At 73.8% G+C, this 56,892-nt stretch carries 51 protein-coding genes and 2 tRNA genes (1 of these 53 only partly in view); 36 read left to right on the plus strand and 17 right to left on the minus strand.

Annotation, left to right across the window (positions count from 1 at the left end; all coding sequences use genetic code 11):
- The 6 genes from AB0G08_RS08800 to AB0G08_RS08825 form a co-directional block, all read left to right on the plus strand.
- Positions 1-1,955 (plus strand): diguanylate cyclase (locus AB0G08_RS08800; RefSeq protein ID WP_358085159.1); only part of this gene is annotated, 1,955 nt, incomplete at its 5' end.
- A 9-nt stretch (positions 1,956-1,964) separates the two neighbouring features.
- On the plus strand, positions 1,965-2,927 hold the full coding sequence (locus AB0G08_RS08805; RefSeq protein WP_358085162.1) for a UTP--glucose-1-phosphate uridylyltransferase: 963 nt from the start codon (positions 1,965-1,967) through the stop codon (positions 2,925-2,927).
- The gene (gene glp, locus AB0G08_RS08810) at positions 2,924-4,237 is read left to right on the plus strand and encodes a gephyrin-like molybdotransferase Glp (protein ID WP_357870214.1); all 1,314 of its coding nucleotides are present in this window, start codon (positions 2,924-2,926) and stop codon (positions 4,235-4,237) included. The genes AB0G08_RS08805 and glp overlap by 4 nt, the downstream gene beginning before the upstream one ends.
- A gap of 104 nt (positions 4,238-4,341) precedes the next feature.
- Positions 4,342-4,992, plus strand: a complete 651-nt coding sequence (locus tag AB0G08_RS08815; protein WP_358085165.1) for a GNAT family protein — start codon at positions 4,342-4,344, stop codon at positions 4,990-4,992.
- Between the two features lie 178 nt (positions 4,993-5,170).
- Complete coding sequence (locus AB0G08_RS08820; RefSeq protein ID WP_357870209.1) at positions 5,171-5,962, plus strand: hypothetical protein; 792 nt, start codon at positions 5,171-5,173, stop codon at positions 5,960-5,962.
- Positions 5,963-6,147: 185 nt separating this feature from the next.
- A tRNA-Ala gene (locus tag AB0G08_RS08825) sits at positions 6,148-6,221 on the plus strand.
- A gap of 105 nt (positions 6,222-6,326) precedes the next feature.
- Here the strand turns inward: AB0G08_RS08825 and AB0G08_RS08830 are convergent.
- Together AB0G08_RS08830 and AB0G08_RS08835 are read right to left on the minus strand one after the other, a co-directional pair.
- Positions 6,327-7,682, minus strand: coding sequence for a glycosyltransferase (locus AB0G08_RS08830; protein ID WP_358085168.1), 1,356 nt, complete (start codon positions 7,680-7,682; stop codon positions 6,327-6,329).
- A 203-nt stretch (positions 7,683-7,885) separates the two neighbouring features.
- Positions 7,886-8,431 carry a M23 family metallopeptidase gene (locus AB0G08_RS08835; protein ID WP_358085171.1) on the minus strand — a complete coding sequence of 182 codons (546 nt, stop codon included), beginning with the start codon at positions 8,429-8,431 and terminating at the stop codon, positions 7,886-7,888.
- 243 nt (positions 8,432-8,674) lie between these two features.
- On the opposite strand from AB0G08_RS08835, the gene AB0G08_RS08840 reads away from it, so the two are divergent.
- On the plus strand, positions 8,675-9,391 hold the full coding sequence (locus AB0G08_RS08840) for a hypothetical protein (protein ID WP_358085174.1): 717 nt from the start codon (positions 8,675-8,677) through the stop codon (positions 9,389-9,391).
- A 136-nt stretch (positions 9,392-9,527) separates the two neighbouring features.
- Here the strand turns inward: AB0G08_RS08840 and AB0G08_RS08845 are convergent, their stop codons facing one another.
- From AB0G08_RS08845 to AB0G08_RS08855, 3 genes are all read right to left on the minus strand, one after another.
- Positions 9,528-10,541, minus strand: coding sequence for a hypothetical protein (locus tag AB0G08_RS08845; RefSeq protein WP_358085177.1), 1,014 nt, complete (start codon positions 10,539-10,541; stop codon positions 9,528-9,530).
- 208 nt (positions 10,542-10,749) lie between these two features.
- The gene (locus AB0G08_RS08850; RefSeq protein WP_358085180.1) at positions 10,750-11,406 is read right to left on the minus strand and encodes a 4'-phosphopantetheinyl transferase superfamily protein; all 657 of its coding nucleotides are present in this window, start codon (positions 11,404-11,406) and stop codon (positions 10,750-10,752) included.
- Positions 11,399-12,511, minus strand: a complete 1,113-nt coding sequence (locus tag AB0G08_RS08855) for a crosslink repair DNA glycosylase YcaQ family protein (protein WP_358085183.1) — start codon at positions 12,509-12,511, stop codon at positions 11,399-11,401. Before AB0G08_RS08855 ends, AB0G08_RS08850 begins: the two co-directional genes overlap by 8 nt.
- A gap of 141 nt (positions 12,512-12,652) precedes the next feature.
- Here AB0G08_RS08855 and AB0G08_RS08860 point away from each other — a divergent pair, with 141 nt between their 5' ends.
- Complete coding sequence (locus tag AB0G08_RS08860) at positions 12,653-12,922, plus strand: hypothetical protein (RefSeq protein ID WP_358085186.1); 270 nt, start codon at positions 12,653-12,655, stop codon at positions 12,920-12,922.
- A 45-nt stretch (positions 12,923-12,967) separates the two neighbouring features.
- Here AB0G08_RS08860 and AB0G08_RS08865 read toward each other — a convergent pair whose 3' ends face one another.
- Both AB0G08_RS08865 and AB0G08_RS08870 read right to left on the minus strand, forming a co-directional pair.
- Positions 12,968-13,621, minus strand: a complete 654-nt coding sequence (locus AB0G08_RS08865; RefSeq protein WP_358085189.1) for an HNH endonuclease family protein — start codon at positions 13,619-13,621, stop codon at positions 12,968-12,970.
- A 445-nt stretch (positions 13,622-14,066) separates the two neighbouring features.
- Complete coding sequence (locus AB0G08_RS08870; RefSeq protein WP_358085193.1) at positions 14,067-15,785, minus strand: phospholipid carrier-dependent glycosyltransferase; 1,719 nt, start codon at positions 15,783-15,785, stop codon at positions 14,067-14,069.
- A gap of 84 nt (positions 15,786-15,869) precedes the next feature.
- Between AB0G08_RS08870 and rsmI the strand changes: the two genes are divergently transcribed.
- Positions 15,870-16,718: a 16S rRNA (cytidine(1402)-2'-O)-methyltransferase gene (gene rsmI / locus AB0G08_RS08875; protein WP_358085195.1), complete on the plus strand. Its 849-nt coding sequence runs from the start codon at positions 15,870-15,872 to the stop codon at positions 16,716-16,718.
- Positions 16,719-16,796: 78 nt separating this feature from the next.
- Here the strand turns inward: rsmI and AB0G08_RS08880 are convergent, their stop codons facing one another.
- On the minus strand, positions 16,797-17,795 hold the full coding sequence (locus AB0G08_RS08880) for a hypothetical protein (protein WP_358085198.1): 999 nt from the start codon (positions 17,793-17,795) through the stop codon (positions 16,797-16,799).
- 158 nt (positions 17,796-17,953) lie between these two features.
- Here AB0G08_RS08880 and metG point away from each other — a divergent pair, with 158 nt between their 5' ends.
- Positions 17,954-19,756 (plus strand): methionine--tRNA ligase, encoded by a 1,803-nt coding sequence (gene metG, locus AB0G08_RS08885; RefSeq protein WP_358085201.1) that lies wholly within the window; start codon positions 17,954-17,956, stop codon positions 19,754-19,756.
- Between the two features lie 63 nt (positions 19,757-19,819).
- On the opposite strand, the gene AB0G08_RS08890 is transcribed toward metG, so the two are convergent.
- The 3 genes from AB0G08_RS08890 to AB0G08_RS08900 form a co-directional block, all read right to left on the minus strand.
- On the minus strand, positions 19,820-20,671 hold the full coding sequence (locus AB0G08_RS08890) for an alpha/beta hydrolase (RefSeq protein ID WP_358085204.1): 852 nt from the start codon (positions 20,669-20,671) through the stop codon (positions 19,820-19,822).
- Between the two features lie 116 nt (positions 20,672-20,787).
- Positions 20,788-23,679, minus strand: a complete 2,892-nt coding sequence (locus AB0G08_RS08895; protein WP_358085208.1) for a hypothetical protein — start codon at positions 23,677-23,679, stop codon at positions 20,788-20,790.
- A gap of 151 nt (positions 23,680-23,830) precedes the next feature.
- On the minus strand, positions 23,831-25,057 hold the full coding sequence (locus tag AB0G08_RS08900) for a hypothetical protein (protein ID WP_358085581.1): 1,227 nt from the start codon (positions 25,055-25,057) through the stop codon (positions 23,831-23,833).
- Between the two features lie 88 nt (positions 25,058-25,145).
- On the opposite strand from AB0G08_RS08900, the gene AB0G08_RS08905 reads away from it, so the two are divergent.
- The 6 genes from AB0G08_RS08905 (at position 25,146) to AB0G08_RS08930 (ending at position 31,306) form a co-directional block, all read left to right on the plus strand.
- On the plus strand, positions 25,146-26,066 hold the full coding sequence (locus tag AB0G08_RS08905; protein WP_358085211.1) for a TatD family hydrolase: 921 nt from the start codon (positions 25,146-25,148) through the stop codon (positions 26,064-26,066).
- A gap of 55 nt (positions 26,067-26,121) precedes the next feature.
- Positions 26,122-26,991, plus strand: coding sequence for a 16S rRNA (adenine(1518)-N(6)/adenine(1519)-N(6))-dimethyltransferase RsmA (gene rsmA / locus AB0G08_RS08910; protein ID WP_358085214.1), 870 nt, complete (start codon positions 26,122-26,124; stop codon positions 26,989-26,991).
- A 10-nt stretch (positions 26,992-27,001) separates the two neighbouring features.
- Positions 27,002-27,958, plus strand: a complete 957-nt coding sequence (locus tag AB0G08_RS08915; RefSeq protein ID WP_358085217.1) for a 4-(cytidine 5'-diphospho)-2-C-methyl-D-erythritol kinase — start codon at positions 27,002-27,004, stop codon at positions 27,956-27,958.
- Positions 27,959-28,216: 258 nt separating this feature from the next.
- On the plus strand, positions 28,217-30,022 hold the full coding sequence (locus tag AB0G08_RS08920; protein WP_358085220.1) for an ABC-F family ATP-binding cassette domain-containing protein: 1,806 nt from the start codon (positions 28,217-28,219) through the stop codon (positions 30,020-30,022).
- Positions 30,023-30,134: 112 nt separating this feature from the next.
- On the plus strand, positions 30,135-30,590 hold the full coding sequence (locus AB0G08_RS08925) for a DUF4383 domain-containing protein (protein ID WP_358085224.1): 456 nt from the start codon (positions 30,135-30,137) through the stop codon (positions 30,588-30,590).
- Between the two features lie 239 nt (positions 30,591-30,829).
- A complete protein-coding gene (locus AB0G08_RS08930) occupies positions 30,830-31,306 on the plus strand; it encodes a DUF4383 domain-containing protein (protein WP_358085227.1) in 477 nt (158 codons plus the stop codon).
- Positions 31,307-31,319: 13 nt separating this feature from the next.
- On the opposite strand, the gene AB0G08_RS08935 is transcribed toward AB0G08_RS08930, so the two are convergent.
- Positions 31,320-32,009: a TetR/AcrR family transcriptional regulator gene (locus tag AB0G08_RS08935; RefSeq protein ID WP_358085583.1), complete on the minus strand. Its 690-nt coding sequence runs from the start codon at positions 32,007-32,009 to the stop codon at positions 31,320-31,322.
- A 230-nt stretch (positions 32,010-32,239) separates the two neighbouring features.
- Positions 32,240-33,196, minus strand: coding sequence for an acyl-CoA desaturase (locus AB0G08_RS08940; protein WP_358085230.1), 957 nt, complete (start codon positions 33,194-33,196; stop codon positions 32,240-32,242).
- 90 nt (positions 33,197-33,286) lie between these two features.
- Between AB0G08_RS08940 and AB0G08_RS08945 the strand changes: the two genes are divergently transcribed.
- The 9 genes from AB0G08_RS08945 (at position 33,287) to cysN (ending at position 41,360) form a co-directional block, all read left to right on the plus strand.
- On the plus strand, positions 33,287-33,595 hold the full coding sequence (locus tag AB0G08_RS08945) for a hypothetical protein (protein ID WP_358085233.1): 309 nt from the start codon (positions 33,287-33,289) through the stop codon (positions 33,593-33,595).
- Between the two features lie 18 nt (positions 33,596-33,613).
- Positions 33,614-33,685, plus strand: a tRNA-Gln gene (locus AB0G08_RS08950).
- Positions 33,686-33,748: 63 nt separating this feature from the next.
- On the plus strand, positions 33,749-35,326 hold the full coding sequence (glmU, locus tag AB0G08_RS08955; protein WP_358085236.1) for a bifunctional UDP-N-acetylglucosamine diphosphorylase/glucosamine-1-phosphate N-acetyltransferase GlmU: 1,578 nt from the start codon (positions 33,749-33,751) through the stop codon (positions 35,324-35,326).
- A 55-nt stretch (positions 35,327-35,381) separates the two neighbouring features.
- On the plus strand, positions 35,382-36,362 hold the full coding sequence (locus AB0G08_RS08960) for a ribose-phosphate diphosphokinase (RefSeq protein WP_357870128.1): 981 nt from the start codon (positions 35,382-35,384) through the stop codon (positions 36,360-36,362).
- 341 nt (positions 36,363-36,703) lie between these two features.
- Positions 36,704-37,393 carry a 50S ribosomal protein L25/general stress protein Ctc gene (locus AB0G08_RS08965; RefSeq protein ID WP_358085239.1) on the plus strand — a complete coding sequence of 230 codons (690 nt, stop codon included), beginning with the start codon at positions 36,704-36,706 and terminating at the stop codon, positions 37,391-37,393.
- A 105-nt stretch (positions 37,394-37,498) separates the two neighbouring features.
- Positions 37,499-38,089, plus strand: a complete 591-nt coding sequence (gene pth, locus AB0G08_RS08970; protein WP_358085242.1) for an aminoacyl-tRNA hydrolase — start codon at positions 37,499-37,501, stop codon at positions 38,087-38,089.
- Positions 38,090-38,209: 120 nt separating this feature from the next.
- Positions 38,210-39,043 carry an inositol monophosphatase family protein gene (locus AB0G08_RS08975; protein ID WP_358085244.1) on the plus strand — a complete coding sequence of 278 codons (834 nt, stop codon included), beginning with the start codon at positions 38,210-38,212 and terminating at the stop codon, positions 39,041-39,043.
- Positions 39,044-39,123: 80 nt separating this feature from the next.
- Entirely contained in the window at positions 39,124-40,035 is a 912-nt protein-coding gene (gene cysD / locus AB0G08_RS08980; protein WP_358085247.1) for a sulfate adenylyltransferase subunit CysD, read from the plus strand.
- Complete coding sequence (cysN, locus tag AB0G08_RS08985) at positions 40,035-41,360, plus strand: sulfate adenylyltransferase subunit CysN (protein ID WP_358085251.1); 1,326 nt, start codon at positions 40,035-40,037, stop codon at positions 41,358-41,360. The genes cysD and cysN overlap by 1 nt, the downstream gene beginning before the upstream one ends.
- Positions 41,361-41,393: 33 nt before the next feature.
- Here cysN and galK read toward each other — a convergent pair whose 3' ends face one another.
- Together galK and galE are read right to left on the minus strand one after the other, a co-directional pair.
- Positions 41,394-42,554, minus strand: a complete 1,161-nt coding sequence (gene galK, locus AB0G08_RS08990; protein WP_358085255.1) for a galactokinase — start codon at positions 42,552-42,554, stop codon at positions 41,394-41,396.
- A complete protein-coding gene (gene galE / locus AB0G08_RS08995) occupies positions 42,551-43,534 on the minus strand; it encodes a UDP-glucose 4-epimerase GalE (protein WP_358085258.1) in 984 nt (327 codons plus the stop codon). The genes galK and galE overlap by 4 nt, the downstream gene beginning before the upstream one ends.
- A gap of 175 nt (positions 43,535-43,709) precedes the next feature.
- On the opposite strand from galE, the gene AB0G08_RS09000 reads away from it, so the two are divergent.
- The 7 genes from AB0G08_RS09000 (at position 43,710) to AB0G08_RS09030 (ending at position 49,055) form a co-directional block, all read left to right on the plus strand.
- Complete coding sequence (locus tag AB0G08_RS09000; protein WP_358085262.1) at positions 43,710-44,735, plus strand: hemolysin family protein; 1,026 nt, start codon at positions 43,710-43,712, stop codon at positions 44,733-44,735.
- 33 nt (positions 44,736-44,768) lie between these two features.
- Complete coding sequence (gene trpS / locus AB0G08_RS09005) at positions 44,769-45,794, plus strand: tryptophan--tRNA ligase (protein WP_358085266.1); 1,026 nt, start codon at positions 44,769-44,771, stop codon at positions 45,792-45,794.
- 47 nt (positions 45,795-45,841) lie between these two features.
- Positions 45,842-46,399, plus strand: a complete 558-nt coding sequence (locus tag AB0G08_RS09010) for a 2'-5' RNA ligase family protein (RefSeq protein WP_357870101.1) — start codon at positions 45,842-45,844, stop codon at positions 46,397-46,399.
- Between the two features lie 134 nt (positions 46,400-46,533).
- Entirely contained in the window at positions 46,534-47,457 is a 924-nt protein-coding gene (locus tag AB0G08_RS09015; RefSeq protein WP_358085269.1) for a YihY/virulence factor BrkB family protein, read from the plus strand.
- On the plus strand, positions 47,454-47,840 hold the full coding sequence (locus tag AB0G08_RS09020) for a GntR family transcriptional regulator (RefSeq protein WP_358085272.1): 387 nt from the start codon (positions 47,454-47,456) through the stop codon (positions 47,838-47,840). Before AB0G08_RS09015 ends, AB0G08_RS09020 begins: the two co-directional genes overlap by 4 nt.
- Before the next feature lie 49 nt (positions 47,841-47,889).
- Positions 47,890-48,567 carry an SRPBCC domain-containing protein gene (locus tag AB0G08_RS09025; protein ID WP_358085275.1) on the plus strand — a complete coding sequence of 226 codons (678 nt, stop codon included), beginning with the start codon at positions 47,890-47,892 and terminating at the stop codon, positions 48,565-48,567.
- A 47-nt stretch (positions 48,568-48,614) separates the two neighbouring features.
- Positions 48,615-49,055: a hypothetical protein gene (locus AB0G08_RS09030; RefSeq protein ID WP_358085277.1), complete on the plus strand. Its 441-nt coding sequence runs from the start codon at positions 48,615-48,617 to the stop codon at positions 49,053-49,055.
- A 161-nt stretch (positions 49,056-49,216) separates the two neighbouring features.
- On the opposite strand, the gene AB0G08_RS09035 is transcribed toward AB0G08_RS09030, so the two are convergent.
- Together AB0G08_RS09035 and AB0G08_RS09040 are read right to left on the minus strand one after the other, a co-directional pair.
- A complete protein-coding gene (locus AB0G08_RS09035) occupies positions 49,217-50,851 on the minus strand; it encodes a glycoside hydrolase family 13 protein (protein WP_358085280.1) in 1,635 nt (544 codons plus the stop codon).
- 329 nt (positions 50,852-51,180) lie between these two features.
- On the minus strand, positions 51,181-52,269 hold the full coding sequence (locus AB0G08_RS09040; protein ID WP_358085283.1) for a LacI family DNA-binding transcriptional regulator: 1,089 nt from the start codon (positions 52,267-52,269) through the stop codon (positions 51,181-51,183).
- Between the two features lie 199 nt (positions 52,270-52,468).
- Here AB0G08_RS09040 and AB0G08_RS09045 point away from each other — a divergent pair, with 199 nt between their 5' ends.
- From AB0G08_RS09045 to AB0G08_RS09060, 4 genes are all read left to right on the plus strand, one after another.
- Positions 52,469-53,722: a maltose ABC transporter substrate-binding protein gene (locus AB0G08_RS09045; RefSeq protein ID WP_358085285.1), complete on the plus strand. Its 1,254-nt coding sequence runs from the start codon at positions 52,469-52,471 to the stop codon at positions 53,720-53,722.
- Entirely contained in the window at positions 53,722-55,362 is a 1,641-nt protein-coding gene (locus AB0G08_RS09050; RefSeq protein WP_358085289.1) for an ABC transporter permease subunit, read from the plus strand. Before AB0G08_RS09045 ends, AB0G08_RS09050 begins: the two co-directional genes overlap by 1 nt.
- A gap of 113 nt (positions 55,363-55,475) precedes the next feature.
- Positions 55,476-56,285, plus strand: coding sequence for an ABC transporter permease subunit (locus AB0G08_RS09055; protein WP_358085586.1), 810 nt, complete (start codon positions 55,476-55,478; stop codon positions 56,283-56,285).
- A 143-nt stretch (positions 56,286-56,428) separates the two neighbouring features.
- On the plus strand, positions 56,429-56,892 hold the 5' portion of the coding sequence (locus tag AB0G08_RS09060; RefSeq protein WP_358085291.1) for a glycoside hydrolase family 13 protein. 1,348 nt of this gene lie beyond the right edge of the window; 464 of the gene's 1,812 nt are visible here — the first part of the coding sequence; it begins with the start codon at positions 56,429-56,431; the stop codon falls past the right edge of the window.

Raw genomic sequence — 56,892 nt, forward strand, 5'->3', positions numbered from 1 at the left:
CGGCGGGCCGGCGCAGTCGCGCCAGGGCTCCGCGGGGGGCCACCGGGCCGGCGCGGGCGCTCGCGGCCCGGGCCGACCTGCGCGACCGGGCCGGCGGGCCGCTGGGCACGGTCACCGCCGCGCAGCCGGTCGACCCGGCCTTCGTGGCGCGCCTCGCGGCCGTGACGGGAGTGGCGGTCACCCTGCTCGACGACGCCGTGGCGCCCGTCCGGCTCGCCCACAGCACCGAGTCGACCGGCGTACGCGACGCCGTGCTCGCCGCCGCCGGCACGCTCAGGGGCGAGCGGGTCACCGAGACCCCCGACGGCCGGTACGTCCGCCGGGTCGGCCCGTCCGCCGGGCAGCCCCTGCCGCTGGTGCTCTCGGTCCCCAGCGAACGGCCGCGGGGCCTGTACGTCGCGCTGTGGTCGGCGGTGCTGGTGGCGGCCATGCTGGCCGTGGTGGCCGCGTGGCGGCTGGCCCGGGTGACCACCCGCCCCCTGGTCGAGCTGGCGGGCGCGGTGGACCGGGTGGCGCGCGGCGACCTGACCGCCCGGGTGCCGGTGCGCAGCCGGGACGAGATCGGCCGGCTGGCCGGCGCGTTCAACCGAATGACCCGCGAGACGGGCACCTACGTGGCGGCGCTGACCAGCAGCCGCGACCAGTTGCGCGGGCACCTCGCGGTGCTGGGGGACACCCTGGCCAGCACGCACGACCTGCAACGCATCCTGCGGGTGATCCTGCACAGCGCGATCGCGGCGACCGGCGCCCGGGCCGGGGCCGTGCTGCTGGTCGACGACGGCGGGGTGCTCGTCGCGCAGTGCACCGAGGGGCTGGACGGGGGCGCTCCGGCGGACGAACGGTCGGGGCCGTTGCGGGTGCCGCTGGGCAGCGGCGTGGTGGGCGCCGTCGCGGCGACCGGGGAGCCGCGCCGGGGCCGGGTGGAGCCCTCCGCCGCGCCGCCGGGGGAGCCGCGCTGCCACACGTACATCGCGGTGCCGTTCGCCGCCCCCGGCACGGCGGGCCCGCCCGACGCCACCGCCCGCGACGGGCCGGCCGGCCGCCCCGGGTCGGAGCCGGCCGCCCCGGCCGGGGCGCTCGGCGTGCTGGCCCTCTACGACCGGCTCGGCGCGGACGAGTTCGACGACGACGACCTCGTCACCCTGCGCACCTTCGCCGGCCACGCCGCGGTGGCGGTGGACAACGTCCGGGTGCACGAGGAGGCGCAGCGGCTCTCGCTGACCGACCCGCTCACCGGGCTGTGGAACTACCGCTACCTGCGCGAGTCGATCCGCCGGGAGGTCGAGCGGGCGAGCCGGTTCGGCCGGATGCTCAGCGTCCTCGCCCTCGACCTGGACCGGTTCAAGGCCGTCAACGACACGTACGGGCACGCGGCCGGCGACGCCGTGCTGGCCGAGTTCGCCCGCCGGGTGCGCGGCGAGATCCGCGAGGTCGACCTCGCCTTCCGACAGGGCGGCGAGGAGTTCGTGCTGCTGCTGCCGGAGACCGACGCCCGGGGCGCGGCGATCGTCGCGGAGCGGCTCGGCGCGGCGGTCCGGGACGCCCCGATCGCCGCTGACGGGCACGGCGGGGCGGCCGTGGCCATCGGAGTCACCGTCTCCATCGGCATCGCCGTGCACCCCGACCACGGCGGCACCGGCCAGCAGGTGCTGGACGCCGCCGACGACGCGCTCTACGCCGCCAAGGCGGCCGGCCGGGACACCTGGCGGATCGCCGAGGTGCGGGCCGGGCCCCCGGCGCGGGAGATCCCCGTCCCGGCCGCGGCGGTCACCCCCGAGGACGGGCTGCCGCGCGCCGGCGCTCCCCGCCAGCCGGTCCGGACCCGTCCCGAACCGGGCGACCCGGCCGACGCCGTCCCGGGGAGCGCGCCGGCCGGACCCGACCCGGTGCGGCCGGGTCCCTGCGGCGGCGCGTCTTCCGGTCCTCACCCTCCACGACAGAGCCGTGGCCGATAGTCTCGCGACATGTCGGAGCACTCAGCGAACCCCTCAACGGCGACCGCCGCAACCGGTCGCTCCCGCGCGGTCAAGGCCGTCATCCCGGCCGCCGGTCTGGCCACCCGGTTCCTGCCGGCCACGAAGGCGGTGCCCAAGGAGCTGCTCCCGGTGGTCGACCGCCCGGTGCTGCAGTACATCGTCGAGGAGGCCACCCATGCCGGCATCGGTGACGTGCTGTTGATCACCGGGCGGGGCAAGACGTCGATGGTGGACCACTTCGACCGCCGCCCCGACCTGGAGGCGCGGCTGGAGGCGAAGGGCGACGCCGAGCGGCTGGCCGCCGTGCGCGGCCCCAGCGAGCTGGCCGAGATCTACACCTGCCGGCAGCCCGAGCAGCTCGGCCTGGGCCACGCGGTCGGCTACGCCGAGTCGCACGTCGGTGACCAGCCCTTCGCGGTGCTGCTGGGCGACGAGTTCGTCAAGCCGTCCGAGCCGCTGCTGCCGGCCATGCTGGAGCTCCAGGCGCGCACCGGCGGCGTGGTGCTGGCCTTCTTCGAGGTCGACCCGGCCGAGACGAAGCGCTACGGCATCGCCTCGGTGGAGCCGGCGGAGGCGGATCTGACCGACGTCGGGGAGGTCGTCCGGGTCACCGGCATGGTGGAGAAGCCCAAGCCGGAGGACGCGCCGAGCAACCTCGCGGTGCTGGGCCGCTACGTGCTGCCGAGCAGCATCTTCGACGCGATCCGGCGGACGAAGCCGGGCAGCGGCGGGGAGATCCAGCTCACCGACGCGATGGAGCTGCTGCGCAGCGAGGGCACCCCGGTGCACGCGATCGTCTACCGGGGCACCCGCTACGACACCGGCATGCCGCTGGGCTACCTCCAGACCGTCGTGCAGATCGCCGCCGAGCGCGACGACCTCGGCGCCGAGTTCCGCAAGTGGCTGACCGAGTTCGTCAACTCCGACGCGTCGGGCGTGACTGGTACATGACAGCGTCGGCCGACGCCGAGGCGGCCGCGAACGAGTTGACGCCGCTCGCCGACTACCTGGGCAGCGTGCTGCGCAGGTTACGCGCGCTGCCTCCGCTCGACCTCGACCTCACCCAGGCGCACGGCAACGTCCTCGCCGAGGACGTCGTCGCGCCGCACTCCTTCCCGGCCTTCGACCAGGCGGCCGTGGACGGGTACGCGGCCCGCTGGGAGGACATCTCCGGAGGCGGTCGGGGCGTGGGCTACGTCCCGTCCCAGTCCGGCGGGCCGGGCGGGCGCAACGTCCGGCTCAACGTCGTCGGCGACCTCGGCGCGGCGAGCTGGCGGCCGGTCCGGCTCACCCCGGGCGCCTGCTTCTCCGTCGCCGCCGGGGCGCCGCTGCCGCTCGCCGCGGACGTGGTCGTCCCGGTCGAGTGGACCGACCAGGGCATGGCCGCGGTGGAGATCTTCCGCGTCCCCAAACGGGGGTACGGGGTGCGCCGAGCGGGCGAGGAGCTGCCCGCCGGCACCCTGCTGGCCAGGGCCGGCACCTACGTCTCGCCGGCGCTGGTGGCGGTCTTCGCCGCCACCGGCATCGGGCACGTCGTGGTCCGGCCCAGCCCTCGGGTGGTCATCGTGGCCACCGGCGACGAGCTGGTCGACGTGGGCCGGGGCAGCCAGCCCGGCCAGACGGTCGACGCCAACTCGCACGCGCTGACCGCCGCCGCGGCCGAGGTGGGGGCGCTGGCGTACCGGGTGGGCATCTGCGACGACGATCCGGAGGGGCTGCGCGGGTTGCTGGAGGACCAGACGCTGCGCGCCGACCTGATCATCACCACCGGCGGCACCGGCACCGGGCCGGGCGACATGGTGCGGCGGATCCTCTCCCGGCGGGAGGGCAGCCGGGCCGGCCCGGTCACCTTCACCGAGGTCGCGCTCTATCCCGGCACCTCGCTCGGCTTCGGCACGGTCGGCGCCGAGGAGGTGCCGGTGGTCTGCCTGCCCGGCGACACGGGCTCGGCCCTGATCGGCTTCGAGGTGCTGGCCCGCCCGGCGATCAACCTGCTGGCCGGGGCGGAACCGGTGTTCCGGCCCAGCGTCCGCGCACACCTGCTGGAGACGATCTCGTCCCCGGTGGGGCTGCGTGAGTTCCGTCCCGCGCACGTCGCCGAGCGGCGCGGCGGCGGCTACACGGTGCAGCCGCTCAACGGTGGCCCGTACACCCTCTCGGGGTTGGCCGAGGCGAACGGGCTGATGGTGCTCGGCGAGCGGGTGACCACCGCGGCGGCCGGGTCCACGGTGGATGTGCTCCTGCTGGACCGGCGCCGGTGAGCGCGAGGAGTGAGCTTGCGAGCCCCGCAGTCGCGAACGGAAGGTCGGCTCGGTGAGCGCCGCCCGGTCATCGGGTTCTCGGTCGTGAGCGGAAGGTCTGTGCAGTGAGTCTGTTCGGGGTCGGTCGGGCGCCCGGCTGGCCGGCGGTGCTGGCCGACGGGCCGGTGCTGCTGCGGCCCTACCGGCGTTCGGACGCCGGCGCCTGGTCGGAGGTGCGCCGCGCCAACCGGGAGTGGCTCGCGCCGTGGGAGTCGTCCCTGCCGGGGAACTGGCACGAGTCGAACTCGCCGGCCGCGTTCCGCTGGGTGTACCGCGACCAGCGCCGGTCGGCGCGCACCGGCGAGGGGATGCCGTTCGCCGTCTGCCTGCGCGAGGACGGCCGGGAGCGGCTGGTCGGCCATCTCAACGTGGGCAGCATCGTGCGGCGGGCGTTCTGCTCCGGGTACGTGGGCTACTGGGTGGACTCCCGGGTGGCCGGTCGCGGCGTCATCCCCACCGCGCTGGCGCTCGCGGTCGACCACGCGTTCGGCGTGGGTGGGCTGCACCGGGTCGAGGTGAACATCCGCCCCGAGAACCGGCCGTCCCGGCGGGTGGTGGAGAAGCTGGGCTTCCGCGAGGAGGCGTACCACGTGCGCTACATGCACATCGACGGTGCGTGGCGGGACCACATCGGATACGCGATGACCAGTGAGGAGGTCGTCGCCGAGGGTGGGCTGCTGGCCCGCTGGCACCGGATCCGCGCCACCACGGGGTGAGCCGTCCCACGCACGGGATCGGCGCGGCGTGTCAGCATCCGCGTCCACGGCCCGTAACCTCAAGTAACTGCAAGCTGTGGCAAGCGCTGCTCCATCCGTACGATCCGCGCACCCGACCACGATCGGTGGAAGATCCTGCGGTCGGACGGCGGTTGCTCCGAATTCGGTGACGGGAGGGGTGAGGGTGCCGACCTCGGTGCTCCTCGCCGTCCTCGCCGCCGCCGGTCTGCTCGCCCTCGCCCCGGCGCTGGTTCGCCGGTACGACGCCACCGAGCGGCTGGTGGCGGAGCGGGCGCAGTCGACGGCGCGGGTGCTCCAGCGCCGCCGGCGGCGCCGCACTGTGCCGGGGCGCCGCCCGGTGCACCCGCCTCGGAGCCTCGTCATCACCCTAAGCGAGGACGCGAACACGGGCGGCCTCTCCGCGCCGGTCTCCGCGCCCCCCGCCGCGCGCCGGTCGAAGCGGCTGCGCGCCGTGCCGCCCGCCGCCAGGAAGGGCCGGCGTCGGCCGCCGCCCCGCCGGCAGCACGCCCCCGCCGTCTACCGGCGCCGCCGGGTGCTCGCCGCGCTGCTGCTGCTGAACTTCGTCGAGCTGATCGGCGTGATCGTGGTCAGTCCCGGCTTCTGGATCAGCTTCGGGGTCACCGCCGCGCTGCTGGTCGCGTACGTCGTACACCTGCGGCGGCTGGCCCTGGCGGATCGCCGGCGGCGGCGGGCGCGGGCCCGGGAGGCGGCGTGGCTGGCCGCCCGGCAGGCCGAGGTGCGGCGGGAACAGGCCCGCCGGGCGGCGGCCCGCCGGGAGGCGCAGCGCCGCCTGGCGGCCCAGCGCGAGGTCGTACGCCGCGCCGCGATGGGCCTGGACCGCCCGGCGGACCTGCCGGCGGCGGCCAACGGCGGCTCCGTCTCCTACCGCCGCTCGGGTGGCCTGCGCGGCCGCCCCTACCAGTCCGGCCGCGGCTCCCACTCGGCCTGACCGGCCGGCGCGCCGCGCTCACCTGCTTCGCGATCTTGGTGTCTGGCGGCCCTCGGAGGGGCGGTTTCGCACCAAGATCCCGCTGTGCGGGGGGTGGATTCGCGGCGGGGGCGGTGAACCTGTTAACCTTGGCGCCGGCCCGCCCGGTGAAAGCCGGGTGGGACCGATGCCGGTCCGCCGGCGGAGGGGTTGTGGCGCAGTCCGGTAGCGCACCTCGTTCGCATCGAGGGGGTCAGGGGTTCGAATCCCCTCAACTCCACCCAGCTCAAGGCCGTTTCCGCTCGTAGGAGACGGCCTTTTTCGATCCTGGCGGCTGCCGCGGGGCGGCAGACGCCCGTCTGCATCGACGGGCGCCTGCGAAACGTCACACCCGTGCCGGGCCCCTGCGCGCCGGGGTCAGGGGGCGCAGGGTCAGCACCTCACCGAGCCCGTCGACGTGGGCGAGGTCGGTGGCGAACGCGTCGCTCAGGGCGCGGCGCAGGTAGTCCAGCACCGCAGGCCCGGGGGTGAGCGGCGCCGATCCGGGGTCGCCGGTGCAGACCAGGTGCACCTCGCGGGCCAGCCGGCCAGAGGTGTTGACGAACCGGCAGAGGTCGTCCCACCGCAGGTACCGCCAGAAGTCGACGCTGACCACCGCGTCGAGGCTGCCCGGTGGGATGGGCGGGTCCATGCCGACCAGGTGGTAGTTGGTGGGGCCGGGCGGGGCGGCGTAGTCGAAGGTCAGCGCGCCGCTCGGCAGGCCGGCCTGTTCGCTGCCGGTGCCCACCCACAGCACGCGGGGGCCGGGCAGGCGGTCGGCGAGTCGGTCGTACGCCGGCCCGATCCGGCACGTCGAGTGCCGTGCGCAGTCCGTGGCCGCGGCGCGGTAGTACACGATGCGCTCCAGCGAGTCGTACACGTCCAGCAGGCCGTAGAACTCCCACTCGATGACGTGGTACTGCCCGGTCAACAGGCCCCGGTTGGCCGCGAAGTCGGTCCAGTTGCGGTCGGTGTTGCGGTGGTGCGGGAGGTGGAAGGCACGGGCCTCGTCGTCGTAGGCGAAGTTCGACCCGGTCACGCCGAGGTGCCGGTGCACCCGGTAGAACAGCTCGATGTCCTCCAGGCCCCAGCGCAGCCCGGAGCGCTCGTCGAACCCGCCGGTCCGGTCGAACAGGTCCCGGGCGAGCGAGATGTTGTGGGTGTAGGCGAGCGCCCAGCCCGCCAGGAGCCAGTCCTGCCCCGGCGGCTCACCGTGCGGGAAGCGCAGGTCCCCGGCCCGGTCCGCGCGGCGGCGGGGGACGTCGGTCAGCTCCCGGTCGTCGAGGGCGGCTGCGACGTGTTCCAGGCTCAGCTCGTCGCGGCGGCCCATCAGCACGGCGGGCCGGCCGGCGACCGCGTGGTGGGCCAGGTGGCGCTCCAGCAGCTGCGGGGCGGCGTACGAGTCGGCGTCGAGGAACAGCAGCAGCGGCGCCCGGGTGCGCCGGACCGCCTCGTTGCGGGCGGCGGAGCGTCCGCGTCGCCTGGGGAACTCCAAGAAGCGGAGGTCGAGCCCGGCGGCCGCCTCGACGGCCTCGGCGTATCCGGCGGGGGAGCCGCCGTCGCGGACCACGACCACCTCGAAGCGCTCGGGGCCCACCGTCTGCCGGGTGAGCGACCGCAGCGTCAGCGCCAGGCACTGCGCGTCCTGGTAGGTGGGTATGACCACGCTCAACTCGACCGCGTCGTCCGTCCGTGCCGCCATCCGACTTCCCTCCGTCATGGTGATCCCCTCGGCCGGGGTGCCGGCACCTGCCGGCACCCCGGCCGCGACATCCGGGCGCCGGTCCGGCCGTCGCCGGGGCGCGCTGGAAGCGTTTCCATCAGTAGATGGGATTATCAGCCAGGGGATAGTGGCGATGCACGATTCCCACTGATGTGGCTCGTACGTGAGCGCGGCGGGTCGGATCAGGCGTAGTAGTTCACGCTCACCGGCCAGGAGCCGGTGTACGGCGTCCAGCCCTGGAGCGTGGCGGGGATGCCCACCCGGGTGTTGCAGTTGATGACCTGGAAGTGCAGGTGCGGGCCGGTGGACGCGCCGGTGCTGCCCGACCAGCCGATGACCCGGCCCTGCGGCACCCAGGTGCCGGCGTTGTAGATCGCCCGGTTCAGGTGCGCGTAGTGGGTGCACTGGCCGTTCGAGTGCCGGATGATCACCTCGATGCCGTTCTGCCAGTACGGCGACCAGTTCGACATGATGATGGTGCCCGCCTGCGAGGCGGAGACCTCGTAGTTCGCCGGCAGGCCGAAGTCCCAGGCGTACTCGTTGTACGGGCCGACGTGCGAGTAGGTGCCCTCCGGGCCCTGGGTCACCAGGTAGGACTCGCCCGCCGGGTACGGCATCTCGTAGTAGTAGTTCGCGGCGGAGGCCGGCGTGGCCCCGACGACCGCGGCCCCGGCAACCACCAGCATGGCGCTCGCGGTCGCGGCGATCCGGCGCAGGACCGTCGTCATTCTGTTCACTGTGGATCTCTTCCTGGTGTGTCGGCAGATATTCAGCCTCGTCGTCGACGGTGCCGGCGTGAGCTAAACAGCGCGCCAGATGTGGATCAATGGATCGCGTGGACGTCTGGGGTGGGATCAGTGGGTCGGCAGGGGTCGCGACGACACGGGGTGACGAACGCGCGGCGCGGCGTCCAGGGAACCCCGTAACGGCCCCGGCGGCCGGATCCGCGACCGTCCCGAGCATCGACGCGCGTGCGGGCGCTCACTACGCTGCCGCCCGTGGAGCGGATGGCGAGCGTGTTCTGGCTGGGCGGCTGCGCGGCGGTGGCCGTCCTCGTCGTGGCGGGCCTCGTCGCGCTGGTGGTGGCGGCCCACCGGCGGGAGCGGGAGCGGCGGGAACACTGGCGGCAGTGGGCCGCCCGGTACGGCTGGACGTTCGTCGAGCGGCCCGAGATCACCTGGACCGACCGGGTGCCGGGCCGGAGCCGGCGGGGCGTGCGGTTCGCGCTGACCGGGACGCTGCACGGCCGTCCCGTCTGCGTGGCCGAGTACGCGTACACCGAGACGCACAGCTCCACCGGCGCGGACGGCAACCAGACGACCAGCTCGCAGACCCACACGTACGTCGTCTGCTCGGTGTGGCTGCGGCGGGCGTTCCCGGCGCTCGCGGTCGGACCGCGACACGCGTTCTCGAAGCTGGGCCGCGCCCTGTTCGGCAGCGACACCTACGCCACCGGGCACGAGGAGTTCGACCGGCAGTGGCGGGTGGCCGCGGCGGCGCCGGGGCAGCAGGCGCTGGTCGGGCCGACCCTGATCGCCGCACACCTGGCGGGGGCGGTGCCGAGCTGGAGCGTGCGGGAGGCGGAACTGATCACGTACCGGCGCGGCCGGCTGGAGGATCCCGCCCTGCTGCCGTCGCTGGTGACCCCGCTGATCACGGTCGCCGACCTGCTGGAGCAGGGGCGCTGACGGGCGGCCGGCCGGAACGGGACGGCCGGCGGAGCGGTGCCGACGGCGTGCGCCCCGCAGCACGGCAGCCGGATCGGCCGGCAAGGGCGCGGGAGGCCGGCCCCGAGGGGACCGGCCTCCCGTCACGATCCGCGGATCACGGCTTCCAGGAGCCGGCCGTCTCGAACCTGTGCCGGTATTCCAGCGCGCCGTTCTTGTCGGCCACGTTGAACACCACCGTGCCGGCCCGCTTGCTGCCCTCGCGCAGGTTGTTGCCGGAGCCGAGCGTGTCGCCGCAGCCGGAGAGCGCGCTCGCCAGGCCGTTGGCCGTGGTGCCGTTGGCGGCCACCCACTCGAAGTAGAACGGGTTGATGGAGCTCTTGCCCTTGGTCACCGTCGCCGTGACGTGGGCGATCAGGTACATGCCCTTGTCCGGGTCCGGGGCGTACGTCCGGCAGCCCTTGGTCTCCGTGGTGAACCGGGTGACCGTGATCTCGATGGTTCCCTCGTCGTCGGCGACCACCAGGGTGGCGCCGGGCCTCAGGTTGAAGTTCTCGCCGTCCCTCGCCGACGGGGGCGGACCGTCCGGCTGCAGGGTGGGGGTCCCCGGGGCGGGCAGGGCCTTCTCCAGGTCGTTCGCCGCCTTGTTGGCGCCGGCGACGAGCGCGACGATGCCGCCGACGCAGCAGAGCAGGGCCAGCACGGCCACCACGGCCACCACGATCAGGACGGTCTTGTTCTTCTTCGGCGGGGCGACCGGATGCGGCGCACCCAGCGGGTAGCCGGGCCCGGCGGGCGGGTATCCCTGCGGGCCGGGCGGGTAGCCGGGCGTGCCGGACACCGGCGGGTAGGGGGTGCCCGAGGTCGGCTGGTGCGGGGCGGCCCACGGCTCGCCCGGCGCTCCGGAGACCGGCGGCTGCGGCATCCCGGACACCGGGGCCTGCGGCGCTCCGGAGACCGGCGGCTGAGCCCACGGCTCGCCGGGCGCGCCCGACACCGGAGGCTGCGGTGCCCCGGAGACCGGCGGCTGCGGCGCGGCCCACGGGTCGCCGGCCGACTGCTGCGGCGGCACGGGCGGGAGGGGGGCCCACGGGTCGCCCGTGGCCTGCGGGGCGCCGGAGGTCGGCGGCTGGGGCGGGTAGCCGCCCTGTTCGGCGGGGAACTGCGGCATAGGGGCCGTCGGGTACGGCTGCGGCTGCTGCTCCGGGTTCGGCTGGTTCGGATCCTGAGGCCCGTAAGGGGGCGGGGGGTGACTCACCGTACTCCTAGGCACCTGACGACGACGGCAAACGCGGCTGACGCTACCGTGCGCGGACAACGGACCATCTTCGCGTCTCCGGCAGCGCTGCGCTGTCCCCTGTTCGGACTCTTCGCCCGGGTCAACGGGGCAGCAGCACGGCGGCGGTGCGGACCAGGGCGTCGTCGACGCTGAACCGGCCGGTGACCAGCGCGGGCGGCTCGGCCACCGGGGCGGCGTCGCACCGCGCCGGCGCGATGCGGGCGGTGAACGTGCCGGCGTCCGGATCGAGTTCCACCAGGGCGTCGTGGAAGTCCAGCCACGTGCCGACGACCGGGTGCCACACCTTGTAGACCGTCTCCTTGACGCTGAACACCACCGCCGGCCAGGAGGTCCCCGCCGGCAGGCGGGCGCACCGGTCCTCCTCCTCGGGCAGGCAGATCAGCCGGCGTACGCCCGCGTTGAGCTCGCGGTGCCCCTCGGCGTCGATGCCGACCGACCGGACCTCGCCGGCGCGGGCCGCGACCGCCGCGCAGTAGCCGCGGGTGTGCGTGATGGCGCCGACCACGCCCGCCGGCCAGACCGGCGACCGGTCCGCAGCCGTCGGCACCGCGACCGGGGGTACGCCGAGGGCGGCCATCGCCCGGCGGGCGCAGACCCGCCCGGCGGTGAAGTCGCGGCGGCGGCTCTGGACCGCGCGTTCACCCAGGCAGGCCCGTTCGGCCGGCAGCAGCTCGCCCGTCCAGTCCGACGCCCCGGCCACGGCCACCGCCACGGCCGGCGGCAGCAGGTCACGCATCGCCACCCCCCGACAGGTACGACCGCACGCGCGCCCGCTCGGCGTCGAGCGCGTCGGCCGGCACCGGCGGCGACTCCGGCCACAGGTCCAGCACCGGCTCCCCGTGGCGGGCCTCCCAGGTGCCCACGACCCGGCCCCGGTGCACCACCACCGGCGAGATCCACCCGGCGGCCCGGCTGACCGAGGAGCGGCGCTCGGCCGGGACGATCGTGGTGTCCTTCGTGCCCGGCCCGAGCACCCACTGGTCGAACGCGGGGAGCAGGCGTACGGCGTCGTCGGGGCGGGCGGCGGCGATCTCGTCCACGTCGGCGGCCCGGGCGTACGCCGGCCGGTCGCCGACGGTCACCGGCACCAGCTCGCCCGCGTCGACGAGGCGGGCGAACCAGCCGCGCAGCGCGGCCCGCTTCGAGCCGCCCCGGCTCAGCCACTGGTCGAAGGTCTCCGGGCTCGCCGGCCCGTACGCGCCCAGCCAGGCCGGCACCACCCGGGTCGCCGCCTCCGCCGGCTCGGGCAGGCCCGGCCAGCCGGGCAGCAGCGTCTCCGGTCGGGTGAAGGTGACCCGGTTGCCCTCGGCCGGCCCCTGCACCAGCAGGCCCTGCCAGGCCAGCGGCTTGAGCACCGCCCCCCACCCGGAGTCGAGGTGCGCGGCGACCGTCCGGTCCCCGGTGCGTTCGACGATCTCGGCGGTGAGCTGCTCCCGGGTGAGCGTGCGCCCGTCCAGCGCGGCGGCGGCGGCCTCGGCGATCGCCGCCAGCCGGTCGACGGTCACGAAGGCGCGCTGCCACGAGCCCTTCTCCCAGAACCGGCCGGCGGCCAGCAGGGACAGGCAGGCCGGGGCGTCCTCGGCGCGCATCAGGTGCAGGGTGCCGCGCATGGCCCAGGTGCGCACCAGGAGCCGCCCGGCGAGCGCGCCCGCGACCCCGCCGGGCCGGGGGTCGGCCCGCCGCGCGGCGACGGCCTGCTCGGCGGCGGAGGCGACCTGTGCCTGCACCCCGACCAGGCGGCCGACCACGTCGACGGGACGTACGCCCGCCGGCCGGTGCAGCAGGTGTCGACCGGCCCGCCAGGCCAGCACCTGGTCCACGGTCAGCGTCGCGAGGGCCATGGTTGGTGAACGTACCGCAAGGGCGTAACACCGGAGCGTCCTGCGGCGCTGACAGTGCGTCGCCAGGGGACGATGGCGATCCATGGTCGACCACGCCCCCGCCCGGGGCCGGTCGCCAACGTGAACCGGAGAGGGAGCGCGATGACAGGTGGTGCGGAGTCCTCGGCGTCCGGGGCGGACGAGCACGCTCCACTGGCGCCCGGCTGGACCTGCGGCACCTGCGGCGCCGACTGGCCGTGCGCGGTCAAACGGTCCCGCCTGCTCGAGGAGTACCGGGCGGACCGGGCGATGCTCAGCGTGTACCTGGGGGCCTGCCTCGCGGCCGCCGCGCAGGACCTGCCGCCGTCGCCCGGCACGTCCCTCCAGGACCGGTTCATCGGCTGGCTGCCCCGCAACCCCCGGGTGTTCTGACCCGCGTCCGGGGCGACCGGTCGGCCGCCCCGGCACGCCCGGCGGTCAGTACGCGTGGGTCACCGTGAGCGTGATGTTCGTGCAGGAACCCGCCCGGCTGGTCAACGCGCTCTTCTCGGCGCTGTCGACGCTCAACCGCCACCGGGTCTTCACCGCGACCCACTCGCCGACGTACCGGCACTTCTCGTAGGTCGGCATCCAGGTCGCGGGGTCCTGGTCGCCCTTGGCCTGGTTGACGTTGTCGGTCACCGCGACCAGCGACCTGACGTCGCCGAGGTCGTTGGCGAACGCCTGCCGCCGCGACGTGGTCCAGTTCCGGGCGCCCGAGTCCCACGCCTCGGCCAGCGGGACCATGTGGTCGATGTCCAGGTCGGACGGGTTGGTCCAGGAGGCCCCGTCGTAGTAGGAGCGCCAGCGTCCGCCGCTCAGCTGGCAGCCGGAGCCCACCGAGGGGCGGGTGGTGGCCTCGGCGATCAGCACCTCGTAGCGGGTGTTGCAGCCGTCGGAGTCCGCATCCGTCCAGTGCGGGAACAGGTCCCGGGAGTAGCCGGTGCGGCTCTCGGCGGCCACCGGCAGGTCGGCGACGAGGGTGCGCAACGGCACCGAGACGGTGGCCGCGTGGGCGGGGGCGGACAGGCCGAGGGTGGCGGCGGTGACGGTGGCCAGCAGGCCGCCTGCCCAGCGGAGGGTACGGGTCATCGCGAACTCCGTCCGATCGATCGGGGATTGGCCGACAGTGCAACCGGCGCGGGTGCCGAGGGACCGGACCCCGGATGACTGGGGAACCAAATTCATCGATACGTTACGGGAACTCCCCACCGGTGGGAATCCCGTCGGCGGCACAATGCGGGCGACACCGAACCCGATGCGCGCCGCCGATCCGTACCGTTTGCGCAGGATGACGGACCGTAAGATGCCGGATGTAAACCATCCGTACGGAGTGGCATGGGTCGGAAATCTGACCGAAGTCGACCCGTTGTGCCAGTGGTACGGGGTGGTTAAGCTTCTGATGCGCGCCCCAATCGCCCGCTTCCCCCGTGGCAGGCGATCGGGGCGCGCATCTACGTCGAACGGGCCCGCACGCCACCGCGTGCGGGCCCGTTCCCCGTGCGCCCGCCGGTCGCGGCGGGCGCCGTGCCGTCCGTCAGATCCAGCGGCCGTCCAGCCACATCCGCGCCGACCACTCGGCGTACGGCAGCAGCTTCCCGACGAAGATCGGGTGGAAGTACGCGAAGCAGAGCGCGACCAGCAGGACGTACGCCCCGGCGATCACCCCGCCGACCAGCCTGCGCTCCCGGGCCTCGTCCGGCTCGCCGGGCGCGGCGGCGGGGGTGGCGTCGCCCGGCTGCGCGGCGACCGCTCCCGGTGGACCGGCCGGCGTGACGATCGCGCCGAGCACGTAGACCACCGCCAGCACCAGGAACGGCAGGGCCGGCGCCGTGTAGAAGGAGAACATCGTCCGGCCGTCGAGCGCGAACCAGAACCAGGGCAGCAGGCCGGCCGCCACGACGAGCAGGATCGCCCCCGCCCGCCAGTCCCGCCGGGCCAGGCCCAGCCAGGCCAGCGCCACCAGGGCGGGCAGGAACGACCACCAGAGCAGGGGAGTGCCGAGCAGCAGGATCTCGGAGGCGCAGCTCGGCGCTCCGCAGGACCCGGTGCCCGACCAGTAGAAGGCGACCGGGCGGCCGAGCAGCAGCCACTGCCACGGCCACGACTGGTACTTGTGCGGGTCGTCGAGGCCGGTGTGGAAGCCGTACGCGGCCTTGTGGTACTCGATCAGGTTGTTCAGCGCGCCGAACACCGGGGCGTCGCTCAGCGGGGCGTTCGGGTACCGCTCGGCGAGCCGGTAGTAGCCGTCGTCGCCGAGCAGCCAGCCGGACCAGGTGCCGACGTAGGTGACCACGATCAGCACCCCGGCCAGCACCAGCCAGGGCACCTCGTCGAGGAGCGTGTCCCGCCACGGCCGGCGTACGCCGGCGGAGCGGCGGACCCCGACCTCCCAGAGGATCACCAGCAGCGCGAAGACGGGCAGGAAGTAGAGCGCGCTCCACTTGACCGCGCACGCGCAGCCGAACAGGACCCCGGCGGCGAGCCGCCACCACGGCCAGTTCCGCCAGCCGCCCGCCGGCCGCCCGGCCCGCCCGGGCCGGCTCGGGTCCAGACCGGCCTCCAGTGCCCGGGCCCACCGGCGGCGCCGGGCGTCCCGGTCGAGGACCAGGGCGCCGAACGTGGCCAGCACGAAGAAGAGCAGGAAGATGTCGAGCAGCGCGGTGCGGGACAGCACCAGGTGGAAGCCGTCCAGCGCGAGCAGCAGCCCGGCGGCGCAGCCGAGCGCGGTGGAGCGGAACATCCGCCGGCCGACGCGGACCAGCAGCAGCACCGACAGGGTGCCGACGACCGCCGCCGAGAACCGCCAGCCGAACTCCGGCGCGGTCGTCATGAGGTGCCCCGGCACCGAGATGCCGTGCTCGGCGTCCTGATAGCCGAAGGCCCACTCGCCGAGCCCGATGAGCCACTTGCCCAGCGGCGGGTGGACCACGTAGGACGGGCCGCCGTCCTTGAAGTTCCACTCGACGCCCTTGTCGACCAGCCCCCAGGCGTCCCGGGCGTAGTAGGTCTCGTCGAAGATCTTGCCCGGCGGGTGGCTCAGGCCGACGAAGCGCAGGATCGCCGCGATCGCGACGATCACGCCCGTGGCGAGCCAGGAGCGCCCGTCCAGCCGGGCCTCGACGGTGGCCAGCCGCCGCCGGACCACGCCGGGGACCCCGTCGCCGGAAGCCGGGGACGCCCCCTGGGGCGGGCCTCCCGCCGTGGGATCCGGTCCCGCCTGGTCCGCGCTCTGTGCTGTCGACGCACTCGTCACCCGGCGATCGTAGGCTGCGAAGGTGCCCGGTGGCGCCCGTCGTCTCCGATACCGGTAACGCCGTCGATGAAGGAGTTGCATCTCGTGGGTGAAATGTCCGAAACCGGGCGCCTGGTCCTGCTCGGCGCACCGCTCGGCAACCCCGCCGACGCCTCCGCCCGGTTCCGCGAGGTGCTCGCCGCCGCGGACGTGGTGGCCGCCGAGGACACCCGCCGGCTCACCCGGCTGGCCCGGGACCTCGACGTCACCGTCGGCGGCCGGATCGTCTCCTACTTCGAGGGCAACGAGGAGCGGCGCACCCCCGAGCTGGTCGACGTGCTGGCCGCCGGCTACCTGGTCGCCCTGGTCACCGACGGCGGCATGCCGAGCGTCTCCGACCCGGGCTACCGGCTGGTCCGGGCCGCCCTGGACGCCGGCGTGCCGGTCACCGCCGCGCCCGGCCCGAGCGCGGTCACCACCGCCCTGGCGCTCTCCGGCCTGCCCTGCGACCGGTTCTGCTTCGAGGGCTTCCTGCCGCGCACCGGCGGCGCCCGCCGGTCCCGCCTGCGGGCGCTCGCCGCCGAGGAGCGGACGCTGGTCTTCTTCGAGGCGCCGCACCGGATCGCCGCCGCGCTCGCCGACCTGGCCGCCGCGTTCGGCGCCGACCGGCCCGCCGCGCTCTGCCGCGAGCTGACCAAGACGTACGAGGAGATCGTCCGCCGCCCGCTCGGCGAGCTGGCCGACTGGGCGGCCGAGGGGGAGCCGCGCGGCGAGATCACCCTCGTGGTGGCCGGCGCGCCCGAGTCGGCCGCCGAGCGGCCCGACGACGACACGCTGCGGGCCGCCGTCGCCGCCCGGGAGGCCGCCGGGCTGTCCCGCCGGGACGCGATCACCGAGGTCGCCACGGAGTACGGCCTGCGCCGCCGCGACGTCTACGCCGTCGTGCACGCCTGACCCCGAGCGGGAATCGACGCGGCCTGGCCGGGCACCCGACGGCCTGGCCGGGCACCCCGACAGCACCCTGCCGGGGTTTCACCAGGCGGCGACGAGGAAGCCGGCGGTGATCACCAGCGGGCCGGCCAGCGCGCCGGTCACCGCCCAGCGGCGGGCGCGGGGGTCGGCGAGCCGGGTCGACCCCGTCCACCGGGCGATCCCGGCGGCGCAGCCCAGCACCACCAGCAGGCCGAGCAGCCAGCGCAGGTGCGCGGCTGGGCCGGTGTCCGCGTACGCGGTGCCGCCGTCCGGGCCGGTCATCCGCGCCGGCAGCCTCGTGCCGGTCGCGGTGCGTTCCGCGGTCACCCCGCCCACCCGCACGCCGTGCGCGGTCCACGTCTCGTCGGCGGCGGTGAAGTTGCCCCGGCAGCGCTGCGTGAGCCCGCCCCCGGTGCAGTCGGCGATCACCACGGTGCCCCGCGTGGCGTGCCCCACCGCCAGCCAGAACGGGCCGGCGCTGACCCAGGCGAAGAACGCCGCGACCAGGCTCAACGCCAGCAGCGCGGCCAGCCCCGGCAGCGGATCGGGCGGACGCGGGGTGCGCGGGGCCCGCCGCCGCGCGGCATCGTCCCGGGTCGAGCGCTGCCGCTCGTGCGGCGGCTCCTCCCGGATCGGCGTGCCGTCCCAGTGCACCAGCTCGATCGGCGGCCAGTACGCGCCGTCGTCGCCGTCGGGCACGCCCCCGCCGCCGTCGCCGTCCGGCGTGCGCCCGCCGCCGTTTCGGTCGGGCGTGCCGACGGCGGGGGAAGGTCCCCGGCGGGGCCAGCGGTTCGGCTGCCGGACGGGGACCCGGCGCGGCACGGCGTCGACCGGCGCCCCGGTCGTGGGCTCCAGCTCGACGGCGGGCGCGGGGGCCGGCGGGGCCGCCACCGGCCCGGCGGCCTCGGCGGGCGGTTCCGGCGGCGATTCCGGGGGCGCGGCGGCCGGGACCACCCGGGGATGCGGCGCGACCGTGCCACGCGGCGCCCTCGCCCCACCGCCGTCCGCCTCGCCGGTGGGACGGTCGTCACGATCCCGGGCCGCTCGTCTGCCAGTCACGACGTTCATTGCACCCCGCCACCCCGACGTCGGCCCGCAGCTCAAGCCGCGTGTCGGCGACAAATCGGGCAGCGAGCGGACCCGGTCCGGCCGGACCGCCGACCCGCGGGCCCTATTGGTTCGCGGTCACCGCGAGCGGGTCACTAGGCTTGCTGGTCATGAGTCACGTTCTCGCGGCGGTCGCCTGGCCGTACGCCAACGGCCCGCGCCACATCGGCCACGTCTCCGGTTTCGGCGTTCCCTCCGACGTCTTCAGCCGGTACATGCGGATGGCCGGGCACGACGTGCTCATGGTGTCGGGCACCGACGAGCACGGCACCCCCATCCAGGTGCAGGCGGACGCCGACGGGGTCACCCCGCGCGAGCTGGCCGACCGCTACAACCGGGTGATCGTGGAGGACCTGCACGGCCTCGGGCTCTCCTACGACCTGTTCACCCGCACCACCACCCGCAACCACTACACGGTGGTGCAGGAGCTGTTCGAGGGGATGCACCGCAACGGCTACATCGTCCCGAAGACCACCATGGGGGCGATCTCCCCGTCCACCGGAAGGACGCTGCCCGACCGCTACATCGAGGGCACCTGCCCGATCTGCGGCTACGACAGCGCCCGCGGCGACCAGTGCGACAACTGCGGCAACCAGCTCGACCCGATCGACCTGATCGACCCGAAGTCGCGGATCAACGGGGAGACCCCGAAGTTCGTCGAGACCGAGCACTTCTTCCTCGACCTGCCCGCCCTGGCCGACGTGCTGCGGCAGTGGCTCGACACCCGCGAGGGCTGGCGGCCCAACGTGCTGCGCTTCTCGAGGAACCTGCTCGACGACCTCCAGCCCCGGGCCATCACCCGCGACCTGGAGTGGGGCGTGCCGATCCCGCTCGACGGCTGGCGGGACCGCCCCGACAAGCGCATCTACGTCTGGTTCGACGCGGTGATCGGCTACCTGTCCGCCTCGATCGAGTGGGCCCGCCGCTCCGGCGACCCCGAGGCGTGGCGCAGGTGGTGGTCCGCCGACGGCGTCGGCGGTGACGCCCGCGGCTACTACTTCATGGGCAAGGACAACATCGTCTTCCACTCGGTGATCTGGCCGGCGCTGCTCTCCGGGTACTCGGGCGAGGGCAGCCGGGACGGCGAGCCGGGCGGGCTGGGCCGGCTCAACCTGCCCACCGAGGTGGTCTCCAGCGAATACCTGACCATGGAGGGGAAGAAGTTCTCCTCCTCCCGCCGGGTCGTCATCTACGTCCGGGACTTCCTGGAGCGCTACGACGCCGACGCGCTGCGCTACTTCATCGCCGCGGCCGGCCCGGAGAGCAACGACACCGACTTCACCTGGGCCGAGTTCCTGCGCCGCAACAACGACGAGCTGGTGGCCGGCTGGGGCAACCTGGTCAACCGGTCCGTCTCCATGGCGGCGAAGAACTTCGGCGCGATCCCGCCGGTCGACCCGGCCGGCCTCACCGAGGCCGACGAGGCGCTGCTCGCGGTCGCCCGGGCCGGCTTCGCCACCGTCGGCGACCTGATCGCCCGGCACCGCCAGAAGCAGGCCATCGGCGAGGCGATGAGGGTGGTCGCCGAGGCCAACCGGTACCTCTCCGAGCAGGCGCCGTGGAAGCTCAAGGGCGAGGACGACAAGCCGCGGATGGGCACCATCCTGCACGTCGCCCTCCAGGTGGTCAGCGACGCCAACACCCTGCTCACCCCGTTCCTGCCGCACTCCGCGCAGAAGGTGCACGAGCTGCTCGGCGGCACCGGCGTGCACGCCCCGATGCCGGTCATCGAGGAGGTCGAGGACCTCGACGGCGGGCCCGCGTACCCGGTGCTGACCGGCGACTACACCGTCGGCGCGCGCTGGGAGTCCGTGCCGCTGGAGGCCGGCCGGCCGCTGGCCGCCCCGAAGCCGGTCTTCCGCAAGCTCGACCCGTCGATCGTCGACGAGGAACTGGCCCGCCTGGCCGACTGACGGCCGCCTCGCGTACGGCGACGGGCGCGGCCCCCTCGGGGGTCGCGCCCGTCGCCGTACGCGTCAGGCCCGGGCCATCGCCGGTGCCCCGATGAAGTCCATGATGCTGCGGTTCACCTCGGCCGCGTTCGTCCACGGGGTGCCGTGCGGCGCGCCCTTCAGGGTGACCAGCTGGCTGCCGGGCAGCATCGGCTGCAACCGCTGACCGGTCTTCGGGTACGGCAGCACCGCGTCGGAGTCGCCCTGCACGATCAGCACCGGCACGTCGATCCGGGACACGTCGCCCCGGAAGTCGGTCTGCCAGGCGTCCACGCAGTCGTGGGTGCCCTTCGCGGAGGCGCGGGCGCCGATCTCCCAGTGCGCCCGGAACGCCTCCTCGCTGACCAGCCTGCCCTTGTTCTCCTGGTAGTTGAAGAAGGCCTCGCAGAAGGTGGTGAGGTAGGCGAACCGGTCGTCGACGATGGCCTGCTGGAAGCCCCGGAAGAGGCTCTTGTCGACCCCCTCCGGGTTGTCCGAGGTCTTCAGCAGGAACGGCGCGAGCGGGGCCAGCAGCACCGCCCGGTCCACCCGCTGCGAGCCGTACACGCCCAGGTAGCGGGTCACCTCGCCGGTGCCCATCGAGTGGCCGACCAGGATCGCGTCGCGCAGGTCCAGCTCGGTCATCAGCACGTCGAGATCGGCGGCGAACGTGTCGTAGTCGTACCCGGACGCCGGCTGGGCGGAGTTGCCGAACCCCCGCCGGTCGTACGTGATCGTCCGGTACCCGGCGGCCAGCAGCGGCCCGACCTGCTTCTCCCAGGTCGACCCGCTGAACGGGAAGCCGTGGATCAGCACGATCGGCTGACCGGAGCCGTGGTCCTCGTAGTACAGGTCGATGGGGGCGGAGTTCTCCGTCCCCACGGTGATGAAAGGCATGCGCGTCTCCTGGTCCCGTGACGGTCGGACGCCCGCGCTTTCCCACCCCGCACGCCGTTATGCCCCCGTCGTCGGGGGACGCACCGCGCGGTCGCGGTGCGTCCCCCCGGGTGTCGTCAGGGCCGCACGTAGAAGCTGTACGACGTGCTGTCCGTCCAGGTTCCGTCGGCCAGCCGGCCGCGTACGGTCATCCCGTAGCCGGTCGAGTACGGCGGCGTCCAGGTGACCGTCGCCGTGCCCCCGGTCGCCGGGACGAGGCGGGGCTCGTCCTCACCGACCTGGTACTCGAACTCGACGATGCCGGCGGTGCCCCCGCTGAAGGTGAACCGCCCCGGCTGACCGGCGCCACCGCTCCACTGGCCGGCCGGGTACTCCGTCGAGGCCACCAGCGGCGCGGTGCCCACCAGGAAGACGTACTCGGTGATCGGGGAGAGCGTCCCGTCGCGCAGCCGCTGCCGCACGTGGAGGGTGTTCGTCCCGTTCCGGTCGGGCGTGATGGTCAGGTCCGTGCTGGTGCTGTCGGTCGCGGCGGCCACCGTCTGCTCGGGGCCGTCGTTGATCCGGTAGAGGTACTCCGCGACGTCCCGGTGGAGCTCGGAGTGGAAGCGCTGCCAACCGGGCACGCCGATACCGCCGCTGGGGGACCACGGGCTGTAGTAGCCGTACACGTTGACCTTGTCGCTCTTGACGATGAACGTGTACATCCGGGTCTGTGACGTGGTCCCGTCGGCGCCGTGGCTGGTCACGTCGAGGGTCGTGTAGCCCGAGCGGCCGGGCGTGTACGTCACGCTGGCCGTGCCGTCCGCCGCCGCCGCGTCGACGGTCTGCTCGTCGCCCCCGTCGAACCGGTAGGTGTACCGCTGCACCCCGGGCAGGCCCGGCCGGAAGGCGAACGTGGCCTCCTTGCCGACCCGCCCGTCGCTGGTGTCGCTGTCGTAGGCGGACGACGTCACGACCGGCCCGGTCCACACCTGGAACGGCCAGACGTTCGGCGGGGACAGCTCACCCGAGGCGTACCGGGAGCGGACCGTCACGGACCGCTCGCCGGCGCGCTCCGGGGTCCAGGTCAACCGGGCGGATCCGGACTGCGCCGGCACGGTCCGCTCGGCCTCCCCGTCGAACTGGTAGACGTACTCCGTCACGTCCGGCATCGCCGTGTCGAAGTGGAACTCGATCGGCAGCCCCACCCCGTCGCGGCGCGGCCAGACCACCAGGTCGCCCGAGTAGACGGTGGGCTTGTTGTCGATGACCGAGAACCCGTACGACGTGGCCTGGGAGACCGTGCCGTCGGCGCGCTCGGAACGGACGTTGAGCTGGTACCAGTCGGCCGCGGGCGGGGTCCAGTCCAGGGTCGCCGTGCCGTCCGCCGCAGCGGGCACGCGGGTCTCGTCGTCGTAGTTGAACGAGTAGCGGTACGCCACCACCTCCGTGGTGCGCGGGCGGAGCGTGAACCGCCCCTCCCGGCCCGCCACGCCGTCGCGGTCCCAGGCGAAGTCGGTCGACTCGACGGTCGGCGCGTCGTCGACGTGCACCGTCTGCTGCCGGGCGCCCGAGAGCACGTCGCCCACGTACGCGGAGACCGCCAGCTGGTACTGCCCGTTGGCGGGGAAGGTCACCCGCACAGTCGCGGCGGCGCCCTCGGCCGGCACCCGGACCTCGGCGTCCTCGTTCAGGCGGTAGCCGAAGGAGGTCACCTCGGCGACCGGCGAGCGCATGGTCAGCGTGCTGGGCAGGCCGGGGCCCGCCACGCTCACCTCGACGGACGGCTCGGTGTACCGGACCCAGAACTCGTACTCGCGCGGCGGCGAGATGTTGCCGACGGCGTCCACCGACGAGACGGTCATGGTCATCGGGCCACCCCGCCGGGGGGTCCAGGTGAGGACGGCCGCGGCACCGGGGGCCGGGGCGTCGATCCAGAGGCTGCTGCCGTGGTTGGGGTCGTAGTACCGGTAGCGGACGACGTCCGTGTCGCCGCCGGCGTCGAAGCGGAACCTGCCCGGTACGCCCGGCCCCCCGGAGGGCTGGTCGCCGCCGCCGGCCGGGTACTCCTCGGAACTCACCTGCGGGGCCTGCGCCGGTGCCTGCCGGTCCACCCGCACGTAGCAGGGGGCGGCCCACTCGGAGGTGCCGTCCCCGTCTCCGGCCTGGGCGGTCCAGGCCAGCACGGTGCCGTGCGGATGGCTCGACAGGTCCCACTCCGTGCGGAACTGCTGGCCGCCGCCGTAGCCGGTGCCACCCCGCTCCTGGCGCTGGGCCGGCTGGTCCACCGGCCAGGCGGCGAAGGTGACGTGCGCCCGGTCGTTCTGGTCCGGCTCACTGGCGTTCGCCGCGAAGGTGACCGATCGGCCGACGCCGACCGGGTTGGCGGCGTCGCCGCAGCCCCGGCCCGGGTAGACCGACAGCCCGCCGACGGTGGGCAGGCCGTTGTGCTCGACCGTGAGCGTCGGCCGGTACCAGAACCAGCGGCTGAGCTGGCGGTCGCGCTCGGCCTCCCCGCTCAGGCGCAACTCCAGGTGGAGCGTCGTCTCGCCCCGGGCCAGGGTGGCGCGGACGGTGTCGGCCAGGTCCTGCACGAGGTAGCCGGGGCACTCCCGGCCGGCGCCGGCGCTCATCGTGCCCAGCTTCTCCAGCTCCGCCGGCGGGGTCCTCCAGGAGTTCCCGTCGGTGAACGCGGCGGTACGCCACAACTCGACACCGGTGCTCCTGGTGCAGTCGGTGACCTGCCTCTCGTGGGCGAGGAGGTCGGCGTCGAGCAACTGCCGGCCCTTTAGCCCACCGAGGTCGATGGAGAAGTAGAAGCGGGAGGTGTGCGCGTTCTCCTCGTCGTCCAGCCAGCGGCCGATCGGCGCATCCGTCTGGGCGCCGACGATCGCGCCGTGGGGTCTGGTCGAGTCGGTGTACGCCCAGCTCGACGCCGGGATCTGGCTGTAGTCGTATGCCTGTGCGGCGGTGGGGGCGGCGAGTGCGCCGCCGGTCGCGACGGTCAACGCCACGGTGGCGGCGAGCACCCTTCGACGAAACACAGTGGATGAACCTCCGGATGGCCTCAGCGTGGATCACGCTGGCGGCGGCAACCTTAGCCATCGACGGACCCCCCTGCTGTCCCGAACCGGCGACGAACAGCCGGTGCCGTTCCTCCGTCCGGAGGAGGCCGATCGGTCAGAGCGCGTACGGCAGGTCCACCACGCGGTCGTCGGTGACCTCGGCCGCGGGCGCCCACGTCTCGTAGACGCCCCGCTCCTGGCACTGCGCACCGGTCTCCGCCACCGCGTCCGGGCCGGGCTGCCGCAGGCGCAGGCGCAGCCACCCGGTCTCCTCCCGCAGCACCAGGCAGGGCACGCCCCGCCAGTCGGCCAGCCGCAGCCGGCGGGCCACCCACTCCACCGGGTACCGGGCGGCCCGGGTCATCGCCAGCACCCGGAACCCGCCCGGCAGGTCCGCCACCGCCTCGTACTCGCCGCCGGCGTAGCCGCCGACCAGCCGGGTGGAGCGGGGCGCCTCGCCCGTCGGCACGTACTCCTGGTCGGGGGAGAGGCCCGGCACCGCCGCCAGCAGGTGCCGCCACTGCGGGCCGACCATCCGCAGCCAGCCGCGCTGCTCGGCCTGGTAGGCGTAGAGCACCACCTCCACGCCGTCGGACGGATAGGCGAGCAGGGTGGCGTTCGCCGGCATCGGCAGGTCCGCGAAGTCCCGGGTCACGAACTCCGGGACGAGCTGCCCGCTGCTGGGCACGAAACCCGTGCCGAGCACCGCCCCGCCCAGCCGGTCCCGGGGCGCCAGCGAGGTCAGCCCCCGGTGCGCCGCGCCGACCGGCACGTCGTAGTCGGCCGGGTCGGCGGCCCGCCAGCGCAGCGCGTACGTCACGTCCGCGCCGTCGTGCCCGGCCGTGCCGTCGGTGCGCAGCACGGCCGTCGCCGCCGGCGTACGCAGGTGCGCCACGTCGTGCTCCCGGTGGCAGAAGCCGTGCGGCAGCCACCCGCGCACGTACCCGGCGAGCTGCCGCGCGGAGAGCACCTTCACCATCCGGGTGCCCCGCCGCAGCACCGCCGAGGCGCGGACCGCCGCCAGCGTCGGGTCACCGGCCGCCGCCGGCTGCTGGCTGAGCTGCTGCACGTGCGCCCAGCCCCGCTCCCGGTGCAGCGGCACCAGCAGCGGGGACTCCGCCTCGTCGCCCGGCTCCGCCGTTGGATGCTCGACGGTGACCTCGGTGGCGTGCACGAACCTGCGCCACGGCAGCGCGGTGCCGGGGCGGGGCGCCCAGTCGAAGCCGGGTGCCTCCTCGGCGCTGAACAGTTCGTACGCCGCCCCCCGGGCGATCTCCTCCGCCGGGTACACCACGCCCCCGTACGTCACGCGCGGGCCGTCGCCGCTGGTCCGAGGGGTCATGGTCACGCCGACGACGCTAGGCGCGAGATGTGCCGCCCCGGTGAACAGCCGGTGGCGTCCCCGGAACACGGGCCACCGGCGGTGTGTGATGCTGGCCGCGATGAGCGAGCCCACCGAAACCCGCAAGCAGCGCGCCGCCCGCCGGGCCGGGGAGTTCCCGCCCGTGCCCGAGCCGCTGCCCCGCCCCGTGCTGGACAGCCACACCCACCTCGACATCACCGTCAGCGAGGCCGGCGTGCCCCCGCGGGCGGACGGGGACCCGGGCGGCGGGCCCGCCGAGGACCCGGTCGCCGTGGCCGTGGCCGTCGCCGCCTCGGTGGGCGTCGACCGGCTGGTGCAGGTCGGGGTGGACGTCGCCTCCTCCCGCTGGGGGGCGGACGTCGCCGACACCCACCCGGCCGTGCTGGCCACCGTGGCGCTGCACCCGAACGAGGCCCCCCGCCTGCCCGACCTGGACGAGGCGCTGCGCGAGGTCGAGGCGCTCGCCGCCCGGGACCGGGTGCGCGGGATCGGCGAGACCGGCATGGACTTCTTCCGCACCGGCGAGGAGGGGCGCGCCGTGCAGGAGGAGAGCTTCCGGGCGCACATCGCCATCGCCAAGCGGTACGGCAAGGCGCTGGTCGTCCACGACCGGGACGCGCACGCCGACGTGCTCCGGATCCTCGACGACGAGGGCGCGCCGGACACGGTGGTGCTGCACTGCTTCTCCGGCGACGCCGACTTCGCCCGCGAGTGCGTCCGCCGGGGCTACCTGCTCAGCTTCGCCGGCACGGTCACCTTCGGCAGCGCCAGCGCGCTGCGGGAGGCCGCCGCGCTGACCCCGGTCGAGCAGATCCTGGTGGAGACCGACGCGCCCTACCTGACCCCGATGCCGCACCGGGGCCGGCCGAACGCGTCGTACCTGATCCCGCTGACCGTACGGTCGCTGGCCGAGACGACCGGCACGGACCTGGACCGGCTCTGCGCCGCCATCTCCGCCACCGGCGACCGCGTCTTCGGCCCGTGGTGAGCGGGCGGGCCCCTGGCGCGCGCACCCCGGCAGCCGCCCGCATAGGCTACGGGGCGTGACCGGTCTCCTCGGCCCGGCGGAGATCCGGGAACTGGCCGCCCGGCTGGGCGTCACCCCCACCAAGAGGCTCGGCCAGAACTTCGTGCACGACCCGAACACCGTGCGGCGCATCGTCACCGCCGCCGGGCTGGCCCCGGACGACGTGGCGCTGGAGGTCGGCCCTGGCCTCGGCTCCCTCACCCTCGCCCTGCTCCCGGCCGCCGCGCACGTGCACGCCGTGGAACTCGACCCGACGCTCGCCGGCGCGCTGCCGGACACCGCCGCCCGGCACGCCGGGCCCGACGCCGCGCGGCTGAGCGTGCACCACGCCGACGCGCTGCGCGTGCGCGCCGCCGAGCTGGCCGACCCGGCGCCGACCGCGCTGGTGGCGAACCTGCCCTACAACGTGGCCGTGCCGGTGGTGCTGCACCTGCTCGCCGAGCTGCCCAGCCTGCGGCACGGGCTGGTGATGGTGCAGAAGGAGGTCGCCGACCGGCTCGTCGCCGGCCCCGGCTCCAAGGTGTACGGCGTGCCGTCGGTCAAGCTCGCCTGGTACGCCTCGGCCCGCGCCGCCGGCAAGGTCCCGCCGAACGTCTTCTGGCCGGTGCCGAACGTCGACTCCGGGCTGGTCGCCTTCGCCCGTCGCGAGCCGCCCCGCGCCGACGTACCCCGGGAACGGGTCTTCGCCGTGGTGGACGCGGCGTTCGCGCAGCGCCGCAAGACCCTGCGCGCCGCGCTGGCCGGCTGGGCCGGCGGCGCGGACCGGGCCGCCGCGGCGCTCACCGCCGCCGGCGTCGACCCCGGCGCGCGCGGGGAGTCACTCACCGTCGAGCAGTTCGCCGCCATCGCCGCGTCGGCTCCGGCCGCCCCACCCGCCGCGCAGTAGGCTGACGCCCGTGACCGAGGCCTGGGGACCGGACGACGAGGACGAGCAGCGGCGGCGCGGAGCCAGCGGACCGGTGCGGGTCCGGGTGCCCGCCAAGGTCAACCTGCACCTCGGGGTGGGGCCGCTGCGCCGCGACGGCTACCACGAGCTGAACACCGTCTACCACGCGATCTCCATCCACGACGAGCTGACCGCCCGTCGGGGCGACACGCTCACCCTGACCATGGAGGGCGAGGGCGCCGGCGAGCTGGCGCTGGACGACACCAACCTGGCCATCCGGGCGGCCCACGCCCTCGCCGGCTACGCCGGGGTGCCGCCGCACGCCCGGCTGCACCTGCGCAAGCAGATCCCGCTGGCCGGCGGGCTTGCCGGGGGCAGCGCCGACGCGGCCGCGGCGCTGGTCGCCTGCGACGCGCTCTGGGGGACGGGGCTGTCCCGCGACGAGCTGGCCCGGATCGCCGCCGACCTCGGCTCCGACGTGCCGTTCCTGATCCACGGCGGCACCGCCCTCGGCACCGGCCGGGGCGAGACGGTCAGCCCCGTGCTGGCCCGCCCCACCACCTGGCACTGGGTGGTGGCCGTCGCCGACGGCGGCCTCTCCACCCCGGCCGCCTACCGGGAACTGGACCGGCTCCGCGACGCCGGCACCGCCGGTGAGCCGCTGGGCAGCACCGACGCGCTCTTCGCCGCGCTGCGCCAGCGCGACCCGCGGGTGCTCGCCGAGACGCTCGGCAACGATCTCCAGGACGCCGCGCTGGCCATGCGCCCGTCGCTGGCGGAGACGCTGAAGGCCGGCGAGGCGGCCGGCGCGCTGGCCGGCATCGTCTCCGGTTCGGGGCCGACCTGCGTCTTCCTCGCCGCGGACGCCGCCGACGCCGAGCGGATCGCCGCGGAGCTGGCCACCGCCGACGTGTGCCGCGAGGCGCGCACCGCCCACGGCCCGGTCCCCGGCGCGCGGATCGCCTGACCGGGCGAGCCGCCTTCGCGCCACCGGAGGCCCCCGGCCCGCCGAGCGGGCGGCCCGGGTCCGTCGACCGGACGCCCTGGCCCGGAGGGCTGCCGGCGCCCGGCCCGCTGACCTGGAACAAGCCGGCCGCCCCGCCGGTTGACCCGCGGTACGCCCGGCTCCGGCCGGGAGGGGCCCCGGCGCCCGCGTACGCTGGGAGGCTCAGGCGTCCCAGGTGCCGACCGGCACCGGGACGCCTTGATCATGGGAGGTGAGGTCGTGGCCAACATCGTCAACCTGGACCGGGTGTCCAAGGGCTACGGGGCCGCCGGGCCGCTGCTCACCGACGTCTCGCTCGGCCTGGACGACGCCGACCGGATCGGCGTGGTCGGCCTCAACGGCGCGGGCAAGTCCACCCTGCTGCGGCTGCTCACCCGGATCGAGGAACCGGACGACGGGCGCGTCACCCACCGCCGCGACCTGCGGGTCGCCTGGCTGCCGCAGACCCTCCAGCTCGCCCCCGAGGCCACCGTCCGGGACGTGGTGCTCGGCACCGCCTGGCTCGGCGAGAGCATGGGCGCCGAGCACGAGTGGGCCGGCGACGCCGGCGTCCGGGCCATCCTCGACGGCCTCGGCATGCCCCACCTCGGCCTCGACCAGCCCGTCGGCCCGATGTCCGGCGGCGAGCGGCGGCGGGTCGCGCTGGCCGCGCTGCTGGTCCGCGAGTCCGACCTGCTCATCCTCGACGAGCCCACCAACCACCTCGACGTCGGTGGCGTCGACTGGCTGGCGAAGCACCTCGTCGGCCGCAGGGGCGCACTGGTCGTGGTCACCCACGACCGGTGGTTCCTCGACGCGGTCTGCACCACCACCTGGGAGGTCGCCGACCAGACCGTCCGGGCGTACGAGGGTGGCTTCGCCGCCTGGACCCTCGCCCGGGTCGAGCGTGAGCGGGTAGCCGCGGCCACCGAGGCCCGCCGGCAGAACCTGCTCCGCAAGGAGATCGCCTGGCTGCGGCGCGGGCCGCCCGCCCGCACCTCCAAGCCGCGCTTCCGCATCGACGCCGCCAACGCCCTCATCGCCGACGTCCCGCCGGCCCGCGACACCATGTCGCTGCAACGGCTCGCCACCGCCCGGCTCGGCAAGCAGGTGTACGACCTGGCGCAGGTCACCCTGCACGCCGGCCCGAAGGAGATCCTGCGCGACGTCACCTGGCAGGTCGGCCCGGGCGACCGGATCGCCGTCCTCGGCCGCAACGGGGCGGGCAAGACCACCCTGCTGCGGATGCTGGCCGGCATCACCCGCCCCGACGGCGGGCGCTTCGCCACCGGCTCCACCGTCCGGCCGGCCTTCCTCTCCCAGGAGCTGGCCGAGCTGCCCGGTCACCTGCGCGTGCTCGAAGCGGTGGAGGAGGTCGCCCGGCGGGTGCAGCTCGGCGACCGGGAGGTCTCCGCCGCCCAGCTCGCCGAGGTCTTCGGCTTCGACGACCGGCGGCTCTGGACGCCGGTCAGCGACCTCTCGGGCGGCGAGCGCCGCCGGTTGCAGATGCTCCGGCTGCTCGCCGGGGAGCCGAACGTGCTCCTGTTCGACGAGCCCACCAACGACCTGGACACCGACACCCTCGCCGCGCTGGAGGACCTGCTCGACTCCTGGCCCGGCACCATCATCGTGGCCAGCCACGACCGGTACCTCATCGAACGCGTCACCGACGTCGCGTACGGCATGTTCGGCGACGGCCGGCTGGTGCACCTGCCCGGCGGCGTCGACGAGTACCTCGCCCGGGCCGCCGGCCGGCCCGGGCCCGCCATGCCGGAGGTCACCCCCACCGCCGGCGCCGACACCCCCGCCGCGACCGGCATGTCCGCCGCCGAGGCGCGGCAGGCCCGCAAGGAACTGGCCCGGCTGGAACGGCAGGTCGCCAAGCTGGAGCAGAAGGAGGCGACGCTGCTCGACCAGCTCGCCGCGCACGCCACCGACTACGCCAAGGTCGCCGAGCTCGACGCCCAGCTCAAGGAGCTGCGGGCCGAGCGGGAGCGGACCGAGGAGTCCTGGCTGGCCCTGGCCGACGAGATCCCGGCGGTCTGAGCCGCCACGTGGTCGCGGCGCCGCACCGGAGGCCCCCGTGTGCGGCGTCACATCCCGGCGTGCGGGACAATCGTCGGCGACCCCTCACCCGAACGGCGTTGGAGACTCAGACATGGCCCACACCCCCGTCAACCACCCCGCGCGGCCGGTCTACCGGGCGATCGGCGGGCTGACCGGTCTGTACCTGGTGGCCTTCGGCGTGCTCGGCATCATCGCGAGCGCCGGCAACGAGGTCCTCGCCCAGGATGACACCCAGGTCCTCGGCCAGGGCACGAACCTCGGCTTCTCGCTGCTCAGCGCCCTGCTGGGGGCCGCGGTGCTGGCCGGCACCGCGATCGGCCGCAACATCGACGTCATGATCAACCAGTGGCTGTCGTACGCCATCATGGTGCTCAGCCTCGCCGGTCTGGCCTTCATCCAGACCGAGGCCAACATCTTCAACTTCAGCATCTTCACCGTCATCGCGCTGATGGTGGTCGGCCTGGTCCTGCTGATGGTCGGCATGTACGGCAAGGTCGGCACCGAGAAGGAGCAGGAGGCCTGGCAGCAGGCCCGCCTCGTGCTCTGATCTCCTCTGCTGCTGGGTTTCGCCGGAGCCCGACCCGCTCCGGGCGGTCAGGCTCGATCCCTGCGCGGGTCGGGCTCCGGCGAAACCCCTCGTGGTCCCGCTCCAGCCCGGCCCTGCGGCCCGGTGGGTGGGACCTTCTTCGTTCCGTCCGTTGTCGGGTGCGCCTTTGGCGGTTCGGCGGACAGTCGGCTCCTACCGGGGGACAATCGGGGCGAATGTCCTACTCGGGCGGAGGGGTCATGCCGCACTTTCCCGTGAACCATCCGGCGCGGTCGGTCTACCGGGTCCTCGCCGGCCTGGTGGGGCTCTACATCCTGGTCTTCGGCGTCTGGGGCGTCGTCCTGACGTGGGGCGACCCGCTCTTCGACCGGGGCGACAACTGGGCCCTCGGGCTCCGCACCAACCTGGCCTTCTCGCTGGCCTCCGTCGCCTTCGGGGTCGTGCTCATCATCGGGGCGTCGCGGCGCGGCAACCTCGGCCACTACATGAACCTGACAGCCGGCGTCGTCTTCCTGGTCACCAGCCTCCTCATGATGTCCGTGCTCCAGACGGAGGCCAACTTCCTCAACTTCTCGATGTCCACGGTCATCGTGTCGATGCTCTTCGGCCTGCTCCTGCTCGGCACCGGCCTGTACGACAAGGTCGGCACCGACGAGCACGCCGAGGAGGAGCGGCGGCGCCGGCACCACCCGGTCTCCGAGGCCCACAGCCGCTGACCCGACGCCGGGGTCAGCGGCCCCGCACCGTGATCAGGCTCGGCTTCGCCTCCAGGTGCGACAGCCCGCTCCAGGCCAGGTTGACCAGGTGCGCGGCCACCGTCTCCTTGCGCGGCTTGCGCACCTCCAGCCACCAGCGGCCGGTCAGCGCCACCATCCCCACCAGCGCCTGCGAGTAGAGTTCGGCCAGCTTCGGGTCGTAGCCCCGGCTGGAGAACTCGGCGCCCAGGATGTGCTCCACCTGGTGCGCCACGTCGTTCATCACGCTGCTGAAGTTGCCCGCGGGCGACAGCACCGGCGACTCGCGCACCAGCACCCGGAAGCCGCTGGTCTCCTCCTCGATGTAGGTCAGCAGGGCCAGCGCCGCCTGCTCCAGCAACTCTCGGGGGTGCCCGGCGGTCAGGGCCGTGGTGATCCGGTCCAGCAGGGCCCGGACCTCCCGGTCCACCACCACCGCGTAGAGCCCCTCCTTGCCGCCGAAGTGCTCGTAGACCACCGGCTTGGAGACCTTCGCGCGCGCCGCCACCTCCTCGATGGAGGTGGCGTCGAAGCCGCGCTCGGCGAAGATCTGCCGGGCGATCGAGATCAGCTGCTCCCGACGCTGGGCCGCCGACATGCGTACGCGTGAGGAGGGCTTGGGGGCTGCGGCGGGAACCGCCCGCCGCCGGCCGGTCGAGCCGTCGCTGCCAGGGACATCCGCCATGTTCTCGTCACTCCGCCGGCGCTCGGTGACGCCCTGTCGTCCGATGGTGCCGCCGCCGCGCTGGGTCACGTCGCCCCCTCGCCGGTCGTCGGTCGGGTGGCGCCGCCGCCCCCCTGCGACCGTATTCGCGGCGGGCCCCGCACCCATGTCGCCGGGCCGCCCGGCGCCGCGCCCGCTTCGCTCGGTCACCCGGCCATACTGCCAGGCGACCCCCGCGCCCACCGCCCGCTCTACCGCCCGGGGGCCGGCCCGACGAGCTTCGCCGCGATGCGCTCGGGCTTCGGCCAGCGCACGTCCCACGCCGCGCCGACCTTCTCGAACAGCCAGATCACCCGGGCCGAGATGTCGACCTGGCCGCGCAGTACGCCGTGCCGGGCGCTGGTCGGGTCGGCGTGGTGCAGGTTGTGCCAGCTCTCGCCGAACGACACGATCGCCAGCGGCCAGAAGTTCGACGCGCGGTCGCCCTGGCGCATCGCGAACGGCCGCTCCCCGTAGACGTGGCAGACGGAGTTGATGGACCAGGTCACGTGGTGCAGGAGCGCGATGCGCACCAGGCCGGCCCAGAAGAGGGCGGACAGCGCCCCCCGCCACGACCAGGTGAGCAGGCCGCCCATCAGCGCGGGACCAAGCACCGAGACCACCACCAGCAGCGGAAAGAGCCGGTCCACCCGGTTGATGTCCCGGTCGGCGAGCAGGTCCGGGGCGAACCGCTTCCGGTTGGACAGTTCGCGGCCGAAGAGCCAGCCGACGTGCGCGTGGAACAGGCCCTTGGTCAGGCCGCGGACGCTCTCCCCGAACCGCCACGGCGAGTGTGGGTCGCCCTCCAGGTCGGAGAAGGCGTGGTGGCGCCGGTGGTCGGCCACCCACTGGATGATCTCGCCCTGCACGGCCAGCGAACCGGAGACCGCCAGCGCGATCCGCAGCCAGCGCTTCGCCTTGAACGACCCGTGCGTGAAGTACCGGTGGTAGCCGACCGTGATGCCCAGCCCGGAGACCACGTACCAGAACCCGGCGACGGCCACGTCGGTCCAGCTCAGCCAGCCGCCCCAGGCCACCGGTACGGCGGCGACGAGGGCCAGGAAGGGGATCACCACGAACGCCCAGAGGGCGATCAGGATGCCCCGGGACTGGGTGCCCTGGGTGAGGGGCTTCGGGCCGGCCGTCGGGTCGAGGGATGTGGCGGACATGGCACCTCGCAGAGGGACGCGATGATCACGAAGTTACGCCTACGTCACCGTAACTTAGGTTCCCGGGGCGCGCATGGGACAGCGTCGGGGATGAATGCCCGAGCTGTCGTACCTGCGTTCCGATCTGCTGCCCATGACCGCCTCAGCATCCACGAGACGGCCGACCTCGACGCGGTGCTGAAATGGTGGGTGCGGAGACTCGATCTGCCGCCCGAGCGTTTCCAGCGCGCCAGCCTCAAGAAACACCGTGCGGCCACGGTGCGACGCAACGTCGGGGACGACTATCGTGGCTGCCTGGAGATCACCGTGCCGCGCAGCCGCGAGCTCTACTGGCGGATCGAAGGTATGATCACCGAGCTGTTCCAGACCGTCGGGCGACGCGAACCGAATTTACGGTAAGCAAAGCTTGACATTTTATGGGGTGTGGGGTAATGGCAACCCGCAGGCCTTTGGAGCCTTGAGCTCCTGGTTCGAATCCAGGCACCCCAGCTCACACCGCATCTCCCGGCATTCGTGTGGCCGTGCCGAACGGCGGCTCGCCGTCTGGTTAGCATGGCCGCGAGACTGTTCGCCGTCCCGACGGGAGCCCGTGTCGTGTCCCAGCCCCACCTCCGCACCGTTGTCGTGCTCGCCGCCGGTGAGGGCAAGCGGATGAAGTCGGCACTGCCCAAGGTGCTGCACCCGCTGCTCGGCCGCACCCTCGTCGGTCACGTGCTCGCCGCCGCCGCGCCGCTGGCCGCGGACCGCACGGTGGTCGTGGTGGGGCACGGCGCCGACCAGGTTCGCGCGCACCTCGCGGAGATCGCCCCCGACGCCACCCCGGTGCTGCAGGCCGAGCAGCTCGGCACCGGGCACGCCGTCCGGATCGCGCTGGACGCCGCGCCGGAGGCCACCGGCACCGTGGTCGTCATCAACGGCGACGTGCCGCTGCTCCGCCCGGAGACGGTGGCCGCGCTGGTGGAGGCGCACGAGGGCGCGAGGGCGGCGGCGACCGTGCTCGCCGCCGAGGTGCCCGACCCGACCGGCCTGGGCCGGATCGTGCGCGACGCCGACGGGCGGCTCGAGCAGATCGTCGAGGAGCGCGACGCCACCGCGGCGCAGCGGGCGATCCGGGAGATCAACGCCGGCATCTACGCGTTCGACGCCGCCCGGCTGCGCGCCGCGCTGGGCAAGCTGTCGACCGACAACGACCAGGGCGAGGAGTACCTGACCGACGTCTTCGCCCTGCTGGGCTCAGCCGGTGAGCCGGTGGCGGTGCACGTGGCGGCGGACCACGTGGAGACGCTGGGCTGCAACGACCGGGTCGAGCTGGCCACGCTGCGCCGGCTGCTGCGCGACCGGGTCAACGAGGCCTGGATGCGCACCGGGGTCAGCCTGCTCGACCCGGACACCACCTGGATCGACGTGACGGTCGCCCTGGACCGCGACGCCGTGGTCGACCAGAACACCCAGCTGCGCGGCGGCACGGTGGTCGGCACGGGCGCGGTGGTCGGGCCGGACGTGACGCTGATCGACACCGTCGTCGGCGCGGGTGCCACGGTGCTGCGCAGCCACGCGGTGGGCGCGGAGGTCGGCCCGGGCGCCAGCGTCGGGCCGTACGCGTACCTGCGGCCGGACGCCCGGCTGGCCGAGAAGGCCAAGGTCGGCACGTTCGTCGAGGTGAAGAACTCGGAGGTGGGCGCGGGCGCGAAGGTGCCGCACCTGTCGTACGTGGGCGACGCGACGATCGGCGCGAAGGCGAACATCGGTGCGGCGACGATCTTCGTGAACTACGACGGGGTGAACAAGCACCGCACCACGGTCGGCGAGGCCGCGTTCATCGGCTGCGACACCAGCCTCATCGCGCCCGTCGAGGTGGGCGCCGGGGCGTACGTGGCGGCGGGCAGCGCGATCACGCAGGACGTGCCGCCGGGTGCGCTCGGGGTGACCCGCGCGCCGCAGCGCAGCATCGACGGCTGGGTGGCCCGCAAACGGGCCGGCACGGCCTCCGCCGAGGCGGCGGCGCGCGCCCAGGCGGCCGATGAGGATGCGTCGGCGCCGGGATCCCGGGCAAGTGAAGGTGAGGCAATCCACGGGGATGCCGAGCCGGTCGGATCGGCGTCGGGCGCGGGGGATACTGCAACCGAATAGTCCCCGGCCCACCACCACCGCCGGGTACCACCGACCAACGGGAGCAGACGGGCCCATGGGCAGCATCGTCGCCGAAAACCGCAAGAGCCTGATGCTTTTTTCCGGACGTGGCTTTCCGGAGTTGGCCAAGGAGATCGGTGAGGTGCTCGGCGTCGCGCCGACGCCGGCCGACGCGTACGAGTTCGCCAACGGTGAGATCTTCGTACGGTTCAAGGACTCGGTGCGCGGTTCGGACGCCTTCGTGGTCCAGTCCGTCACGCACGGGGTCAACACGTGGGTCATGGAGACCCTCATCATGATCGACGCGCTGAAGCGCGGTTCGGCCAAGCGGATCACCGTGGTGCTGCCGTTCTACCCGTACGCCCGGCAGGACAAGAAGCACCGCGGCCGGGAGCCGATCTCGGCCCGGCTGGTGGCGGACCTGCTGAAGACGGCCGGGGCGAACCGGATCCTCACCGTCGACCTGCACACCGCGCAGATCCAGGGCTTCTTCGACGGCCCCGTCGACCACCTCTTCGCGATGGACATCCTCGCCGAGTACGTCGAGCACAAGTACGCCGGCCGCCCGATGACGGTGGTCGCGCCGGACTCGGGCCGGGTGCGGGTGGCCGAGCGGTGGACGGACCGGCTGGGTGGCTGCCCGCTGGCGTTCATCCACAAGACCCGGGACCCGCTGAAGCCGAACCAGGTGGTGGCGAACCGGGTGGTCGGTGAGGTCGAGGGGCGGGTCTGCCTGGTCGTCGACGACATGATCGACACGGGCGGCACGATCTGCAAGGCGGCGGACATCCTGCGGGAGTCCGGCGCGGCCGACGTGATCGTCGCCTCGACCCACGCGCTGCTCTCCGACCCGGCGACCGAGCGGCTGAAGAACAGCCCGATCAGCGAGGTCGTGGTGACCAACACGCTGCCGCTGCCGCCCGAGAAGCAGCTCGACAAGATCACCGTGCTGTCGATCGCGCCGCTGCTGGCGCGGGCGATCCGCGAGGTCTTCGACGACGGGTCGGTGACCACCCTCTTCGGTGGCCTGAGCTGACCGTCCGACGCCGGGCCGGGTGCGACGCCGCCGCCCCCGGTCCGGCGTCGGCCGCCGCGCAGCGTTCGCGGGCGGGTGCCGGCGGGCGGGTCCATATCGCCGTGCGGGCCTGCGGGAACGGTGATAAGGGGACTGCCGGAGAGCGCGGAATCAGCTCGGGTAGACTGGTGCGGTTGCCACGGCGAGGGTGCCCGGCGGGCCGCTGAAAAGCGCCGCACGGAGGCACCGTCATCGACGCGGTGCTCCGGGCAGTCGTTCTCGACGCATGAGCCCCAGCGAGCCCCTCGCCCCAGCACCGCCAGACGACAAGCCGCCGCAGCGAAAGCATCAGGAGTTTCCCCGTGTCCGAGGTAAAGATCAGCGCCGAGCCCCGTACCGAGTTCGGCAAGGGTGGTGCCCGTCGTACCCGCCGGGCCGGCAAGGTGCCCGCCGTGCTGTACGGCCACGGCGAGAAGCCCAAGCACATCGCGCTGCCGTCCCGTGAGTTCGCCGCGGCGATCCGCAAGGGCGGTGCCAACCAGCTCTTCGCGATCGAGGTCAGCGACGGCACCCAGGTGCTGGCGCTGCCGAAGGCGATCCAGCGTGACCCGCTCAAGGACACCTTCGAGCACGTGGACCTGCTGCTGGTCCGCCGGGGCGAGAAGGTCACCGTCGACGTCCCGGTCCAGCTGACCGGCGAGGCCGCGAGGGACACCCTGATCGTCCACGACCACGACACCCTGTCGGTCACCGCCGACGCCACCAAGGTGCCGGACCACCTGGAGGCCTCGATCGAGGGCATGGCGGCCGGCACCCAGGTCACCGCCGGTGACGTGCAGCTGCCGGCCGGCGTCGAGCTGGCCGCCGACGCGGACCAGACCGTCGCCTCGGTGACGGCCGCGCCGACCGCCGAGCAGCTCGAGGCCACCCTCCCCGAGGTCGAGGAGGCCGCCGAGGAGGCCGAGGCCGGTGTCGGCGAGGAGACCGCCGAGGGCGCCGAGGCTCCGGCCGCCGAGGGCGACGAGAACGCCGAGGCGAAGACCGAGGCCTGACCGGTTCGCTTCGTTGCGACAGGCGTCCCCGCGCGGTCGGGGGCGCCTGTCGGCGTATCGGTGTCCGGGCGAACGGGTGACGGCGAGCAGCGGGAGGGGCGGGGCGTGACGGACGAGACGGGGCCGTGGCTGGTGGTCGGCCTGGGCAACCCGGGTCGGGAGTACGCCGGCAACCGGCACAACGTCGGCTTCATGGTGGCCGACCTGCTGGCGGGCCGGCTCGGGGCGAGATTCGGCCGGCACAAGCGGGCGGTGGCGGAGGTCGCCGAGGGGCGGCTCGGGTTCGGCGGGCCGAAGCTGGTGCTGGTCAAGCCGCTGACGTACATGAACCTCTCCGGGGGGCCGGTGGCCGGCCTGGCCCAGTTCCACAAGGTGCCGCCGGGCCGGGTGGTCGCGGTGCACGACGAGCTGGACATCGGCTACGGCCAGGTGCGGGTGAAGTGCGGCGGCGGCGAGGGCGGGCACAACGGCCTGCGGTCGATGTCGAAGTCGCTGGGCACGAAGGAGTACGTCCGGGTGCGGTTCGGCATCGGCCGGCCGCCGGGGCGGCAGGACCCGGCGGACTACGTACTGTCGGATTTCGGCGCGACCGAGCGCAAGGAGCTGGAGTTCCTGGTGGACCGGGCCGCGGATGTGGTGGAGTCGGTGATCACCAGGGGCGTGGAGCCGACGCAGAACCTCTACCACGGGGTGTGAGCGCCGGGTCGGGCGCCGGGGGCCGGTAGTCTTCGCCTTTCGGCGCGCGACCGTCGGGGCGGTCGTCGGCGGCGGGGCGTGCCGGGCACGGAGCGTGGCGAGGCGACGGGAGCAGGAGTCATGGGCAGTCCTCCGATGATCGACGGCGCTTTCGCCCGGTGGCTGGCGGCCCGGGCCGGTCAGGCGCTGCTCGACCTGCGGTCCGAGATGGGCTTCGCCGACGCGGGGGCGTTGCGGTCGGCGGGCGACAAGGTCTCGCACGACCTGATCCGCACCGAGCTGGCGAAGTGGCGCCCGGGCGACGCGGTCCTCTCCGAGGAGGACGAGGGCTCGCGGCTGGCGTGGGCGGCAGAGGTGAACGCCGAGGCGGTGTCCCGGCTGGCCGCCGACCGGGTGTGGATCATCGACCCGCTGGACGGCACCCGGGAGTTCTCCGAGGAGGGCCGTTCGGACTGGGCGGTGCACGTGGCGCTCTGGTCGCGCACCGCGCCGACGCCGCACGGCCTGGTCGCGGGGGCGGTCGGGCTGCCTGCGCAGCAGCGGGTGCTGGGCACGGACTATCCGCCGGCGTACCCGCCGATGACGGTGGAGGCGACGGCGGCGGGTGGCGGTCGGACGATCCGCCTGGCGGCGAGCCGGAGCCGGCCGCCGGTGTTCCTGACCGACCTGGCGGAGGACGTGGGGGCGCACCTGGTGCCGATGGGCTCGGCCGGGGCGAAGATCGCCGCGGTGGTCACCGGCGAGGTCGACGCCTACATCCACGCGGGTGGCCAGTACGAGTGGGACTCGGCGGCGCCGGTCGCTGTGGCGACGGCCACCGGGCTGCACGCTTCCCGGATCGACGGTTCTGCGCTGAGATACAACGAGGCGGATCCGCGCCTGCCGGACCTGCTGGTCTGCCGCGAGGATCTCGCCAGTCGGTTGCTTGCAGCGTTGCAGCGTCATTCCGGGTAGCCTGATCGGCACTTCTTGGCATGCCCGACCGGAAAGGTCTGGAATACGATGAGCGGATTCGAGCGAAGCGAGCCCGTGTCATGACCGCCCCCGCCGCCTACCAGGTGTCGCACCTCGACGCGTTGGAGGCCGAGAGCATCTTCGTGATGCGCGAGGTGGTCGCCGAGATGGAGCGGCCGGTGCTGCTCTTCTCGGGAGGCAAGGACTCGATCGTGATGCTCCGGCTGGCCCAGAAGGCGTTCGCCCCGGCCAACATCCCGTTCCCGGTCATGCACGTGGACACCGGGCACAACTTCCCCGAGGTCCTGGAGTACCGGGACCAGCGGGTTGCCGAGCTGGGGCTGCACCTGGTGGTGGCGAGCGTGCCGGAGGCGCTGGCCAGCGGGCTGGTGCGCGAGTCGGGCGACGGGATGCGCAACCGGATCCAGACGCCGGTGCTGCTGGACGCGGTGGAGAAGCACCGGTTCGACGCGCTCTTCGGCGGCGCCCGCCGCGACGAGGAGAAGGCCCGCGCCAAGGAGCGGGTGTTCAGCTTCCGCGACGAGTTCGGCCAGTGGGACCCGAAGAACCAGCGCCCGGAGCTGTGGGCGCTCTACAACGGCCGCCACCACCCGGGCGAGTCGATCCGGGTCTTCCCGCTGTCCAACTGGACCGAGCTGGACGTCTGGCACTACATCGCCCGCGAGCGCATCGCCCTGCCGTCGATCTACTACGCGCACGAGCGCGAGGTCGTCGAGCGTGACGGGATGCTCTACGCGGTGAACGAGTTCTTCCGTCCCCGCGCGGGCGAGGACCGGTTCAAGGCGCGGGTGCGCTACCGGACGGTGGGCGACGCGTCCTGCACGGCGGCGGTCCGTTCCGACGCCGACACGGTCGAGAAGGTCATCGAGGAGGTCGCCGCCACCCGGATCACCGAGCGCGGCGCGACCCGCGGCGACGACCGGGTCAGCGAGGCCGCCATGGAGGACCGCAAGCGGGAGGGCTACTTCTGATGACCACCGAGACCGTCGCGCCGGACGGTGCGGACAGCCGGGCTGCTGCCACCGAGACGCCCGGCCGGCCGATGGACCTGCTGCGCTTCGCCACCGCCGGCAGCGTCGACGACGGCAAGTCGACCCTGATCGGCCGGCTGCTCTACGACACGAAGTCGCTCTTCACCGACCAGCTCGCCGCCGTCGAGGCGGTCAGCGCCGCCCGGGGCGACGAGTACACGAACCTGGCGCTGCTCACCGACGGCCTGCGCGCCGAGCGCGAGCAGGGCATCACCATCGACGTGGCGTACCGCTACTTCGCCACCCCCCGGCGGAAGTTCATCATCGCGGACACCCCGGGGCACATCCAGTACACCCGGAACATGGTCACCGGGGCGTCGACGGCCGACCTGGCGCTGATCCTGGTGGACGCCCGCAAGGGCCTGGTCGAGCAGTCCCGCCGGCACGCGTTCCTCTGCTCGCTGCTGCGGGTGCCGCACCTGGTCCTCTGCGTCAACAAGATGGACCTGGTCGACTTCTCGCAGGAGGTCTTCGAGCGGATCGCTGACGAGTTCACCGCGTTCGCCGCGAAGCTCGACGTGCCCGACCTGACGGTGGTGCCGGTCTCCGCGCTGCGCGGCGACAACATCGTCTCCCGGTCGGAGAACATGCCCTGGTACGAGGGCCCGTCGCTGCTGCACCACCTGGAGCGGGTGCACATCGCCAGCGACCGCAACCTGGTCGACGTCCGGTTCCCGGTGCAGTACGTGATCCGCCCGCAGTCGACCACCGTCACCGACTACCGGGGCTACGCCGGCCAGGTCGCCTCCGGCGTGCTCAAGCCGGGCGACGAGGTGATGGTGCTGCCGTCCGGGTTCACCAGCCGGATCTCCGCCGTGGAGACCGCCGACGGGCCGGTCGCGGAGGCGTTCCCGCCGATGTCGGTGACCGTACGCCTGGAAGACGAGATCGACATCTCCCGGGGCGACATGATCTGCCGTCCGAACAACGCCCCGGCGGTGTCCCAGGACATCGAGGCGATGGTGTGCTGGATGGACGAGACCCGTCCGCTCCAGGTCGGCGGCAGGTACGCCATCAAGCACACCACCCGCTCCGCGCGGGCGATCGTGCGCGGGCTGCACTACCGGCTGGACATCAACTCGCTGCACCGCGACGAGTCCGCGGGCGAGCTGGCGCTCAACGAGATCGGCCGGGTGCGGCTGCGGACCACCGTGCCGCTGCTCGCGGACGAGTACCGCCGCAACCGCACCACCGGCGGCTTCGTGATCATCGACGAGTCCACGAACCGTACGGTCGGCGCGGGGATGATCGTCGAGGCACAGTGACCCCCACGGTGGGCGGGTGCCCGCCCACCGTGGTCAGTCCAGCCGGGTCGCGCCGGGGCCGGGCAGGACGCTGACGTGGCCGGGCGCGGCGAAGCCCCGCTCGGCGTAGGCGGCCGTGACGGCGTCGGCGACCGCGTCGCCCCGCTCCGCGTCGACGAGGGCGAGCACGCAGCCGCCGAAGCCGCCGCCGGTCATCCGGGCGCCGAGCGCCCCGGCGGCCAGGGCCGCCTCGACGGCCGTGTCGATCTCCGGGACGGTGATCTCGAAGTCGTCGCGCATCGAGGCGTGCGAGGCGGTCAGCAGTGGGCCGATCTCGCGTACGCGGCCGGCGCGCAGCAGCGCGACCGTGTCGAGCACCCGCTGGTTCTCGGTGACGACGTGCCGCACCCGGCGGCGGGTCTCGTCCTCGTCGAGTCGGGCCAGGGCGTCGGCCAGCCCGTCGGCCGCGACGTCGCGCAGCGCGGCGACGCCGAGCAGCCCGGCCGCCCGCTCGCAGGACGCGCGGCGGGCGGCGTACTCGCCGTCGGCGTGCCGGTGCGGGGCCCGGCTGTCGACGACCAGCACGGCGAGGCCGGCGGCGTCCAGGTCGAACGGGACCTGCTCGACGGACTCGTCGCGGCAGTCCAGGAAGAGCGCGTGCCCGGCGCGGCAACGGATCACCGCCGACTGGTCCATGATGCCGGTCGGCGCGCCCACGTAGTCGTTCTCGGCGCGCTGGGCCAGCCGGGGCCGCCGCTCGGCGGGCAGGTCCAGCCCGCCCAGGTCGACCAGGGCGGCCAGCACGGCGGCCTCCAGCGCGGCCGAGGAGGACAGCCCCGCGCCCAGCGGCACGTCGGAGGCGATCGCCAGGCGCGCGCCGGGCACCGCGTGTCCCGCCTCGCGCAGCGCCCAGACGACCCCGGCGACGTACGCGCCCCAGCCGGCGACCCGGCCGGCCCCGGCGACGTCGTCGGCGCCGAAGGCGACCGTCTCGCGGGTGAGCTCGGAGCAGACCGTCCAGGTGTCGCCGGGCTGCGGGGCGGCGGCCACCACCGTGCGCAGCGGCAGGGCGAAGGGGAGCACGAAGCCGTCGTTGTAGTCGGTGTGCTCGCCGATGAGGTTGGCCCGGCCGGGAGCCGCCCAGCGGCCCGCGGGCGGCTCGCCGTACGCCGAACGGAAGGCGGCGGTGGCGCGGGCCGCGACGTCGTCGGTCACCGCGACCCCACCACGTGCGTGCGGTAGAAGGCCCAGGCGTCGGCGACGATGGCGGGCAGGGTCGGCTTCTGCGGCACCCAGCCCAGCTCGTCGCGCGCCAGCGCGGACGACGCGACCAGCTCGGCGGGGTCGCCCTCGCGGCGCGGCGCCACCTCGACCGGCACGGGGTGCCCGGTGACCTCGCGGACCACGTCGACCACCTGCCGGTTGGTGAAGCCGTTGCCGTTGCCCAGGTTGTAGATCCGGTGCTGCCCGGCGGTCGCCGCGCCGAGCGCCAGCAGGTGGGCGCGGGCCAGGTCGGCGACGTGGATGTAGTCGCGCACGCAGGTGCCGTCGACGGTCGGGTAGTCGTCGCCGAAGAGCTGGAGCTTCTCCCGCCGGCCGGCGGCCACCTCCAGCGCGATCGGGATCAGGTGCGTCTCGGGGTCGTGCCGCTCGCCGAGCGCGACGTCGCCGTCGAGGTAGGCGCCGGCCACGTTGAAGTAGCGCAGCGAGACGGCGGCCAGGCCGTGCCCGATCGCCTCCGAGGTGAGGGCCATGTCGACGGCGAGCTTGGTGGCGCCGTACGTGTTGGTGGGGGCCTTGACCGCGCTCTCCGGGATCGGCAGCTCGGTCGGGTTGCCGTAGACGGCGGCGGTGGAGGAGAAGACGAGGCGGGGCACGCCGGCGGCCCGGACGGCGTCGATCAGGGCGATCGAGCTGACCGTGTTGCCGTGCCAGTAGAGCTCGGGCCTGGTCATCGACTCGCCAGCGGCGATCAGCGCGGCGAAGTGCAGCACCCCGTCGAAGCCCGCGTCCGGGGTGAGCACCCGTGCGGCCTCGTGGACGGGCGCGTCGACGTACGTCGCGTCGGGGGCGAGCGCCTCCCGGTGGCCGGTGCGCAGGTCGTCGAGGACCACCACCTCGTGGCCGGCGTCGAGCAGCATCCGGGTCACCACGCTGCCGATGAAGCCGGCGCCGCCGGTGACGAGCAGTTTCACGTCGGTCTCCTCCTGCCTGGCCGCCCGGTCACGGCCCGTGTCGTGATCACCCTACGGCCGGTCGCCCGGTGGCCGCCCTCCGTCGGCGACCTTGCCATTCCATCATGATTCCCCAACTTCGAACAGAGCCGAACATAGGCAGCCTGTCGGCCCGGCGCTGTCTACCATCACTGTCATGCGGGAAGCGGGTGCTCCCGGGCCGCGGCGACGCGCCCGGAGCCGGCCACGCCGCGAGCCCGGGCCGCTGCCCCGGGCCGTCGCCCGGATGGTGGTGCGCGCCGCCGACGGCGCCACCCGGGCGGTGACGGCCCTGCTCGGCGCCAGCCCGGCGGCCGGCCGCGAGCGGATCAGCGAGGCGGAGCTGCGCGACCTGGTCGCCGCCAACACCCTGCTCGACCCGGTCGAGCGCCGGATCATCGACGAGGTGCTGGCCGCGGGCGCGAGCCTGGTCCGCGAGGTGATGATGCCGCGCACCGAGGTCGTCTTCCTCTCCGCCCGGCTCACCCTCGCCGAGGCGGAGCGGATGGTCCGGGCCGAGACGCACACCCGCTACCCGGTCGTCGACGGCACCCACGACGACGTGGTCGGCTTCGTGCACCTGCGCGACGTGCTGCTCCGCCCCGACCTCGACCCCCGCACCACGGTCGGCGAGCTGACCCGGGAGGTGAAGCGGCTGCCCGGCAGCAAACGGGTGCTCGCCGCGCTCAGCGAGATGCGCCGGGAACGCCACCACCTCGCCGTGGTGGTCGACGAGTACGGCGGCACCGCCGGCATCGTCACCCTGGAGGACCTGATCGAGGAGCTGATCGGGGAGATCCACGACGAGTACGACACCGCCCCCGACCCGGTGCACGCGGGCCTGCCCGCCGTGGTGGACGGCCGGCTCAACCTCGCCGACTTCGCCGAGCGCACCGGCGTGAGCCTCCCGCCGGGCCCGTACGAGACGGTCGGCGGCTTCGTGATGGCCGCGCTGGGCCGGCTCCCGGTCGTCGGTGACGAGGTGCCGGTGCTCGCCGGCCCGGCCGGCGACGGCGGCGCGGGACCCGACGACCCGTCCGGCGGCTGGCTGTTGCGGGTGCTCACGCTGGAGGGCCGCCGGGTGGCCCGGCTCACGGTCTCCGCCGGGCGCCTGCCGGAGCCACGGCGCGAGGTCGGCGCCCCGACACCGGTGGGGCGCAGCCGACCCGCCGGCCCGTCATGACGCGCACCGGGTCTTGCTGACAGAATTGCCGCCATGTCCGATGTTCCCGCCCGCCCCCGCGTCTTCTCCGGCATCCAGCCGACGGCCGACTCGTTCCACCTCGGCAACTACCTGGGCGCCGTGCGGCACTGGGTGGCGTTGCAGGACAGCCACGAGGCCTACTACTGCGTGGTCGACCTGCACGCGATCACCGCGGGGCACGACCCGAAGACGCTCGTGCACCGCAGCCGGATGGCGGCCGCCCAGCTCTTCGCCGTCGGCATCGACCCGGAGCGCAGCGCGCTCTTCGTGCAGTCGCAGGTGCCCGAGCACTCGCAGCTCGCCTGGGTGCTGGGCTGCATCACCGGGTTCGGCGAGGCGAGCCGGATGACGCAGTTCAAGGACAAGTCGCAGAAGCAGGGCGGCGAGCGGGCGAGCGTCGGCCTGTTCACCTACCCGATCCTGCAGGCCGCCGACATCCTGCTCTACCAGGCCGACGCCGTGCCGGTGGGCGAGGACCAGCGCCAGCACCTGGAGCTCTCCCGCGACCTGGCCCAGCGGTTCAACTCGCTGTTCGGGCAGACCTTCACGGTGCCCGCGCCGCACATCGTCAAGGACACCGCGAAGATCACCGACCTGCAGGACCCGACGGCCAAGATGTCGAAGTCCTCCTCGTCGCCGGCCGGCATCGTCAACCTGCTGGAGGATCCGGCCCGCTCGGCCAAGAAGATCCGCTCCGCGGTCACGGACACGGGGCGGGAGATCGTCTTCGACGCCGAGACCAAGCCCGGCATCTCCAACCTGCTGACCATCCACTCCGCGCTGAGCGGGCGGAGCGTCGACGACCTGGTCGCCGCGTACGCCGGCAAGGGCTACGGCGACCTGAAGAAGGAGCTCGGGGAGGTGGTGCGGGAGTTCGTCGGCCCGATCCAGGAGCGCACCCGCACCTACCTCGACGACCCGGCGCAGCTGGACAAGCTCCTCGCCGCCGGCGCGGAGAAGGCCCGGGCGCTCGCCGGAACGACGCTGCGCACCGTGTACGAGCGGGTGGGCTTCTTCCCGCCGGTGCGCGGCGAGTAGCGCCCCCGGCGCGACGGGTGAGGGCGGACGGGTCGGTGGCCGGAGGGATGACGCACAGCGTGGATCGCAGGGACGGGGCACCGGACGCCGGTGACACCATCGAGATCGGCATCGCGGTGGACATCCCGGAGCCGTGGGGCGGCATGCTCACCCGGCGGCGGGTCGAGGCCGGCGACCCGCGGGTCGTGCCCGCGCACGTGACCCTGCTCGGGCCGACCGAGATCCCGGTGGCGACGCTGCCGGCGGTGGAACGGCACCTCGGCGCGGTCGCCGCGGCCCACCTGCCGTTCACCCTGCACCTTCGGGGCACCGGCACGTTCCGGCCGGTGACCCAGGTCGTCTTCGTGGCGGTGGCCGCCGGGATCAGCGAGTGCGAGCTGCTCGCCGCCGCCATCCGCGCCGCCCCCGAGCTGCACCGCGAGGCGCGCTTCCCGTACCACCCGCACGTCACCGTCGCGCAGGACGTCGCGCCGGAGGCGCTGGACAGGGCGTACGAGGATCTGGCCGACTTCTCCGCCATGTTCGAGGTCGAGGCGTTCACCCTCTTCTCGCACAGCGGGCAGACCCGGTGGCAGCCGCGCCGGGACTTCCGGCTGGGCGGCTGAGCGGTCGCCCGGGTGCGCCACCAGCGCCACGGCGGCCCCGCCGTCAACGCCGACCCCCGCCGTACGACCGCTGCCCGGCGCGGGCTGCCGCCCGGTTGCCCGCACGGGCGTGGGAGATCGGCGAGGATGACGGCGTGAACGTGCTGGGCCGCATCGAGGCGGGCATCGACCGTCGGATCAGCGCCACGCGCCGCCGGTGGTCCGCCGCCGACCACCTGTGGCGGGCCGGCGTGCTCTACAACGACGTGCTGGGCGGGCGGCTGGCCGCCGCCATCGCCTACTACGGGTTCTTCGCGGTCTTCGCGCTGGCGCTGGTCGGATACTCGATCTTCGGGGCCATCCTGGAGGACAACGACGAGGTCAGCGCGGCCGCCGCGGACTTCCTCGGGGAGAACCTGCCGTTCCTCGACCCCGTGCAGATCGCCGACAGCAGCGGCACGGTCGGGGTGGTCGGCCTGATCATCCTGGCGTTCACCGGGATCGGCTGGGTGGAGGCGATCCGCTCCTCCCAGCGGCTCATGTACGGGCTCAACCAGCAGCCCGGCAACCTGGTGGTCCGCCGCCTGGTCGACCTGGGCGTGCTGGTGGTCATCTTCGTGCTGCTCGGCGTCTCGGTGGCGGCGGTGGACGCCCTGGAGTCGCTGCTGGGCTTCCTGCTGCGCAGCACCGGCTCGCTCGGCCTGACCACGGTCAGCGCGGTGCTCAGCGTGCTGGTCAACGCGGTGCTGGCCACCCTGCTGCTGGTGGCGGTGCCGAGGCTGCGGATGAGCCGGGCCCGGCTGCGCCCGGTGGTGGTGCTGGTCGCGGTCGGCATCACGCTGCTGAACACCGTCGGGCGCTTCTACGTGGTGCGCACCGAGCGGAACCCGGCGTACACGGTGGTGGCGGGCGCCGTGGGGCTGCTGCTCTACCTCTACCTGCTCAACCAGTTGGTGCTCTTCGGCGCGGCGCTGGCCGCGACCAGCCCGCGCGGGCGGGTGGTGGACCTGGCGGAGGGCCCGGCGCCGGTGGACCTGGACGCGGACACGGATCCCGGCGCCCCGGGCGGGGCCGGATGAGTGGGGGAGCGGGCGTGCGGATCTCGGTCGACCAGGGCTCGGCGGTGCCGCCGTACGAGCAGGTGCGCGGGCAGCTCGCGGAGCTGATCGGGACGGGCCGGTTGGCGGTGGGCACCCGGCTGCCCACCGTCCGACGCTTCGCGGCCGACCTGGGGCTGGCGGCGAACACGGTGGCCCGGGCCTACCGGGAGCTGGAGACGGCCGGTCTGCTGGAGACCCGCGGCCGGCACGGCACTTTCGTCGCACCCGGGCGCGATGATGCGACGGACCGGTTGCAGCGGGTGGCGGCCGACTACGCCGCCGAGGCCGCCCGGTTGGGCGTGCCGCCCGCGGCGGCGCTGGCCCTGGTCCGCGCGGCGTTGGACGCGGCGCGACCGGGCTGACGGCGCGGTCGACCCGGCCGCCGCCGACGACGACAGCAGGAGGAGACCGATGCCCGAGGCGCACACCATCCTGGTCGAGACGGCGGTGGCCGCCCCCGCCGACCGGATCTGGCGGGCCCTGACCGAGCCGGAGCAGGTGCGGCAGTGGTTCGGCTGGGACCACGAGGGCCTGGCCGACGAGATCCGGTTCATCTTCGTCGACCACGCCGAGCCCGCCCCGCCGGACCGGATCGCGCTGGCCGCCGGGCAGGAGCTCCAGCTCGTGGGCGAGGGCGACCGGACGCTGCTGCGGGTGGCCGTCCCCGCGACGGCCGACGTCGCCGGGTGGGACGCGATCACGGAGGGCTGGCGGGCGTTCTTCGAGCAGCTGCGCTTCCTGCTGGAGCGGGCACCGGCGGGGCCGCGGCACACCGTGCACCTGACGGGCACCGCGACCGGGGCGCAGGCGCTCGCCGTGCTCGACGCGGCGGGCCCGACGCAGCGGTGGCACGACAGCCCGCGCCAGCGGATCGTGGTGGACGCCGAGGGGCGGCTGCTCGCCGTGGCCGCCGGCGCGCCGCTGGGCGACGGCGCGGCCTCGCCCGTCAGCCTGACGGTCAGCGCCTACGGCCTGGACGAGGCCGGGCTCGACCGCCTGCGCCGGGTCTGGTCGGCCCGGTGGCAGGCCGCCGTCGGCGTTCCGGCCGCCCCGCCGGCGACCGCGCGGCGGGATCCCGACGGTGAATAGGGGCGATTGCCTCCCGGGTCTGCGGCGCGACGGACCATGATGGGCGCGTGGGCGCACTCGTGACACTGGACCTGCCGGACGGCTCGCCGATGCTCGGCCTGCCGTGGATCATCACCTTCGGCCCGCTCGGCGACGCCGACGAGTGGGAACCGGTGGTCTGCGGCCCCTACGAGCGACCGCACGCCCTCGCGCTGGCCGAGGCGATCGTCGCCGAGGAGCAGCTGATGGCGGTGGTCGAGCCGCTGCTGCCCGCGCTCTCGGCCGAGGAGATCCGGGGCGAGATCGCCGCGGCGCAGGTCGCCGCCGAGGACGAGGCGGCGCAGCTCGACCAGGCCGACCTCTACGGCGACTTCGAGGACACGATCGACGAGGAACTGGAGGCGGCGGCAGCGGAGGAGGACCGTGCGGAGCCGCTCGCCCCGCCCACCGAGGCCGAGCTGCGGGCCGGCTTCGGGCGCATCGCCGCCAAGCTCACCGGCGGCGCCTGAGCCGATCCGGGCGCGACACGCGCCCAGATGGACGCCGGCACCCCCGGAGCGGACTCCAGGGGCGCCGGCGCCACCTCACCCCCCACCACAAGGGGTCGGTAGCCCAGTCGCCCGTCGGCGCGGGGCACAACGGACGACCAGGTCGATGACGGGTTACCCGCTCAGCGCCGTTCGAACCAGGCAGCCGCGTCGACCGGAAGCAGGTGGCCGGAGCCCTGCCCGGTGAGCGGCTCGCTGGCGGCGATCGGCGCGCCGTACCCGTCGATCAGGGCCGGCGCACCGCTGATGTTGACCACGCAGGTCAGCACGGTGTCGCCGGCGGCGCGGCTGAAGGCGAGCAGGCCCGGCCCGGCCTCCAACCAGGTGACCCCGCCCGCGTCGGCGGCCAGCGCCGGGTGCTCCCGGCGGATCCGCAGCGCGGTGCGGTAGAGCTCCAGCGTCGAGCCGGGCACGCCGGTCTGGGCGGCGACCGAGAGGGCGCGCCAGGTCGCCGGGGCCGGCAGCCAGCTCAGTTCGCTGCCCTCCGGCCCGAAGCCGTACGGGGCCAGCTCGCCGCTCCACGGGATCGGCACGCGGCAACCGTCCCGGCTCTGGCCGGTGCGCAGGAACGCCGGGTCCTGGCGCAGCTCGTCTGGCAGGTCGAGCACCTCCGGCAGGCCCAGTTCCTCGCCCTGGTAGATGTAGGCGCAGCCGGGCAGGGCGAGCATCAGCAGGGTGGCGGCCCGCGCCCGGCGCAGCCCCTCGGCGCCGTCACCGTAGCGGGTGACGTGCCGCTGCTTGTCGTGGTTGGAGAGCACCCAGGTGGTGGGCGCGCCGACGATGGTCGACTCGGCGAGCGCGGTGTCGATGACCTTGCGGAACGAGTCGGCCGACCAGGTCGCGTCGAGGAAGTCGAAGCTGAACGCCTGGTGCAGCTCGTCGGGGCCGATGTAGCGGGCGAGGCGCTGCGGGGTCTCGGCCCACGCCTCGGCGACCGCCATCCGGCCGCCCGGGTAGCTGTCGAGGATCGGCCGCCAGGCGCGGTAGATGTCGTGCACCTCGTCCTGGTCGAAGTAGGGGAGCCGGCCCTTGCCGAGCAGCTCCGCCTGACGCTGGCCGGTGGTCATCGAGCTGAACCCGACGTCCGGCAGCCCTTCGGCCTTGATCATGCCGTGCGCCACGTCGATCCGGAACCCGTCCACGCCCCGGTCGAGCCAGAAGCGCAGCACGCCCTCGAACTCGGCGCGCACCTCGGGATGACGCCAGTTCAGGTCCGGCTGGGCCGGGTCGAACAGGTGCAGGTACCACTGGCCGTCGTCGATCCGCGTCCACGCGGGGCCGCCGAAGATGCTCTCCCAGTCGTTCGGGGGCAGTTCGCCGTTCTCGCCGGTGCCCTCGGCGAAGAGGTAGCGCGCGCGCTCGGGGGAGCCGGGCCCGGCCGCCAGCGCCGCCTGGAACCACGGGTGCGCGCTGGAGGTGTGGTTGGGCACCAGGTCGACGATGATCCGCAGGCCGAGGGCGTGCGCGTCGGTGATCATCGCGTCGAAGTCGGCGAGCGTGCCGAACATCGGGTCGACGTCGCGGTAGTCGGCGACGTCGTACCCGCCGTCGATCATCGGCGAGGTGTAGAAGGGCGTCAGCCAGAGCGCGTCCACCCCGAGGTCGCGCAGGTACGGCAGGCGCTCGCGGATGCCCTGGAGGTCGCCGACGCCGTCGCCGTTGGAGTCGGCGAAGCTGCGGACGTAGACCTGGTAGACGACCGCGGAGCGCCACCAGTCGTCGTCGGTGGTCGGCGGCGTGGGGTTGCTGACGGTCATCTGTGGCGTTCCCCGTTCTGTGGCGCGGGACGGCGGCACCCGGCGCGGTGCGGGTGCGGGGGCGGTGTCTGAGCAGAATGCCGCCCGTTACTGCAAGAGTCAAGCATTCCTTGCGCAAGAAATGGCGGCGGCCGTGCCGTCACCCTGCCGGCTCACGTCCGGCCGGCCCTTCGATGGCCCGCCGACCAGGCCGGACGAGGGCCGGGCGAGGGCCAGGACGGGCGAGGGCCAGGATGGGCGAGGACCGGGGCGGGCGAGGACCAGGATGGGTGAGGGCCGGGGCGGGCAGGCGGGAGCCCGGCGCGGGCGGGGCCGGGAGTCCGGGGCGGTCAGGCCGGGACGGCGAGCGCGGGCGGCGCCGGGCGCTGCCGCGAGGCGCCGCCCTGGGCCGGTCGCGCGGCGCCGGTGGGGGCGACCGCGGTGGAGCCGCGCACCACCAGTTCCGGGCGGAACACGTACTCCGAGTTCGGGGCGGCGTGCCCGTTGATCTCGTCGACCAGGGCCCGGACGGCGGCGACCGCCATCGCGGCCACCGGCTGGCGCATGGTGGTCAGCGGCGGATCCGTGAAGGCCATCAGCGGGGAGTCGTCGTAGCCGACCACCGACAGCTCGCCGGGGACCGACATGCCGCGCTGCCGGGCGGCCCGGATCGCGCCGAGCGCCATCAGGTCGGAGCCGCAGACGATGCCGGTGACGCCGCGCTCCAGCAGCCGGGCCGCGGCGGCCTCGCCGCCCTCCACGCCGAACAGGGAGAGCTCGGCCAGCTCGTCGAGGCCGGCCTCGTCGACGCCGACCAGCCGGCCCATCGCGGCACGGAAGCCGGCCACCCGACGCTGCACCGGCACGAACCGGTCCGGGCCGGTGATCAGGCCGATGCGGCGGTGCCCGAGTGCCACCAGGTGGGCGACGGCCAGCTCGGTGGCCTCCCCGTCGTCGCAGGAGACGAAGGGCGCGGGGATACCGGGCGCGTACCCGTTGATCATCACGACGGGCAGCGGGCGGGCGATCAGGGCCCGGTAGCGGTCGTGGTTGGCGGCGGTGTCGGCGTGCAGGCCGGAGACGAAGACTATTCCGGAGACCTGCCGGTCCAGCAGCATCTCGACGTACTCGTCCTCGGTGACCCCGCCGGCGGTCTGGGTGCACAGCACGGGCGTGAAGCCGCTCTGCGCCAGGGTCGACTCGATCACCTGGGCGAAGGCGGGGAAGATGGGGTTGTCGAGTTCGGGGACCACCAGGCCCACGAGCCCGGCGCTGCGCTTGCGCAGCCGCGCCGGGCGCTCGTAACCGAGTACATCGAGGGCGGTCAGTACGGCCTGCCGGGTCTCGGGGGCCACTCCGGGGCGGTCGTTGAGCACCCGCGACACCGTGGCCTCGCTGACTTCGGCCTGTTGGGCGATGTCGGACAGTCGAGCGCGCATGGGCGCACTTTAACTCACCGGCAAGTTCTTGCGTACACTTCTGCAATCCCTTCCATTCTCTGCAACCTCTTGCTAACGTCCCCGCAACACGCGAGAGCAGCGGCGCAGCACGCCGGGCGCCGGTTGGCAAGAAATTTACAGAGCTTCCACTGGCGGGTCGCCCTTCCCCCGGCGTGCCGCCATGACGACAGGAGTACCGATGCGCATCCGTACCGCGGGTGTGGTCGCCGTCCTCGGCCTGGCGCTCGCCGCCTCGGGCTGCGGCAGCGACAGCAGCGACGAGCCGGCCGCGAAGGAATCCACCAAGGCCGCCGCCGGCGGCAAGCTGGTGATCTGGGCCGACGACAAGCGCACCGCCGCCCTCAAGCCGTTCGCCGAGAAGTTCGGCCAGGAGAACGGCGTGACGGTCGAGGTCCAGGCCGTCTCCAAGGACCTCCAGACCAACTTCGTCACCGCCTCGCAGCAGGGCAGCGGCCCGGACGTCGTGGTCGGCGCGCACGACTGGATCGGCAACCTCGTCCAGAACGGCGCCATCGACCCGGTGCAGCTCGCCGCCGAGCAGAAGAGCGGCTTCAACGAGACCGCCGTCAAGGCCGTGACGTTCAACGGCCAGCTCTACGGCGTGCCGTACGCCATGGAGAACCTGGCGCTGATCCGCAACACCGAGCTGGCCCCCGAGGCGCCGAAGACCATCGAGGACCTGGTCGCCGCCGGCAAGAAGCTCAAGGCCGAGAAGAAGGCCAGCGAGATCCTCTGCCTCCAGTCCGGCCAGAACGGCGACGCGTACCACATCTACCCGCTCTACACCTCCGGTGGCGGGTACCTCTTCGGCACGACCGCCAACGGCGACTACGACCCGAAGGACCTGGGCGTGGGCAAGCCGGAGTCGATCGAGGCGTTCAAGAAGATCGCCAAGCTCGGTGAGAAGGGCGAGGGCGCGCTGAAGCGCTCGATCACGGGCGAGAACTCGATCGCCACCTTCACCGGCAAGAAGTGCGCCTACCTGGTCTCCGGCCCGTGGGCCGTCGCGGACGCCAAGAAGGCCAACATCAAGTACGACATCTCCCCGGTCCCCGGCTTCGCCGGTGGCAAGGAGGCCCAGCCGTTCGTGGGCGTCCAGGCGTTCTACGTGGCGTCGAAGGGCAAGAACAAGGCCCTGGCCCAGGAGTTCGTGGCCAACCACGTCACCACCCCCGAGCTGGCCGTGGCGCTCTACAACGCCGAGCCCCGTCCGCCGGCGCTGACCGCCGCGCTCGACCAGGTCAAGGGCACCGACCCGGACCTGGCCAAGTTCCAGGAGGCCGGCAAGAACGGCCAGGTGCTCCCGGCGATCCCGGCCATGGCCACCATCTGGGACCCGTTCGGCAAGGCCGAGGCCGCCATCATCGGCGGCGCCGACCCGGCCAAGACGATCACCGCGGCCGGCAAGACCATCTCCGGCCAGATCAAGTAATGAGCACGTCGCTGTCCGGCCCGGGGGCTGCCACGCAGCCCCCGGGCCGGGAGCCCGTCGGCGGCGGGCTCCCGGGCAAGTCCCGCACCGCGCGGCACCACGCGCCGATCACCGCGAGCGGTCTGCTCGTCAAGGTGGTCCTGCTCGGCCTGACCGCCGGGATCGCGATCTGGGCGGCCTTCCCGCTCGTCGACGCGAAGAAGTGGGTCGGCCTGGCGCTGCTCGTCGCCACCACCGCCGGGCTCTTCTACCTCTACCTGACCCGCCGGCACATCCCGGCGAAGTACCTGGTCCCCGGCACGCTCTTCCTGATCGCGTTCCAGATCGTCCCGGTGCTCTACACGGCGAGCACCGCCTTCACGAACTTCGGCGACGGCCACCGCGGCACCAAGCAGGACGCCGTCGTCGCCATCCAGACCGCCTCGGTCAAGCAGGTGCCCGGCTCCACCGAGTACGCCCTCTCCGTCGCCACCGAGGGCGACCCGGCGACCGGCCCGCTCGTCTTCCTGGTCAGCGACCCGGGCACCGGCACCGTCTCGGCCGGCGACGCCGGCGGGCTGCGCCAGCTCGACCCGGCCGACGTCACCGTGGCCCCGGGCGGCAAGGTCACCGCCGCCGACGGTTACACGGTGCTCAACTTCGGCCAGGCCAGCGCCCGCAGCCAGGAGATCACCGACCTGGTGGTGCCGACGTCCGGGGGCGCGCTGCGCTCCGCCGGCCTGTCCCGCGCCTACGAGGGCAAGGCGGTCCGGTCGTACGACGCGGGCTGCGACTGCATCACCGACACCGAGACCGGCAGGACCTGGAAGGCGGACGAGGAGACCGGGGCCTTCGTGGCCGCCGACGGCGAGCGGCTGGCCCAGGGCTGGAAGGTCACCGTCGGGCTGGAGAACTTCTCCCGGGTGCTCACCGACCCGGCCATCTCCGGGCCGTTCTTCGGCACGCTGCTGTGGAACTTCGCCTTCGCCATCGGCTCCACCGGCGGCACGTTCGTCCTGGGCATGTTCATCGCCCTGGCCCTGCACTCGCCCCGGATGCGGGGCACCAACCTCTACCGCGTCCTGCTGATCCTGCCGTACGCCATGCCGTCCTTCGCGATGCTGCTGGTCTGGCGGGACATGTTCAACACCGACTTCGGCCTGATCAACAACCTGTTCGGGCTCGGGGTGGACTGGTTCGGCCAGGAGTGGTCGGCCCGGGTCGCGGTGATCCTGGTGCAGCTCTGGCTCGGCTACCCGTACATGTTCCTGGTCGCCACGGGCGCGCTCCAGGCCATCCCGAAGGAGCTGACCGAGGCGTCCTCGGTCGACGGCGCGTCGCCCTGGCAGTCGTTCCGGTCGGTCACCCTGCCGCTGCTGCTGGTGGCGCTCTCCCCGCTGCTGATCGCGTCGTTCGCGTACAACTTCAACAACTTCAACGCGATCTACCTGACGACCGAGGGCGGCCCCTTCCCGGCGGACAACCCGACCGCGGGGGCGACGGACCTGCTGATCACGTACACGTACCGGCTGGCCTTCGGCGCGCAGGGCGCCCAGTTCGGCCTGGCGGCCGCGGTGTCGATCTTCATCTTCACCATCGTCGCGGTGGTGTCGGCGGTGAGCTTCCGGCGCACCCGTAAGCAGGAGGAGGTGTACTCGTGACCGCGCTGCACGGCACTGCGGCCGCGGGCGGCGCGAGCGGCGCCGCCCCGGCCGTCAACCGCAACGCGGGCCGGCGCCGCAACCGGTGGTTCGCCCAGGTCGGCTGGCGTCACCTGGTGGGCGTGCTGGCGGTCGCGTTCAGCCTCTTCCCGATCCTGTTCGTGCTCTCGGCCGCGCTCAACCCGCTCGGCACGCTCTCCTCGACGGAGCTGCTGCCGACCGGGGCGTCGGTGGAGAACTTCACGAACCTCTTCGACCGTACGGCGTTCGAGTGGTGGTTCTTCAACTCGCTGCTCATCGCCGGGGTGGCCTCGTTCGCGTCGGTCTTCCTGTCGGCGCTGGCGGCGTACGCCTTCTCCCGGATGCGCTTCGCCGGCCGCCGGGTCGGTCTGCTCTCGCTCCTGCTGATCCAGATGTTCCCGCAGTTCCTGGCGATCGTGGCGATCTTCCTGATCTTCACGACGATCACCGACCTCTGGCCGGCGATCGGCTTCAACACCCCGTGGGGCCTGCTGCTGCTCTACCTGGGCGGCGCCCTGGGCGTGAACACCTGGCTGATGAAGGGCTTCTTCGACACGCTTCCCCGGGAGCTGGACGAGTCGGCCACGATGGACGGCGCCACGCACGCCCAGGTCTTCTTCCGGATCATGCTGCCGCTGGTGGCCCCGATCCTGGCGGTGACCGGCCTGCTCGCCTTCATCGGCACCATCAACGAGTTCCTGATGGCGAACGTCTTCCTGACCAACAGCGAGTCGAAGACCCTCGCGGTCGGCATGTTCGGCCTGGTGGCCGGGGAGCGCAACAACAACTTCGGGATCTTCGCGGCGGGCACCCTGCTCACCGCGATCCCCACGGTGCTGGTCTTCCAGATGGTCCAGCGCTACATCGTCTCCGGCCTCACCGCCGGAGCCGTCAAGGGCTGAGCCTCCTCGGCTCACCGCTGCGGCAAGGGCGTCGGCGTCCGACGTACACCGGAGCAGTCACGGGTCGACCGCCGCGGTCGGGAAACCGGCCGCGGCGGGAGACCCCTTTCTCTCCCCGTCCGACCGACGCGAAAGGCACCGCCATGTCCCTGTTGCCGCACCACGACGGCTCCGCCCTGTACGTCCCCGAGCAGGAACCCGCGCTCGGCGACTCCGTCGACGTCTTCGTCCGGGTGCCGGCCGGCGCCGACGTCCGGCAGGTGCACGTGCGCACCACCGGCGACGGCGAGCCCCGGTTCACCGAGGCGGTCGTCGACCGCACCGACGGCGGCGACGTCTGGTGGCGGGTGCCCGTCGAGGCCCGCAACCCGGTCAGCAACTACCGGTTCATGCTCACCGGCAGCCGCGGCTACCGCTGGCTGAACGCCGCCGGCGTGGTGGCCCACGACGTGCCCGACAACGGCGACTTCAAGCTGGTCACCCACGCCCCGCCGCCCGCCTGGGCCCGCGACGCGGTGATCTACCAGATCTTCCCGGACCGGTTCGCCCGCTCCGCCGCCGCCGCCGGCCGCGAGCTGCCGGACTGGGCGATCCCGTGCGACTGGGA

Origin of the sequence: Micromonospora sp. NPDC023644 (assembly GCF_040640115.1) — a bacterium.
In the GTDB taxonomy this organism is placed as follows: Bacteria; Actinomycetota; Actinomycetes; order Mycobacteriales; family Micromonosporaceae; genus Micromonospora.

Bases quoted from the DNA above. Each gene is read 5' to 3' on its own strand.
- AB0G08_RS08805 (WP_358085162.1), top strand. From the start codon at position 1,965: ATGTCGGAGCACTCAGCGAACCCCTCAACGGCGACCGCCGCAACCGGT.
- glp (WP_357870214.1), top strand. From the start codon at position 2,924: ATGACAGCGTCGGCCGACGCCGAGGCGGCCGCGAACGAGTTGACGCCG.
- AB0G08_RS08830 (WP_358085168.1), bottom strand. From the start codon at position 7,682: ATGGCGGCACGGACGGACGACGCGGTCGAGTTGAGCGTGGTCATACCC.
- AB0G08_RS08835 (WP_358085171.1), bottom strand. From the start codon at position 8,431: ATGACGACGGTCCTGCGCCGGATCGCCGCGACCGCGAGCGCCATGCTG.
- AB0G08_RS08845 (WP_358085177.1), bottom strand. From the start codon at position 10,541: ATGCCGCAGTTCCCCGCCGAACAGGGCGGCTACCCGCCCCAGCCGCCG.
- AB0G08_RS08850 (WP_358085180.1), bottom strand. From the start codon at position 11,406: ATGCGTGACCTGCTGCCGCCGGCCGTGGCGGTGGCCGTGGCCGGGGCG.
- AB0G08_RS08855 (WP_358085183.1), bottom strand. From the start codon at position 12,511: ATGGCCCTCGCGACGCTGACCGTGGACCAGGTGCTGGCCTGGCGGGCC.
- AB0G08_RS08860 (WP_358085186.1), top strand. From the start codon at position 12,653: ATGACAGGTGGTGCGGAGTCCTCGGCGTCCGGGGCGGACGAGCACGCT.
- AB0G08_RS08865 (WP_358085189.1), bottom strand. From the start codon at position 13,621: ATGACCCGTACCCTCCGCTGGGCAGGCGGCCTGCTGGCCACCGTCACC.
- metG (WP_358085201.1), top strand. From the start codon at position 17,954: ATGAGTCACGTTCTCGCGGCGGTCGCCTGGCCGTACGCCAACGGCCCG.
- AB0G08_RS08890 (WP_358085204.1), bottom strand. From the start codon at position 20,671: ATGCCTTTCATCACCGTGGGGACGGAGAACTCCGCCCCCATCGACCTG.
- AB0G08_RS08900 (WP_358085581.1), bottom strand. From the start codon at position 25,057: ATGACCCCTCGGACCAGCGGCGACGGCCCGCGCGTGACGTACGGGGGC.
- AB0G08_RS08905 (WP_358085211.1), top strand. From the start codon at position 25,146: ATGCTGGCCGCGATGAGCGAGCCCACCGAAACCCGCAAGCAGCGCGCC.
- AB0G08_RS08925 (WP_358085224.1), top strand. From the start codon at position 30,135: ATGGCCCACACCCCCGTCAACCACCCCGCGCGGCCGGTCTACCGGGCG.
- AB0G08_RS08930 (WP_358085227.1), top strand. From the start codon at position 30,830: ATGCCGCACTTTCCCGTGAACCATCCGGCGCGGTCGGTCTACCGGGTC.
- AB0G08_RS08935 (WP_358085583.1), bottom strand. From the start codon at position 32,009: ATGGCGGATGTCCCTGGCAGCGACGGCTCGACCGGCCGGCGGCGGGCG.
- AB0G08_RS08940 (WP_358085230.1), bottom strand. From the start codon at position 33,196: ATGTCCGCCACATCCCTCGACCCGACGGCCGGCCCGAAGCCCCTCACC.
- AB0G08_RS08945 (WP_358085233.1), top strand. From the start codon at position 33,287: ATGAATGCCCGAGCTGTCGTACCTGCGTTCCGATCTGCTGCCCATGAC.
- glmU (WP_358085236.1), top strand. From the start codon at position 33,749: ATGGCCGCGAGACTGTTCGCCGTCCCGACGGGAGCCCGTGTCGTGTCC.
- AB0G08_RS08960 (WP_357870128.1), top strand. From the start codon at position 35,382: ATGGGCAGCATCGTCGCCGAAAACCGCAAGAGCCTGATGCTTTTTTCC.
- AB0G08_RS08975 (WP_358085244.1), top strand. From the start codon at position 38,210: ATGGGCAGTCCTCCGATGATCGACGGCGCTTTCGCCCGGTGGCTGGCG.
- cysD (WP_358085247.1), top strand. From the start codon at position 39,124: ATGACCGCCCCCGCCGCCTACCAGGTGTCGCACCTCGACGCGTTGGAG.
- cysN (WP_358085251.1), top strand. From the start codon at position 40,035: ATGACCACCGAGACCGTCGCGCCGGACGGTGCGGACAGCCGGGCTGCT.
- AB0G08_RS09000 (WP_358085262.1), top strand. From the start codon at position 43,710: ATGCGGGAAGCGGGTGCTCCCGGGCCGCGGCGACGCGCCCGGAGCCGG.
- trpS (WP_358085266.1), top strand. From the start codon at position 44,769: ATGTCCGATGTTCCCGCCCGCCCCCGCGTCTTCTCCGGCATCCAGCCG.
- AB0G08_RS09010 (WP_357870101.1), top strand. From the start codon at position 45,842: ATGACGCACAGCGTGGATCGCAGGGACGGGGCACCGGACGCCGGTGAC.
- AB0G08_RS09020 (WP_358085272.1), top strand. From the start codon at position 47,454: ATGAGTGGGGGAGCGGGCGTGCGGATCTCGGTCGACCAGGGCTCGGCG.
- AB0G08_RS09025 (WP_358085275.1), top strand. From the start codon at position 47,890: ATGCCCGAGGCGCACACCATCCTGGTCGAGACGGCGGTGGCCGCCCCC.
- AB0G08_RS09035 (WP_358085280.1), bottom strand. From the start codon at position 50,851: ATGACCGTCAGCAACCCCACGCCGCCGACCACCGACGACGACTGGTGG.
- AB0G08_RS09040 (WP_358085283.1), bottom strand. From the start codon at position 52,269: ATGCGCGCTCGACTGTCCGACATCGCCCAACAGGCCGAAGTCAGCGAG.
- AB0G08_RS09045 (WP_358085285.1), top strand. From the start codon at position 52,469: ATGCGCATCCGTACCGCGGGTGTGGTCGCCGTCCTCGGCCTGGCGCTC.
- AB0G08_RS09050 (WP_358085289.1), top strand. From the start codon at position 53,722: ATGAGCACGTCGCTGTCCGGCCCGGGGGCTGCCACGCAGCCCCCGGGC.